At 48.0% G+C, this 56,023-nt stretch carries 48 protein-coding genes and 1 pseudogene; 28 read left to right on the forward strand and 21 right to left on the reverse strand.

The window, feature by feature from the left end:
* Positions 1-803 (forward strand): annotated as a pseudogene (locus ACTCCX_RS09225) (IS1380 family transposase); the annotation flags it as partial.
* A 184-nt stretch (positions 804-987) separates the two neighbouring features.
* On the opposite strand, the gene ACTCCX_RS09230 reads toward ACTCCX_RS09225, so the two are convergent.
* Positions 988-2,598, reverse strand: a complete 1,611-nt coding sequence (locus ACTCCX_RS09230) for an IS1634 family transposase (protein ID WP_463275718.1) — start codon at positions 2,596-2,598, stop codon at positions 988-990.
* A gap of 464 nt (positions 2,599-3,062) precedes the next feature.
* Here ACTCCX_RS09230 and ACTCCX_RS09235 point away from each other — a divergent pair, with 464 nt between their 5' ends.
* The 3 genes from ACTCCX_RS09235 (at position 3,063) to addA (ending at position 11,268) form a co-directional block, all read left to right on the forward strand.
* The gene (locus ACTCCX_RS09235; RefSeq protein WP_463275719.1) at positions 3,063-3,611 is read left to right on the forward strand and encodes a hypothetical protein; all 549 of its coding nucleotides are present in this window, start codon (positions 3,063-3,065) and stop codon (positions 3,609-3,611) included.
* A gap of 218 nt (positions 3,612-3,829) precedes the next feature.
* Positions 3,830-7,459, forward strand: coding sequence for a PD-(D/E)XK nuclease family protein (locus ACTCCX_RS09240; protein ID WP_463275720.1), 3,630 nt, complete (start codon positions 3,830-3,832; stop codon positions 7,457-7,459).
* On the forward strand, positions 7,456-11,268 hold the full coding sequence (addA, locus tag ACTCCX_RS09245) for a helicase-exonuclease AddAB subunit AddA (protein ID WP_463275721.1): 3,813 nt from the start codon (positions 7,456-7,458) through the stop codon (positions 11,266-11,268). Before ACTCCX_RS09240 ends, addA begins: the two co-directional genes overlap by 4 nt.
* A gap of 346 nt (positions 11,269-11,614) precedes the next feature.
* Here the strand turns inward: addA and ACTCCX_RS09250 are convergent, their stop codons facing one another.
* From ACTCCX_RS09250 to ACTCCX_RS09270, 5 genes are all read right to left on the reverse strand, one after another.
* Positions 11,615-12,076 carry a DUF2798 domain-containing protein gene (locus ACTCCX_RS09250; protein WP_463275722.1) on the reverse strand — a complete coding sequence of 154 codons (462 nt, stop codon included), beginning with the start codon at positions 12,074-12,076 and terminating at the stop codon, positions 11,615-11,617.
* A 165-nt stretch (positions 12,077-12,241) separates the two neighbouring features.
* Complete coding sequence (gene relB, locus ACTCCX_RS09255) at positions 12,242-12,478, reverse strand: type II toxin-antitoxin system RelB family antitoxin (protein WP_463275723.1); 237 nt, start codon at positions 12,476-12,478, stop codon at positions 12,242-12,244.
* An 89-nt stretch (positions 12,479-12,567) separates the two neighbouring features.
* On the reverse strand, positions 12,568-13,062 hold the full coding sequence (locus tag ACTCCX_RS09260) for a hypothetical protein (RefSeq protein WP_463275724.1): 495 nt from the start codon (positions 13,060-13,062) through the stop codon (positions 12,568-12,570).
* 202 nt (positions 13,063-13,264) lie between these two features.
* Positions 13,265-14,512 (reverse strand): putative glycoside hydrolase, encoded by a 1,248-nt coding sequence (locus tag ACTCCX_RS09265; RefSeq protein ID WP_463275725.1) that lies wholly within the window; start codon positions 14,510-14,512, stop codon positions 13,265-13,267.
* On the reverse strand, positions 14,512-15,891 hold the full coding sequence (locus ACTCCX_RS09270; protein WP_463275726.1) for a polysaccharide deacetylase family protein: 1,380 nt from the start codon (positions 15,889-15,891) through the stop codon (positions 14,512-14,514). Before ACTCCX_RS09270 ends, ACTCCX_RS09265 begins: the two co-directional genes overlap by 1 nt.
* Before the next feature lie 260 nt (positions 15,892-16,151).
* Here ACTCCX_RS09270 and lspA point away from each other — a divergent pair, with 260 nt between their 5' ends.
* The 7 genes from lspA to pyrE all read left to right on the forward strand — a co-directional run bounded on the left by lspA (position 16,152) and on the right by pyrE (position 21,426).
* A complete protein-coding gene (gene lspA / locus ACTCCX_RS09275) occupies positions 16,152-16,625 on the forward strand; it encodes a signal peptidase II (protein WP_463275727.1) in 474 nt (157 codons plus the stop codon).
* Positions 16,626-16,647: 22 nt separating this feature from the next.
* On the forward strand, positions 16,648-17,553 hold the full coding sequence (locus ACTCCX_RS09280; RefSeq protein WP_463275728.1) for an RluA family pseudouridine synthase: 906 nt from the start codon (positions 16,648-16,650) through the stop codon (positions 17,551-17,553).
* 172 nt (positions 17,554-17,725) lie between these two features.
* On the forward strand, positions 17,726-18,265 hold the full coding sequence (pyrR, locus tag ACTCCX_RS09285; RefSeq protein WP_463275729.1) for a bifunctional pyr operon transcriptional regulator/uracil phosphoribosyltransferase PyrR: 540 nt from the start codon (positions 17,726-17,728) through the stop codon (positions 18,263-18,265).
* Between the two features lie 121 nt (positions 18,266-18,386).
* A complete protein-coding gene (locus ACTCCX_RS09290; RefSeq protein WP_463275730.1) occupies positions 18,387-19,163 on the forward strand; it encodes a dihydroorotate dehydrogenase electron transfer subunit in 777 nt (258 codons plus the stop codon).
* Positions 19,160-20,089 carry a dihydroorotate dehydrogenase gene (locus ACTCCX_RS09295; protein WP_463275731.1) on the forward strand — a complete coding sequence of 310 codons (930 nt, stop codon included), beginning with the start codon at positions 19,160-19,162 and terminating at the stop codon, positions 20,087-20,089. The genes ACTCCX_RS09290 and ACTCCX_RS09295 overlap by 4 nt, the downstream gene beginning before the upstream one ends.
* On the forward strand, positions 20,079-20,792 hold the full coding sequence (pyrF, locus tag ACTCCX_RS09300) for an orotidine-5'-phosphate decarboxylase (RefSeq protein WP_463275732.1): 714 nt from the start codon (positions 20,079-20,081) through the stop codon (positions 20,790-20,792). Before ACTCCX_RS09295 ends, pyrF begins: the two co-directional genes overlap by 11 nt.
* 1 nt (position 20,793) lies before the next feature.
* Entirely contained in the window at positions 20,794-21,426 is a 633-nt protein-coding gene (gene pyrE, locus ACTCCX_RS09305) for an orotate phosphoribosyltransferase (protein WP_463275733.1), read from the forward strand.
* A 396-nt stretch (positions 21,427-21,822) separates the two neighbouring features.
* Here pyrE and ACTCCX_RS09310 read toward each other — a convergent pair whose 3' ends face one another.
* Complete coding sequence (locus tag ACTCCX_RS09310) at positions 21,823-23,526, reverse strand: NFACT RNA binding domain-containing protein (RefSeq protein ID WP_463275734.1); 1,704 nt, start codon at positions 23,524-23,526, stop codon at positions 21,823-21,825.
* Positions 23,527-24,910: 1,384 nt separating this feature from the next.
* On the opposite strand from ACTCCX_RS09310, the gene trpX reads away from it, so the two are divergent.
* The 11 genes from trpX to coaBC all read left to right on the forward strand — a co-directional run bounded on the left by trpX (position 24,911) and on the right by coaBC (position 35,641).
* Positions 24,911-25,954 (forward strand): tryptophan ABC transporter substrate-binding protein, encoded by a 1,044-nt coding sequence (trpX, locus tag ACTCCX_RS09315; RefSeq protein ID WP_463275735.1) that lies wholly within the window; start codon positions 24,911-24,913, stop codon positions 25,952-25,954.
* Positions 25,955-25,959: 5 nt separating this feature from the next.
* Positions 25,960-26,856, forward strand: a complete 897-nt coding sequence (locus tag ACTCCX_RS09320; RefSeq protein WP_463275736.1) for an ABC transporter permease — start codon at positions 25,960-25,962, stop codon at positions 26,854-26,856.
* Positions 26,849-27,643: an ABC transporter ATP-binding protein gene (locus tag ACTCCX_RS09325; protein WP_463275737.1), complete on the forward strand. Its 795-nt coding sequence runs from the start codon at positions 26,849-26,851 to the stop codon at positions 27,641-27,643. Before ACTCCX_RS09320 ends, ACTCCX_RS09325 begins: the two co-directional genes overlap by 8 nt.
* Before the next feature lie 19 nt (positions 27,644-27,662).
* Positions 27,663-28,517 (forward strand): LD-carboxypeptidase, encoded by an 855-nt coding sequence (locus ACTCCX_RS09330; RefSeq protein ID WP_463275738.1) that lies wholly within the window; start codon positions 27,663-27,665, stop codon positions 28,515-28,517.
* A gap of 393 nt (positions 28,518-28,910) precedes the next feature.
* Positions 28,911-29,855 carry an aspartate carbamoyltransferase catalytic subunit gene (locus ACTCCX_RS09335; protein WP_463275739.1) on the forward strand — a complete coding sequence of 315 codons (945 nt, stop codon included), beginning with the start codon at positions 28,911-28,913 and terminating at the stop codon, positions 29,853-29,855.
* Between the two features lie 29 nt (positions 29,856-29,884).
* Positions 29,885-31,162 (forward strand): dihydroorotase, encoded by a 1,278-nt coding sequence (locus ACTCCX_RS09340; RefSeq protein ID WP_463275740.1) that lies wholly within the window; start codon positions 29,885-29,887, stop codon positions 31,160-31,162.
* A 90-nt stretch (positions 31,163-31,252) separates the two neighbouring features.
* Positions 31,253-31,906, forward strand: a complete 654-nt coding sequence (locus ACTCCX_RS09345; protein WP_463275741.1) for a YczE/YyaS/YitT family protein — start codon at positions 31,253-31,255, stop codon at positions 31,904-31,906.
* A 118-nt stretch (positions 31,907-32,024) separates the two neighbouring features.
* A complete protein-coding gene (gene nrdH, locus ACTCCX_RS09350) occupies positions 32,025-32,264 on the forward strand; it encodes a glutaredoxin-like protein NrdH (RefSeq protein WP_463275742.1) in 240 nt (79 codons plus the stop codon).
* A gap of 136 nt (positions 32,265-32,400) precedes the next feature.
* On the forward strand, positions 32,401-32,817 hold the full coding sequence (locus ACTCCX_RS09355; protein ID WP_463275743.1) for an OsmC family protein: 417 nt from the start codon (positions 32,401-32,403) through the stop codon (positions 32,815-32,817).
* Positions 32,818-32,918: 101 nt separating this feature from the next.
* On the forward strand, positions 32,919-34,406 hold the full coding sequence (locus tag ACTCCX_RS09360) for a phosphate:AMP phosphotransferase (protein ID WP_463275744.1): 1,488 nt from the start codon (positions 32,919-32,921) through the stop codon (positions 34,404-34,406).
* 14 nt (positions 34,407-34,420) lie between these two features.
* Positions 34,421-35,641, forward strand: a complete 1,221-nt coding sequence (gene coaBC, locus ACTCCX_RS09365) for a bifunctional phosphopantothenoylcysteine decarboxylase/phosphopantothenate--cysteine ligase CoaBC (RefSeq protein WP_463275745.1) — start codon at positions 34,421-34,423, stop codon at positions 35,639-35,641.
* A 452-nt stretch (positions 35,642-36,093) separates the two neighbouring features.
* Here coaBC and ACTCCX_RS09370 read toward each other — a convergent pair whose 3' ends face one another.
* The 4 genes from ACTCCX_RS09370 to ACTCCX_RS09385 all read right to left on the reverse strand — a co-directional run bounded on the left by ACTCCX_RS09370 (position 36,094) and on the right by ACTCCX_RS09385 (position 37,932).
* Entirely contained in the window at positions 36,094-36,492 is a 399-nt protein-coding gene (locus ACTCCX_RS09370) for a type II toxin-antitoxin system death-on-curing family toxin (RefSeq protein ID WP_084253723.1), read from the reverse strand.
* Complete coding sequence (locus tag ACTCCX_RS09375; RefSeq protein WP_068559528.1) at positions 36,489-36,743, reverse strand: AbrB/MazE/SpoVT family DNA-binding domain-containing protein; 255 nt, start codon at positions 36,741-36,743, stop codon at positions 36,489-36,491. The genes ACTCCX_RS09370 and ACTCCX_RS09375 overlap by 4 nt, the downstream gene beginning before the upstream one ends.
* A 79-nt stretch (positions 36,744-36,822) precedes the next feature.
* Positions 36,823-37,206: a hypothetical protein gene (locus ACTCCX_RS09380; RefSeq protein WP_463275746.1), complete on the reverse strand. Its 384-nt coding sequence runs from the start codon at positions 37,204-37,206 to the stop codon at positions 36,823-36,825.
* A 171-nt stretch (positions 37,207-37,377) separates the two neighbouring features.
* The gene (locus tag ACTCCX_RS09385; protein WP_463275747.1) at positions 37,378-37,932 is read right to left on the reverse strand and encodes a redoxin domain-containing protein; all 555 of its coding nucleotides are present in this window, start codon (positions 37,930-37,932) and stop codon (positions 37,378-37,380) included.
* 271 nt (positions 37,933-38,203) lie between these two features.
* Here ACTCCX_RS09385 and ACTCCX_RS09390 point away from each other — a divergent pair, with 271 nt between their 5' ends.
* Both ACTCCX_RS09390 and ACTCCX_RS09395 read left to right on the forward strand, forming a co-directional pair.
* Entirely contained in the window at positions 38,204-39,346 is a 1,143-nt protein-coding gene (locus ACTCCX_RS09390; RefSeq protein ID WP_463275748.1) for a hypothetical protein, read from the forward strand.
* Positions 39,347-39,359: 13 nt separating this feature from the next.
* Positions 39,360-40,037 carry a PspA/IM30 family protein gene (locus tag ACTCCX_RS09395; protein WP_463275749.1) on the forward strand — a complete coding sequence of 226 codons (678 nt, stop codon included), beginning with the start codon at positions 39,360-39,362 and terminating at the stop codon, positions 40,035-40,037.
* Positions 40,038-40,190: 153 nt separating this feature from the next.
* Here the strand turns inward: ACTCCX_RS09395 and ACTCCX_RS09400 are convergent, their stop codons facing one another.
* Positions 40,191-40,742: a tyrosine-type recombinase/integrase gene (locus ACTCCX_RS09400; protein ID WP_463275750.1), complete on the reverse strand. Its 552-nt coding sequence runs from the start codon at positions 40,740-40,742 to the stop codon at positions 40,191-40,193.
* A gap of 365 nt (positions 40,743-41,107) precedes the next feature.
* Between ACTCCX_RS09400 and ACTCCX_RS09405 the strand changes: the two genes are divergently transcribed.
* Positions 41,108-42,076 carry a DUF1002 domain-containing protein gene (locus ACTCCX_RS09405; RefSeq protein ID WP_463275751.1) on the forward strand — a complete coding sequence of 323 codons (969 nt, stop codon included), beginning with the start codon at positions 41,108-41,110 and terminating at the stop codon, positions 42,074-42,076.
* 203 nt (positions 42,077-42,279) lie between these two features.
* Positions 42,280-42,987: a M50 family metallopeptidase gene (locus tag ACTCCX_RS09410; protein WP_463275752.1), complete on the forward strand. Its 708-nt coding sequence runs from the start codon at positions 42,280-42,282 to the stop codon at positions 42,985-42,987.
* A gap of 72 nt (positions 42,988-43,059) precedes the next feature.
* On the opposite strand, the gene ACTCCX_RS09415 is transcribed toward ACTCCX_RS09410, so the two are convergent.
* From ACTCCX_RS09415 to ACTCCX_RS09435, 5 genes are all read right to left on the reverse strand, one after another.
* Complete coding sequence (locus tag ACTCCX_RS09415) at positions 43,060-43,440, reverse strand: hypothetical protein (RefSeq protein ID WP_463275753.1); 381 nt, start codon at positions 43,438-43,440, stop codon at positions 43,060-43,062.
* 136 nt (positions 43,441-43,576) lie between these two features.
* A complete protein-coding gene (locus tag ACTCCX_RS09420) occupies positions 43,577-44,842 on the reverse strand; it encodes a diaminopimelate decarboxylase (protein ID WP_463275754.1) in 1,266 nt (421 codons plus the stop codon).
* Positions 44,839-45,543, reverse strand: coding sequence for a TrmB family transcriptional regulator (locus tag ACTCCX_RS09425; protein ID WP_463275755.1), 705 nt, complete (start codon positions 45,541-45,543; stop codon positions 44,839-44,841). The genes ACTCCX_RS09420 and ACTCCX_RS09425 overlap by 4 nt, the downstream gene beginning before the upstream one ends.
* Positions 45,544-45,699: 156 nt before the next feature.
* Positions 45,700-46,317: a uridine kinase gene (udk, locus tag ACTCCX_RS09430; protein WP_463275756.1), complete on the reverse strand. Its 618-nt coding sequence runs from the start codon at positions 46,315-46,317 to the stop codon at positions 45,700-45,702.
* Positions 46,318-46,458: 141 nt separating this feature from the next.
* Positions 46,459-47,397 carry an AEC family transporter gene (locus ACTCCX_RS09435; protein WP_463275757.1) on the reverse strand — a complete coding sequence of 313 codons (939 nt, stop codon included), beginning with the start codon at positions 47,395-47,397 and terminating at the stop codon, positions 46,459-46,461.
* 180 nt (positions 47,398-47,577) lie between these two features.
* On the opposite strand from ACTCCX_RS09435, the gene ACTCCX_RS09440 reads away from it, so the two are divergent.
* Positions 47,578-48,297, forward strand: a complete 720-nt coding sequence (locus ACTCCX_RS09440) for an IS1096 element passenger TnpR family protein (RefSeq protein WP_463275758.1) — start codon at positions 47,578-47,580, stop codon at positions 48,295-48,297.
* Positions 48,298-48,534: 237 nt separating this feature from the next.
* Entirely contained in the window at positions 48,535-49,503 is a 969-nt protein-coding gene (locus ACTCCX_RS09445; RefSeq protein WP_463275759.1) for a hypothetical protein, read from the forward strand.
* Positions 49,504-49,557: 54 nt separating this feature from the next.
* Here ACTCCX_RS09445 and ACTCCX_RS09450 read toward each other — a convergent pair whose 3' ends face one another.
* The 4 genes from ACTCCX_RS09450 to ACTCCX_RS09465 form a co-directional block, all read right to left on the reverse strand.
* The gene (locus ACTCCX_RS09450) at positions 49,558-49,788 is read right to left on the reverse strand and encodes an excisionase family DNA-binding protein (RefSeq protein ID WP_463275760.1); all 231 of its coding nucleotides are present in this window, start codon (positions 49,786-49,788) and stop codon (positions 49,558-49,560) included.
* Positions 49,789-49,866: 78 nt separating this feature from the next.
* Complete coding sequence (locus tag ACTCCX_RS09455; RefSeq protein WP_463275761.1) at positions 49,867-51,123, reverse strand: hypothetical protein; 1,257 nt, start codon at positions 51,121-51,123, stop codon at positions 49,867-49,869.
* A gap of 178 nt (positions 51,124-51,301) precedes the next feature.
* Positions 51,302-54,841: a pyruvate:ferredoxin (flavodoxin) oxidoreductase gene (gene nifJ, locus ACTCCX_RS09460; RefSeq protein ID WP_463275762.1), complete on the reverse strand. Its 3,540-nt coding sequence runs from the start codon at positions 54,839-54,841 to the stop codon at positions 51,302-51,304.
* Between the two features lie 233 nt (positions 54,842-55,074).
* Positions 55,075-55,869 carry a carbon-nitrogen hydrolase family protein gene (locus ACTCCX_RS09465; RefSeq protein ID WP_463275763.1) on the reverse strand — a complete coding sequence of 265 codons (795 nt, stop codon included), beginning with the start codon at positions 55,867-55,869 and terminating at the stop codon, positions 55,075-55,077.
* Between the last annotated feature and the right edge of the window lie 154 nt (positions 55,870-56,023).

Consider the following 56,023-nt stretch of genomic DNA (forward strand, 5'->3'; position numbering starts at 1 on the left):
ATATCATCCGCTCGTTGCCTTCGATGGTCTGACCAAGGACTTTCTGAAGGCGGAACTACGTTCCGGAAACACATACTGCTCAACCGGAGCAGCCGATTTCTTGAATCCGCTTCTTGAACACTATAATCAAACTGTTCCAGTCAGCAATATTCTTGTTCGCGCAGAATAGTGGCTTTGCAGCGCCTGAACTGTATGACCTCTGTGAAGAAAAAGAGCATCAGTACGTTATTCGACTCAAGCGAAATCGCCGCTTATTCAAGATGGCGGAAGAGTTTGTTCAAGTTGGGGATGAGACCGAATGGAGTCAGCGCGAAGAATATTTCTACTCGACTCGCTATCAAGCCGGCACTTGGAAGCATGAGCGTAGTGTTTGTATTCGTTCCGTCAGGGCAGCTAATGAACTAATTTTCCACCATGAATTCATTATCACCAATCTATCCGATGCGGTATCGGCTGAACAAGTCTATCAAATGTATTGGAAGAGAGGTACCATGGAGAATTTCATCAAGGAAGCGAAGAATGGTTTTTTCTTCGATAAGACGGACAGTTCTCATTTATTGGAGAATGCTGTTCGCATGATGGTCAGCTTGCTTTCCTACAACATCAACAATTTTATGCGTACACTCGCTTTCCCGGAAAAGGCCAAAGGCCTACAGATACAGAGTATTCGTCTTCGTTTTTTTAAGATTGCTAGGAAACTGATCCACAGTGGAAGACGCATGATGCTAAAACTCAGCAACCATCATGTCTACCAAGACGAATTTTTTCATATTTTACGGCAAATCCAATCCTTGTCTTGGTAAGACCCCGCTAATTTAAAAAAATCGTTCGAACAAAGTCTTTTCGTCTCTAAGAGACGTTTTAAAAGGAAAAAATAACAGCTCTGCCAAAAATCCAATATTGCAGATGAAATAGAGTTGTTCATATCAAAATTTGGGGTGGTATGAATAATTCAGGCTTAATACCTGGATTCCCGCCAACACCTAACTAGGTCGGCGGGCTAATATCTAATGATTCATAAATCTGCTTTTGCTTGGTGAGAACCTCGCCGACCCTTAGGTCGTAACCTGGATTTTCAAAACACTCGATGATATCAAGTTTATCCAATAGAGATTGAAGCGTATAGTTTTGGAAAATCCCGGCTTCCTGCATCTGTTTTTTGAGATAAGACAAATAAATGAGCGCCACAAATGAAACGAATAATTTTCCATCCAGACTCTTCTCGGAAGATACCAAAAGGCGGCGAAGGTTCAAGCGATCTTTAATATTGCCGAAGGCCTTTTCAATGAGATCTTTGTTTCTGTACAAATGTAGTGCAGTCATGGCATCCATCTTTTCGTTGGATAACAAGACGAAGTATCCGTAATAGCGCTTTGTCTGCTTCACGACATCCTCGTTTACGTTAACTTGTAAACCACGAATCGGCGTTTGCTTAATCTGGAAGTACTTCTTGTAAAAACGTTCATGTTCCGGAACGCGTTTCCCGTCTAGGATTTCCTTCCGCATAGCCATCAGCTTCCGATCAAATTTGGTTTCATCTTCGGCAAACTTATCAATGTTGAAGTATATGTGTAGATATATCCGTTTTTTATTGGTAAGGGCATCTTTCTTGTTGGGGCGTTCTTGTCGATAATCCCATTTTGCCAAGACGGTTGTAGCATACAATTCATGTTGTTCATCGAAGTTTTCGAATGACCGGATGGTCTCATAAACGGTATCTATTTCTTTTCGTATAAAAGAAATGCTTGTCTGAACAGCAACAATAAATTTCAAGCGTTCCTTTAGCAGACCATTTATATTGGTCTCGCTATAAAACCCACGGTCCATGACCAGTTTAACTTTTTGGAAGCCAAGAACCATGAAATCTGCAAGCAGATTTTGAACGGTCCTATCATCCGGGATGTTTCCTGCCAACTTCCGATAATAGAATGGTAGTCCTGATTTTTCACCGAAAATGAGGGCCAAATTAAGTTGAGGAAGTCTGTCATCCTCCTTATTCTTGCCATATTGAACCTGACGAAGGGTTTGGGAATAGCTGGATAGTGAGGTGGTATCGTACGCCCAATATTCACCTTCGGACCGGCGTCTTCCCTGAAGTGTGAAAAACTTATTCTTGTTTTCTTCGGAAATATCAGAAAAAATTTCACTGCTGCGCTGTGAAGAAATATTGTTGTCGTAAGGATGCTTATGAAGTGCGCTCCACTTTTCAAAACGAAAAAGCGGTGATTCAGATTCAAGAATCATATAGTAAGCAAGGGACTGGATTTGTTTGTAGGTAGCGGGAAAGCATTTTTTAAGATCTTCAGTCAAACCAAGTGTGTCACCGATCTCATCCAAAAGATATGTAGCTCCATAAAACCGACGGTTAGTTCTTTCGATAGGAATTGGACCCGGCTTGGTTGCTTTAGCATCTTCCGGATTGTCCCTGGTCTTTCTGCATCGACCATCGGTCGGGATGATTTCACCAGTATCAGGATCCAATTTGCCAATAAGTGTACGTTTCGATCGAGGTTGTTTCTTTTCCTTATCCCAATAGGACACAGACTCATAAACATACGTGATGCCGCTTCGTTTATCAAGCTGATTTATAATAGCCATTCCGCCACCTCCTAGTTAGGTGTATCATAACACATAACTAGGTTTACCTGGACCTGAAAATGCTTAAAAACCAATTAAATCAATGCTTTATGGCGATTTTTAGCTTTTTCATAGTTAGGTGTTCCGGGAATCCAGGTTAATACTGTTTATTACATAACATAAAGTAGAAGAGCCATCACCCGGGGTGGGCACTGTCAATGGAATAGTAGAATTGATTGGAATTACAGGGGAATGTTCGATACTCTGGGGAAACTACATATAATTTGACAATAAGAACTCGAAATTATTCTAATGTTAAATAGTATTATGCGAACCATAAAGTGGATATATTCATATCAGTATTTTTGAAAAATATCCAATGGTGGAACAGGAAATTCAATGAATATCATTTAATTCCGGCTAATTAAAGAGCTGGTCTTTTTAAAGATGAAAAAAAATTCACAAATCAAGCAGGAGGATTATGGATGAACAAAGAAAAGGTCATACCATTTGTATATGGGTTGATTGGGGGTAGCGTTGCAGGTACCTTAATAATATTATTAGGCGCGGAAAAAGCATCATTAGTAGCCGAATGGTTCAGTGCAATTGGTACTGTTGCCGCAGTTATTGTCGCTCTCTATTTGGCTAATAAAGAAGATAAAAGCTGCTTGAATTTTTACTTACACTCAGGCAATCTGTATGTTATGAATAGCGGTCGTGGATATTCTCAAATAAGGATAATAAGTGTTAGAGTTATTGATTCAAAGAATGAATCAGCTACATATACAGATTCCCAAAAATTTATTTCGTATTATGACGAGGTAAACAAAAAATATTTAACTATTAACCCAGGAAATAGCGTTGAACTAGTCAAAATTGATGTTCCAGCGCTTCGGAGTATATTAGGTAATCATTTAGAATTAGAGATAAATATTGAGGATATGCAAAATAAAAATAGGCTATTGATAATCAATGAACGTGCAGGGGACTTAAATGTAAATGCTCTAGACAGAAGACCTATACCCTATGGTTAAATGTATTAGGGAATAACAATTAACGTTGAGTAAAAAACGATCTTTTAAAATGGTACCCACATGCAAATCGTCTAAGTGGTCATATCCCATTACAATATTTAAAAACGGAAATTTTCTAAATTAAATTTCTGTTTTTTTTATTTACCCTAAACCCAATGTTCCACCACCCCCTTATGGTAAAATAACCATATTGACTTACACGAACAGGAGGCGATCCGATGGGGTTGCAGTTTATTTTAGGCAAGGAATCAGCGGACAAGAAACAAGCGATATATGAGCGGATTTCGGGGATCATGATGGATGAGCCGGATGCAGAGGTATTCGTGTTGGTTCCGGAGCATGCGAAGTTCGAGGCGGAGATGTCGATCCTGGAAAAGCTTTGGCAATTCGAGGCTTTCCGCGGTCAGGACATGATGGGCTCGATGAATCTGCAGACGTTCAGTTTCAGCCGGTTGGCGTGGTATTTTCTGAAGAAGTCGCCGATATTCCAGCAGCAGCAATTGTCGGAAGCTGGCCTCAGCATGCTGGTGCGGAAGATTCTGATGGAGAAGGAACAGGAACTGATCCTTTTCCGCCGGGAAGCCAACAAGGAGGGCTTCATCAAGCAGTTGACCGATCTGTTTCTGGAGCTGCGCAGCGGGCGCATCGATGAGGAGGATCTGCAGGGGATCCTGGCGAACCAAGCCGAATCAGGCAACGAGGCCGATTTCCAGCTGAAGCTGACGGAACTGAAGGAGCTTTACCGTGCCTTCAATGAAGCGCTGTTGGACAAGTACCTCGAAAAGGAGGTCATCCTTGAGGCGCTGGCCGGCGTCATCGAAACGCTGGACATGCAGAACACTTATGTCTTCATCGACGGCTTCTACCGTTTCACGGCCCGCGAGCTGCAGATCGTCACGACGCTGCTGCGGTCCGCCAAACAAGTCACGATCACCTTGGCGCTGGATAAAGCCTACGTCAGCGAACCGCCGGCGATGCATCAGCTGTTCTATACGGCCGGATCGACTTACCACACGCTTTATCATTTGGCTAGGGGGATGCGCGTTCAAGTAATGAAGGACCACTGGGTTGCCAAGGACACCGACGGCTACGGGGATGCGTTGTTGACCCTTGAGAATTATTGGATCGCGTCCACCGATGCGACCGCAAACAAAGTCCAAGGCTCATTCGAGCTGACGGCCGACCAGAAGGAAGCTATCCGGGTCTGGGGCTGCGAAACGAAACAGGCGGAAGTCTTCCATGTGGCCAACGAAATCAAAAAACTTGTCGCCAAGGACGGCTACCGCTACAAAGACATCCTGATTTTGGCGCGCACCGTTGAAGAATATGAGACGATCGTGAAACCGATCTTCGATAAGGATGGGATGGACGTCTTCTACGACAAGGCGGACGCTATGAAGCACCATCCGTTCATGGATTTCATCGACGCGCTGTTCCGCATCCGCCGCCATCATTGGCGCTATCCGGACATCATGCGCTTGCTGCGCACGGAGCTGCTGACGCCGGCCAACCACGACAATCCGCAAGGGCTTGAGGAAACGTCGGCAGCCGTGCTGCGATTCCGCGAACAGGTCGATGTGATCGAGAACGTCTTGCTGGCATACGGCTATGAAGGCAACAGCTGGCTTTCGAAGGACGACTGGTATTTCGCGACATTCAGGGACGAGAACGGCAATAGCAACCAGAGCCCCGAGGACAGACGGATGCAGGACACTTCCAACGAAGTCCGCAATTATCTGCGGGATCTGCTGCTGCCGTTTTTCCAGAAGATGGCGAAGGCCAAGACCGGCCGGGAAGCCGCGAAGAACCTTTACAGTTTCCTGATTGCCGCCAAAGTCGACAAACAGATGCTCTTCTGGCGCGACGAGGCATTGGCGCAGGGGGACCTGATCCAGGCGCGGCAGCAGGAACAGATCTGGAAAGTTTTCCTGAACCTGCTGGACGAATACGTCGAAATTCTGGGGGACAGCCCCTTCCAGGCGGCAGCTTTCCACGAGATCCTTTTGACCGGTTTCCAGAACGCGACCTTCAGTCTGGTGCCGCCGAGCATCGATCAGGTCGTCTTCTCGAGCATCGAGGGGGCGCGCTTCGAGCCGGCCAAGGTGGTCTTCCTGATGGGCATGACCCAGGACCATCTGCCTGCGCAGAAAGAGAATAAATCGCTTTTGACTGAAGAAGACCGCGAGCGGCTCAGTGGTTCGTTGAATAATAATGAAGAAAAATACCTGCGCCCAACGACCGCCGAATCGATGGCCGCCGAACCGTATGTGGCCTACCAAGCTTTCCTTTCGGGGACGGAGAAGGTCATCTTCAGCTATCCGATGAGTGCCGACGACAGCAAGAAATCGCCGAAGATTTCGCCATATGTGTCGCGCGTAGCCAATGCGCTGCAGATCCCTGTCGAAATCAAGCACCAGGACATCGCCGATGCGGAGGATACGACCGCCTTCCTCGGCAGCAAACAGCAGAACATCAGCCAACTGGTCCATCTGCTGCGCAACCAGCGCGCGACGAATGAGCCGGTGCCGACGCTGTGGAAATACATTTTGGCGTACATCTCCAAGGATCCGCAAGCCAAACGGACGATGCAGAAGGTCTTCGCCAGCCTCTGGCACAAAAATGTGCCGAGCAAGCTGACCGCTCCGGTCGCCGAGCAGCTCTACGGGAAAGACCTGTATCTGTCGGTCTCACAGCTCGAGCGCTATTTCGAAGATCCGTACAGCCATTTCCTCCAATACGGCCTGAAGCTCAAGGAACGGGCGAAATACGAGCTGTCCGCTGCCGGCACAGGCGAATTTTTCCATGAAGCCTTGGAGCAGATCGTCAACCAGCTCAAGAGCAGGCTCATCGATACCGCTGATTTGAGCGAAGAGACCGTCAAACAGATTGCCGATGCCGTTCTGCAGAATATCTATGGGAACGACAAATACAAGATCCTGTCGACTTCGAACCGGATGGCCTTCATCCGCGACCAGCTGGGCGAAACGATCCAGAAGATGGCTTGGGTGCTCAACCAGCACAGCCGACGGACGGCGCTGAAGAACATCCGCACCGAAGCGGTCTTCGGGCAATTGGGCGGCGAGCAGATGCTGGAAGGTCTGGATATGCCGCTGAACAACGGAGGCACCTTGCATATCCGCGGGAAAATCGACCGGATCGATCTGGTCAATGCCGGGGATGCGCATTACCTGACCATCCTCGACTACAAGTCGAGCGCGCACAGCTTCAATTTCGCCGACGCCTACTACGGTTTGGCGATGCAGATGATCACCTATCTGGATGTGGCTTTGCTGAACGCCGACAAGTTGCTGGCCGGGAAGACCTTGCCTGCGGGGGCCTTCTACCTGCACGTCAAGAACCCGTTCATCAAGCAGAACAGCTTCATGACGCTCGAGGAGTACCAGAAGACGATCATCAGCGATTACAAGCTGAAAGGGCTGTTGTTGAACGACACGGCCGTTTTGGACCTGATCGATCCGTCTGTCGAGAGCGGCCAAGCTTCGGAAATCTTCACCTTCAAAAAACTCAAGGCCGGCAATCTGGGCAAAAACGACGATTTGATCACGCTGGATGATTTCAACCACCTGATCGCCAAAAATCGGGCAAATATGGTGGAGGCCGGCGAGAAGATCCTTTCCGGCGACCTGAAGCTCGACCCGATCAAGGAACGGCCGTATACGCCGACCGTCAGCGGGCCGTACCGCGCCATCTCGCAGTTCGACAACACGCTGCCGGAGAACCGTTACCGCAAATACATCAAGTTGACGAAGGAAGATGTCCTTTCGAAGATCAAACAAGAACTCGACGTGAATAACCAAGAATCCAACGAGGAAGGAGATGAGCAATGATGACGGGCATACCGGCACGCACACCCAATGAAAAATTCACGGAAACGCAATGGCAATCGATCTACCAGACCGGGGACAACATCCTCGTCTCCGCCTCGGCAGGCTCCGGCAAGACGACGGTCCTGATTCAGCGGATCATCGAAAAAGTGAAGAGCGGAACGAACGTCGATGAGCTGCTGGTCGTGACCTTCACTGAATCGGCAGCCAAGGAAATGAAGGAACGGATGACGGGCGCCATCCAGATCGCCATCAATGAAGCCCAGTCGCAGGAGCAATACCTGCACCTGATCAAGCAGCTTTCGCTGATGCCGCAGGCGAACATCTCGACGATTCACGCCTTCTGCCTGAAGGTCATCCAGCGTTATTTCTACCTGATCGATCTGGATCCGGTCTTCCGCTTGTTGGCGGACACGATCGAAGTCGAGCTGCTGAAGGAGGACGTCTGGGAAGAGGTCAAGGAGGAACTCTACGGAGAACCGGATACGTATTTCAAGAATCTGGCCAAGGCCTATTCGAAGGACCGCAGCGATGACGATCTGATGAAGCTGATCTTCTCGCTTTACGACTTTTCGCGCGCGAATCCGAATCCCTACCGCTGGCTCGACTCCTTGCCGTCTTTATACAACACCGAGGACGGGTTGACGAACAGCGTTCTCTACCAGGAATTACTGAAGCCTCAGCTGTTGAGCCTAGTCGAAGGTATCCGCTACGACATCGAACAAGCCAAGCATCTGGCCGGGGCAGAAGTGGAAACGGCTGCCCAGCGGGAAATTTTCGAAACCGAGCAGGGCTATGCCGAACGCTTGCTGGAAGCTGTCCAGCAGGATGACTACGAATTGGCCTACACGATTGCGAATGAACAAGTGCAGTTTGCGCGTTGGCCCAGCGCCAAGAAAGCCGACACGGATGAAGTGAAGGACCAAAAGGCATTGCTGAAAAACCTGCGCGACAAATACAAGAAGGATTTCGCCGCATTGAACGCGCAGTACCTCAATCGTCCGCTTGCGGAACAGGAGGAAGTGCTGAAAGGCATCCATCCCTATGCAGAAGAGATGGCCCGGGTGACGAAACGCTTTTCCGAAGCCTATTGGGAACGGAAATTGGAAGACAATGTGCTCGATTTCAATGACTTGGAGCATCTGACGTTGCAGATACTGGCCCCGTTCGCCGAGGACGGGGAGCGCAAGATGAGCGACGCCAGCGCCTATTACCGCAACAAGTTCGAGGAAGTGCTGATCGACGAGTACCAGGACGTCAACCAACTGCAGGAGAGCATCCTCTATTGGGTGACACGGCACCAGCCGGAAACCGAGAACCTGTTCATGGTTGGGGATGTCAAACAGTCCATCTACGCCTTCCGCTTGGCCGACCCGAGCCTGTTCCTACGCAAATACGCGGCTTTTGCCGACAAAAACGGCGGGGAACGGATCATTCTGGCCGAAAACTTCCGATCGCGCGCAGAGGTCATCCATTTCACGAATTTCATCTTCGAGCAGCTGATGGACGAAAAAGTCGGCCAGATGGATTACGACGAAGCCGCGAAGCTCCAAGCCGGCAACAAATCCTTTCCGGAGAGCGAGCGCAACCAGACGGAGCTGCTGATCTATCTGTCGGAGGACGCCGACAACGGCGAGGAATCCCTCACGCCGGAGAACGATCTCGAAGCCGACCTGACGATCGACGACAAGACGGCCGGGGAAGTCACGATGGTAGCGCAGAAAATCAAGGCGCTGATCGACGAGAAGTTCCTGATCTACGACAAGAAGACCAAGGAAGAGCGGCCGCTTTCCTACCGGGACATCGTGCTGCTGACACCGACGAAAAAGAACAACCTCGTCATCCTGGAAATCTTCAAGGATTTCCAGATACCGGTCATCCTGAACGACACGGAAAGCTATTTCCAGCGCACAGAGGTCTCGATCATCCTGTCCTTGCTGAAGGTGATCGACAACCCGCGCCAGGACATCCCGCTTGCGGCTGTCCTGCGTTCGCCGATCGTCGGGTTGGACGAGAAGCAATTGGCGCTCATCCGCATCCAGCAAAAGAACGGCGATTTTTACGAAGCCGTGCAGCATTTCATCAAAATCTGCGAAGCTTCCAAAATCGATCAGATTGCCGAAGTCAAGGATGCCCACAGCAAATTGGCGCTGTTCATGGGACGCTTGCACGAATGGCGCAACACGGCCAGACGCAGCAGCCTCGTCACGCTGATCTGGACCATCTACAACGACACCCACTTCCTCGACTACGTGGGGGGAATGGTCGCCGGCAAACAGCGGACCGCAAACTTGCATGCTCTCTATGAACGGGCCAAGAAGTACGAGGAAACGAACTACAAAGGCCTGTTCCAGTTCATCCGCTTCATCGAGAAGATCCAGCAGCGCGACAAGGATTTGGCCGAGCCGACTTCCTTCAGCGACGATGAGGACGCCGTCAGGGTCATGACCATCCACGCCAGCAAAGGCCTGGAGTTTCCGGTCGTCTTCCTGATGGATCTGTCGAAGCGGTTCAACCTGAGCGACACGCAAAGCAAGTACATCTTCTCGGAGACGTTCGGACTCGGCACCGATTATTTCGACGTCCAGCAACGGATCCAGTATCCGTCCTTAGCGCGCCAAGCATTGGCGATCGAGAAGAAAAAGAAATTGCTGGCGGAAGAGATGCGCAAACTCTACGTGGCTCTGACCCGCGCCGAACAGAAACTGTTCCTGGTCGGCTCCTACAAATCCGAAGAGAAACTCTGGGCTGATTGGCAAGTGGCTGACGGAACAAGCGGAAAACTGCTGCCGGATTACCTGCGTTTGCAGGCCAGCTCGATGATGAAATGGCTCGGTATGTGCCTGTATCGCCATGAAGACGCCGAGAACGACCATTTCCATAAGGAGTACCGGGGCGAACTGGCGCACTATCCGGTGCACTTCAGCATCCAGACTTTCCGCGAGGAGGACCTGCTCTCCTACATTCCGGTCGCCATGGAGGAAATCAACGAATCGCAGTGGAAAGACGAAATCGAGCAAATGGCGACGGCGAAAGTCGAAGCGCATGAACATTCTCTTGCAGAAGAAATGAAGCTGGCCGTAGCTCTGATGGAGGCGAAATATCCCTACGAAGCGGCAACGACGACCACCAGCTATCAATCTGTTTCCGAAATCAAGCGCCTGTTCGAGGATCCGGACGAGAGCCATATGCTGAAGCTGGATTTGTCCGATACGAGCCGAGTCTCCCGTTACGTGGAGCCAGAGTTCCCGCGTCCGCGCTTCATGCAGGACACGGTGATGCCGAACAGCGCCGAAATCGGGACCGCGACGCATTTCGTGATGCAGTCCGTGGATCTGGAAAAGGAAATCACCGAAGCCTATGTGGCGCAACTGTTGGTTGAATTGGTAGGTGATGGACTGTTGGAGAAGGCGGTTGCGGAGAAGCTCGATGCGGAACAGATCGCGTTGTTCTTCCGGACCGAATTGGGGCAAGAAATCCAGGCGAATGCGGACAGGGTGAGACGGGAGATGCCGTTCTCGCTGCTGATCCCGGCCAGTCGGATATTCACTGAGATACCGGAAGACTCAACCGACAATCTGCTGATCCACGGTATCATCGACGGGTTCATCGAATACGACGATCACATCGTCCTCTACGACTTCAAAACCGACTTCGTGGGTGACCGCGCGCCGGTATTGCCAGAGAACATCGTCGACAAGTACCGCGGCCAGATGAACCTGTATAAAAAGGGCCTCGAAACGATCCGTCAGAAACCCGTCAGCGCGGCGTACATCGCGCTATTGTCGAACCATACGAATGTAGTGATCTGATTTTTCGGAATCGCGAAAAAAGGTGCAGCATCTTTGGCTAAAGCCGGGGGATGCTGCACCTTTTTTGATACCCCGTGGACGGGGGAGATACGCAAATAGTCGAATGTTCCGCTGGCATTAGACTATTTCGTCTCGCTCAAGCCTCAGTTTGTCGAATGTCTGATAACATTCGACAAATTCAGCATGCGTTGCAGTAAAATGATCGAATATCCTGACTGCATTCGGCAATTCTGGACTTATCGGAATCCAAAAAAAGATACCGGCAACAAAAAAATGTGGAGCATCCAAGGATTAAATTCCGGATGCTCTACATTTTTTCTGATTAATAACAACTGTGCGCTAAAGTTTAGTCTAAAACAAGCTGGCTATTGGTTTGGATTTTTCCAAGAATCGTCCGGGATACCGGCCCAACGATTAATAATTGCAGCGGTAAAGCGATGATGACATTCATTCTCCATGCCTCGCTGTAGGCAGCCCAGAAATCATCGGGGATGCCACCTTCAATCAGGACGCCGAATAAGGACATGAAAGTGACCATCCCTAAAACCATCAAACTGGAGATCGTCAAAATCAACTGAATCTTGCTCCCTTTGTTGATCGGAAGTTGAAACGCAATTTTCTTCGCAATGACGCCTACAACGAATACGTCCAAAGCAAAAGCGACGACAAAGCCGGGCACCAGCCCTGCCATAAGCGGCACAACCCCCAGATTGTCATGCAGGACCAGATTGTACGCACTCATTCCTAGCACCATCATGAAGCACATGATTGTAGTAAATATAATTCCTTCTTTTTTGTTTGTGGGCATAAAAACACTCCTTCTAATTTTTTGCAACGTCAACCATGGTATCACAATAATAGGGTGTGTGTAAAAAATATTTCCAAAAATAGTTTAAATATTTTGGGATTCATCTTTTTGTTATAATTTATGAAAGTAACGTGGAGGATGACTTATTATTCTTTGCATCAGCGATCAGAAGATATTATCCGATCTGAAAGTATCATTCACCATTTCTTCAAAGGCAAGTGATTGGGGATTCTCGATGTGCTGTTTCATGGCAGCTTGATAGAGTCCCAGATCGATTTCGTCTTCAATTTTTTCCAATACCGTATCCCTGAATAGGGCAGAGACCGTGATATTTTTGGCTTTCGCGTATTCTTTGATCAATCGTTCGTCGTCTTCTTTCAGGCGTAATGTTATAGTGCCCATATCAGTCACTCCTTCGCAGGCATATTTTTATGCTCCCGCTTCTCTAATTGCTGGTTGCAGCATATTATTGATTGGCGAAGCTTGTCTTGCTAATTTTCAATACTTTTTAAAATTTCCTTGGCTTTTTTACTACCTTGAAGGTGCTCGATTGAAATGACATCTGCATACACGATGAAAAATTCTCCAAATAAGTATGCCATTCGTGGCTCTTTTGAATGATTATGGTGATCACATTTGGAACAGAAAATCCCGCTGTTGTGAATCAAATCTAATATCACTTCATCGTCTATGTTTTTCAGTTTAACAAAATTTTGCTTCCCGCAGTTGTCGCATTCGATAGTTACTGTTCCTTTGCCATTAACGCTCAATTTCCGTTTGCTCATATCAAATCTATTCCTTGTCCGTTGGGTGTCCATGTGGTCGATGGGTAGGTTTAAGATGGTTGCTGAATCTGACGATTGTTTTTGATCTTCGATAGGGCAATCATAGCACTTTGATGTATGTTCATCAACGAAACCTACGTGCGAAGCCTGATTCCGTGGCGATCCTCCGGTGAACGGAGGCTTCGCCGGAGTTCGACTCATATTTTTGCTTGCTTGCTCCGATGAGCGAGGCTTCGTAGGAGGTGTGACAGGAAGTTGCCGGTAACCTCCGGGGAGGGGGGCTTTACCGGAGGTGGGCGCCGAATCACGGACGCTCCTCCGGCCAGACCACCCGGAATGGCACCCAGCGGCGGCACGCAACGCAAAAATGCTGCCTCGTCAGAGACAGCATTTTCAATCGTTCTTAGTACGTATAGTTGTTCAGCGCATTCCACAACAGGAACTCGTTGACGCCGGCATCATAAAGGGCCTGAACTTGGGCATCGACTTGTGATTTGCCGTAGGTTTGGTAGAAACCGGATCCCAGATAGGAAGCAGTGAAGTCCTGCAGCCACGGACGGCTGATCGGAGGAGTATCCAAAGTTGCAAGTAACTCATTTTCAACCTTCATGTATTCCGTTACGAGTTCATACGGGTACAGATCCGGTTTGTAGATGCCGAAGTAATCGGTTCCCCAGTGGCTCGGGTAGATCATCGAAGAGATGACATCGACATTTTCGGAAATCTGTGGGAAGTTCTGGCCGATGCCGGATGCTTCAACGACAGAGGCAGTATAGCCAAAGATATCGACGGACACGTCCACGCCGTATGGCATCAGTTTTTCTTTCGCATAAGCGGTAAAGTCGGTGATGGCTTGCACGCGTTTCTCGTCATCCGTCATATCCAGATCGGCGTAGTCGCCCATGTCGTAGTTCAGTGTGTCGCCCCAGACTTCAAAGCCTTCAGGGAAACGCACATAGTCAAACTGGACTTCCTTGAACCCGACTTTGGCGGCTTCGATGCCGACGTTGACTGCATAATCCCAAGTTTGCTTCAGGAACGGGTTGATGAATGATTCGCCGTTCGATGCGACCCAGACGGAGCCGTCACTTTCGGTGAAGGACATTTCTGGCTGTTCGTTAGCCAATAAAGTATCCTTGAAAGTCACGATGCGGGCAATCGGGTAAATCTGCTTCTCTTCCATCACGTCCATCAATTCCTCGATATCCGGAATGTACTCTTCTGTATTTTCCTGGATATGGCTATCTTCTGAATTGAAGTCGGCTGTCACGACTCCCATGTCGTCTTTGATGTCGATGACCATCGCATTCAAGTCATTCGAATCGACGTAATCCACCAGCTTGTTGAATTTTTCTTCATAGCCGACTGAGTAGGCTGTCACGTAGATCCCTTTGACACCGTCTGCCGGATAAGCGATTTCGACGCCGCTGTCGTAGAAGAACTTCTTCGGCAATTCTTTTGCAGTAGGAGTCTTCAGAAGGGAACCTTGGCGCAGTGTCAGCGTAGTTGAAGTTGTGGCTGCGGTTGTTTCTGCAGTGGCACTGTCGCTTGCAGCCGAGCTTTCGGTTTCACTGCCTAAGACAACTGTGGCGCCGGAAAGGATGAACAATAGGCTGGATGCTGCTAGTGAGCGTTTGATTACATTTTTCATTACATTTCCTCCCGTTCAGGCGATTCGATCACGTTAGGATCCACAATGGTGATATCCTTGGCGCGCAGGCCATCGATGATGGCGCCGATCGCATCGTTTGTCCACGGACGATCATGCATCAGCAAGTTCGCGCCGTCTCCCAAGTACTTCGAGTTCACCATGACATCGGCCAAAGCAGTGCCTTCCATGAATTCCTCCACCCAGTCATAGCCGTAGGTCCAGTTCATGATCGTCATGCCTTCCGCAGCAGCGATCGCGATCGTGTCCTCGTTGTACTGGCCGTAAGGGGCACGCAGGAAGCGCGGACGTTCGCCTGTGATTTCCTCGATCAGGTCGTTCGTTGATTTGATTTCTTCCAGTTGCTCATCATAGGTTAGGGATTGGAAGTCGGGATGCGAATAGGAATGGTTTCCGATTTCGAAGCCCATATCATAGACAGTCTTGATGTCTTCACGCGCCTGTTCGTTCGTAAGGAATTGCCCCATAACGAAGAAGATTGCGTTAGCATCCTTCGATTTGACGGTCTCGGCAATTTCCACGGTGTAGCTGTTCGGCTGTTGCGGCGCATCATCGAAAGTCAGTAAAGCAACTTGTGTGTTGCCGTCCTCAGCGATCGGTTGGACCGTAGAAATCTCCGGGTTGATGCGGTATTCGTAGCTGACGGGTTCAGCTTTCTTTTTAGTCTCCTCGGCAGCGGCACTTTCTGAAGTTGCGCTGACAGCTGAAGACGTATCGGCAGCGCCAGACACTTCTGTGCCGATTGCGGCGATGGCCGTTTCCAATTCAACCAATTGCGCATCCAGAATCGCCAGGTTCTCAGCGACAGGGGCGAGGTTTGCTTGGTTCGTTTCGGCATTCAGATTGATCGTTTCGATGCCGGCAAAGAAGGTTTCAAAAGTGGCATCGTCTGCTCCAAAGCCGGTAAGCAGCTCTTCTTCTTTGTCCAGATTTTCTCTGTAGGCAGCCAAGTAAGCCAGCGAATTTTCGGTGAACAAATCCAATGTTTCGCCGGTTGCCTGGATTTGATCCAGCGGCAAGGTTTCTTCGTCCAATCCAACGAAATCAGCTTTCGTATCGGCCAATCCATCCAAAGCGCTTTCAATCGAATCGGTTAAACTGCGGCGCTCTTCAAGGTTGCTGAATACGGCTGCCGAGCCATCTTTGAAAGTTTTTAATTCTTCATCGCTGGCCAACGATTCATCGAAAGTTTTCTGTAACGCAGTCTCCAATTGTTGCAGCTCGTTCATTTGGGAAACAATTTCGGTTTCCTCGGTTTTGATCTGGGTGATTGTCTCTGACGCTTCCTTCACTTGGTCCGCGCAAGCTGACAATACCAGAGAACCGGCAAAAACTAATGCAATTTTCTTACCTCTCAACATAAACAAGCTCCTTTATTACGTGATATATAACAATACAATCTTCATTATACCGAAAATGACGGTTCTTTATCAAGGAGGATTGCGATATCTTCAGAATATTGTTAAAAAATCATTAGAAGGCTGACCGCAGCAGACTCGGTATATGAAAGCCTAAAAGGAAATGGTGGAATCAATGACTATACAATTTGGAAAATTAGTTTACAATAGATAGAGGCAAAAGGTACTAATGACGTTAATTTCAGAATAAGTGGGGCTATCGGATGATTATCTATTATATATTGGCGGCTTTGCTGTTGGTCCTGGACCAGTGGAGCAAACTTGCCATCGTGAATAATTTTGCATTGCATGAAGTGAAGGAAGTGATACCGGGCATCCTGTCCCTGTTCTATATCCAGAACAAAGGGGCAGCCTGGGGTATTTTTGAAGGAAGAATGTTCTTTTTCTTCATCATTACCGTAGTTGTCGTCGGTGCGATGGTCTATAATGCACACAAGCAAGGATTCGACAAAAAAATCGTGGGCATCAGTTACGCGTTTCTTTTGAGCGGTGCGCTCGGTAATTTCATCGATCGGATGCGCTTGGGGTATGTGGTGGATATGTTCCGCCTGGACTTCATCGATTTTCCGATTTTTAATGTGGCGGATGTCTGTCTGACTGTAGGCGTGATCCTGATGACGATCTATATCCTTTTCATGGAAGAGGAAGAAGCAGGAAAAATAAGTTCAAAAAAATAAGCTAAAGTAAAGTGGGATTCAAATGACAGAAAAAATTGTTTTCAATGTTGATGGACAAACCGGCAGGATCGATAAGATTTTGGCGGATTTCATGACCGGAACGAGCCGTTCCCAGATTCAGGCATGGATCAAAGACGGCAACTTGATGGTGAACGACAAAGCCGTTAAGTCGAATTACAAGGTACAGGAAGGGGATCTGCTGGAATTGACGATTCCGGAACCGGAACAGATCAATGTCACGCCAGAGGACATCGCCTTGGATGTCATCTACGAAGATGATGCGCTGTTGGTCGTCAACAAACCGACCGGAATGGTGGTTCATCCGTCGAAAGGGCACTTGTCCGGCACCTTGGTCAATGGCTTGCTGTTCCACGTGAACGCGCTGTCCGATGGCACGGCGAACATCCGACCAGGAATCGTTCACCGCATCGATATGGATACGTCCGGACTGCTGGTCGTCGCGAAGACGAACGAAGCGCACCAGAAATTGGCCGAGCAGTTGGAGAACCATACGATGGAACGGGCTTATCTTGCTTTGGTCCACGGCGTGATTCCGCACGAAGACGGTACCATCGATGCACCGATTGCCCGGATGATGGTCGACCGCAAAAAACGCACAGTGGCTGACGGCGGCAAAAAGGCAGTGACGCATTTCGAGGTCGTCGAGCGCTTCCGTGATTTCACCCTGTTGAAATTGCAGCTTGAAACGGGACGTACGCACCAGATCCGTGTGCACATGAAGTACATCGGGCATCCAGTGGCTGGGGACCCGATGTATGGGCCAAAAGAGACGTTGGAAGGCCACGGCCAATATCTGCATGCGGCCACTTTGGGCTTCATCCACCCGACGACAGGCGAAAAAATGCATTTTGAAGCGCCTTTGCCTGATTTCTACAGCGATAAACTGGCGCAACTGCGCAAAAACTGATTGACAGCAACGACTCTATTCGTTATCATTACAGTAATATTGAAGGAACCTTTAAAATAGTCCAGAGAGGCTAAAAGGTGCATCACATTTTTTATAGCGTCACGTGACTGTACCCTTATGCCCAAAATGCATAAGGGTACTTTTTTATTTTGATGATGAAGGAGTAGTGGAGATGGCAGAAGAAATCGAAATCATGGATGCCCAGACGATGAAACGCGCGCTGACCCGCATCACGCATGAGATATTGGAAAAAAACGATGGCACTAAGAACCTCATTTTGGTGGGCATCAAAACGCGCGGCATATACCTGGCCAAGCGCATTGCCCAACGGATCAAAGATTTTGAGGGGGTCGATTTGCCGGTCGGGGAATTGGACATCACGCTGTACCGCGATGATGTGCACCGCGACACGAACGAAAACCCGGTGCTGCATGAAACGAACATTCCGTTTTCGGTTGCCGGTAAGCATGTCGTATTGGTTGATGACGTCCTGTTCACCGCCCGCACGATCCGGGCTGGCATGGATGCGGTAATGGATCTCGGGAGAGCGAAACGGATCACGGTCGCGGTCCTGATCGACAGAGGGCACCGCGAACTGCCGATCAAGGCGGATTATGTCGGCAAGAACATCCCGACATCCCAAGCGGAACAGATTTCCGTCCGTTTGGATGAAGTCGATGGCATCGAAAAAGTTACCTTGATCAGACCGTAAACAACCGATTGGTGATTCTTTAACTGTGTCCTGAGAGACACAGAAGGATTTGCTTTGAAGCTTGCTCCATCGCATTTTTTTAGGTCACCTTATTTTGTCAAAACTAAGGAGGAAAATAATTATGAGTCAAGCTATGATGACAGTCGTCAGTCAGACAGAAATCGCGAAAGATATTTTCGAATTGCGCTTGAGAGGCGCGTTAGTGAATGAGATGGGAGCACCGGATCAGTTTTTGCATATCCGTGTCCCAGGGGATGAACTGCTTTTGAGACGCCCAATCAGCATCGCTGCAATCGATGCCGAAAAGCAAGAATGCGTCATTATCTACCGTACTGAAGGGAAAGGCACCACCCTGATCAGCCAGCTTACAGCAGGCGACGAATTGGACATCCTGGGGCCATTGGGCAACGGCTACCCGATCGATATGCTTGAAGAAGGGCAGAATGCTTTGCTGATCGGCGGCGGCATCGGCGTTCCTCCGCTTTATGAATTGGCGAAACAATTGCATGCGAAAGGCGTCAACGTTGTGAGCTGCTTCGGTTTCAAAAACAAAGAGGAAGTTTTCTATGAAGACGAATTCGCGGCATTCGGCAAAGTCAATATCGCCACGGATGACGGCAGCTACGGCAAACAAGGCTTCGTGACGCAATACTTCGATGAACTGGACGGCTTCGTGCCGGACGCAGTCTTTGCTTGCGGCCCGAAAGGCTTGTTGGTTGCGGTAGCGAAGACATTCGATCCAAGCCTTACCTACCTTTCGTTGGAAGAGCGGATGGCCTGCGGTATCGGAGCCTGCTACGGCTGCGTCTGCGACAAGAAAAACAGCACATCAGCATACGATAATTACAGAGTCTGTGTCGAAGGACCGGTCTTCAGAGCAGAGGAGATAGTACTATGAATCGATTAGCAGTCAGTTTACCCGGTTTGGAACTTAAAAACCCGATCATCCCCGCAAGCGGGTGTTTCGGTTTCGGCGAAGATTACGGCAAGTTTTACGATTTGAGTCTGTTGGGCGCCATCATGACGAAAGCGACGACGCTTGAGCCCCGCAAAGGCAATCCTACGCCGCGTTTGGCGGAAACGCCAGCCGGCATGCTGAATGCCATCGGTTTGCAGAATCCCGGCGTCGAGGTTGTCGTTGCACAGAAGCATACCGCGCTTGAAAAATACGATGTGCCTTTGATTTCGAACGTTGCCGGTAACACCGTCGATGATTATTACCAGGTCTGCAAAGCCGTATCCCAATCGCCGAACGTCAAGGCGATCGAATTGAATATTTCTTGCCCGAATGTACACAAAGGCGGCCTGCAGTTCGGAACCGATCCGGAGATGGCAGCTGCCGTCACACGGGCGGCCAAAGAAGGCGCGACGGTTCCGGTTTATGTTAAATTGTCACCGAATGTGACGGATATCGTGGAGATCGCCAAAGCGGTCGAAGCAGCCGGAGCGGATGGCATTTCGATGATCAACACACTGGTCGGTATGCGCATCGATCTGCACACGCGCAAACCGATCATCGCCAACAAGACAGGCGGCCTTTCCGGTCCTGCCATCAAACCGGTGGCGATCCGCATGATTTACCAAGTGGCGCGCGCAGTCGATATTCCGATCATCGGGATGGGCGGCGTCTATACGGTGGATGATGTTTTGGAAATGTTTATGGCCGGAGCCAGCGCAGTCGGCGTCGGCATGGCCAACTTCACCGATCCGTTCGTTTGCCCGAAACTGATCGAACAGCTTCCGCAACGCATGGACGAGCTGGGCATAAACAGCCTGCAGGAATTAATCAATGAAGTGAGAGAAGGCATCCTGAATGAACGATAAACCGATAATAGCGTTGGACTTTTCAACGAGCAAAGAAATCCAGGACTTCCTTTTGTTATTCAAGGAGGAGTCGCTTTATGTAAAAGTGGGTATGGAATTGTATTACCAGCACGGAGCGGAAATTGTGAAACAGATCAAAGAAATGGGCCATGAAATCTTCCTGGACCTGAAATTGCATGACATCCCGAACACCGTTCACCGGGCCATGAAAGGCTTAGCTGCTTTGGATATCGATATGGTCAATGTCCATGCAGCAGGCGGATCAGAAATGATGAAGGCCGCCAAAGAAGGCTTGATTGCCGGCACTCCGGCAGGCAGCACCGTTCCGAAACTGATTGCAGTCACACAATTGACTTCCACCTCCGAAGAGGCGATGCAGACGGAACAATTAATCAAAGTCAGCCTGCAGGAGAGTGTCCTGCACTACGCAGACCTTACCTGCAAATCCGGACTGGACGGTGTTGTCTGCTCCGCATGGGAAGCGCGTATGATCAAAGACCACACGAATGAAGACTTCATCTGCTTGACACCGGGTATCCGTCCGGCCGGCAGTGCTGTTGGCGACCAGAAGCGTGTCGCGACACCAAGCCGCGCTCGAGAAATCGGATCCACCTACATCGTCGTCGGTCGCCCGATTACGCAAGCGACTGATCCGGTTGCAGCCTATCACGAAATCAAGAACCAATGGAATGGAGCGGAATAAAATGACGATAGCAAAAGAAGTAGCAAAATCATTATTGGATATCAAAGCGGTGAGCCTAAACCCACAGGATCCTTTCACATGGGCATCCGGCATCAGAAGCCCGATCTATTGCGACAACCGCGTCACAATGAGCTTTCCGGCGGTGCGCAAACAGATCGCGCAAGGTTTGGCTGATTTGATCAAAGAAAAATACCCGGATGCAGAAGTGATTGCCGGAACTGCGACTGCAGGCATTCCACACGCGGCATGGATCGCTGACATTTTGGACTTGCCGATGGTCTACATCCGTAGTAAGGCGAAAGACCACGGAACAGGCCGCAAAATCGAAGGCAAAATCACCGAAGGGCAAAAAATGGTCGTAGTCGAGGACTTGATCTCAACAGGCGGCAGCGTCATCGAAGCTTCCAAAGCAGCCGAACTGGAAGGCGCGAACGTATTGGGCTGCGTCGCCATCTTCACTTACGAATTAGCTAAAGGTACAAAAAACTTCGCCGATGCCGGTCTTGCAATCGACACATTATCCAACTATAGTACGCTTTTGGAAGTCGCGCACGAAACGTCGTACATCACCGAAGCGGAAATGGACTTACTGAAAGACTGGAGCAAAGATCCGGAGCATTGGTACAAAGGCTAGGCTAAGGTCGAGATAATAGGTTCAGATCGAAATAAATGGTTAACCAAGAGAAATGGGCTTCCTCGATGATGAGGAAGCCCATTTCTCTTGGTTTATCCGAAAAATCAAGATCGCAAGTGTGCGGGTTGTCGGATTCTTCGCGGTTATCCGACAACCTCAGGATCGAATGCATGCACGTTGTCGGATTCTGTGCAGTTATCCGACAAGCTTGCGAGTAAATGTGTTCTGGTTGTCGGATTCATCGCAGTTATCCGACAACCACAGGATCGAATGCATGCACGTTGTCGGATCGGATTCTTCGCGGTTATCCGACAACCCCGAATAATACCTGCAAAAAAAATGCTCTCGGAAAAAATTCCGGGAGCATTTTTTGCGTGCATTTTTACCTCGAGTAGATCAATCCGCTTTTAAGGATTTGATCAATTCCTTGTCAGGGGTCACATAGACCGTCTTCTGGCCTTCGTAGATGACGAAGCCGGGTTTCGCTCCGTTCGGCTTCCGGATCTGTTTGACGGCCACATAATCGACTGGAACATTCGCAGAGTTCTGGAATTTGGAATAATAAGCGGCGATGTTGGCGGCTTCCAACACCGTTTCCTCGCTCGGGTTGTTTCCCTCGATAATGACATGCGAACCGGGAATATTTTTGGCGTGGAGCCAGATATCGGTCTTTTTGGCGGTTTTCAAGGTCAACTGATCGTTTTGGAGATTGTTTTTGCCGACCAGGATGCTCGTCCCGTCGGTGGATCTGAAGCGATGGGGCTTGCTGGCTTTTTTCTTCTTGTTCTTCAGCGATTGCTTGCGCTTCAGGTAACCCGATTCGCTCAACTCATCCTTAATCTCCTCCAAGTCCTGCGGATCGGATAATTGGATCTGCGTTTCGATCGTTTCAAGGTATTCGTTTTCTGCATGTGTCTGCCGGATCTGTTCATTCACGTGATTGACGGCAGTCGTCAGCTTCTGGTACTTCGAAAAGTACTTCTGCGCATTCTGTGAAGGCGTGAGAGAAGGGTTCAGAGCGATGGCGACTGGTTTTTCATCGTCGTAAAAATTGTTCAGCACGACTTCCTGTTGGCCTTTTTCGAATTGGTGCAGATAAGCGGTCAAAATCTCGCCTTTTATCCGGTAGACATCCGCCTTTTCGGTTTCCAGCAACGTCTGATCGAGTTTCTGCAGCTTCAATTGGTTTTTCTTGCGCTCGGTGCTGACGATCTGCAGCAAGTCGGAAGCGACTTGGTGGATGCGGTCGCGGGTTGCCTTCTCCGCATAATAGGCGTCCAAAAGTTGGCTTAAGGTTGCGAATGAATGCTTCTCACCGGGCAGACTCTCGTATGGGAAGGGCGTAAAGTGTTGCTTCCTTTCGCCTTCGTTCGTCAAAGTCGGCGTCACAGATTCCAGCCGTTGTTTGAAAACTTGGATGGCATCAGTCACCGAATTATTTTCGGCAGCGGCATAAGACGCGATTTCCTGTGCCGAGTCACTACCGAGACCCTGGAATGTTTGTTGCAAAGCTTTCCGTAACGGGACTTCCGGATCGAATTGCGCAACGAGGGCTTCGATTTCCTCTAGTTCAAGCGCAAACAGATCCGATCGATCCTGATGAGGGGGCAGCTGGTAAGCTACACCCGGATGCAGCGGTCTGAAGCTGTTCTGGTAGAAAGGTACGTGCTTCAGGCAATCGATGATGATTCTGGACTCTTTGTCGATCAAAAAAATGTTGCTGTGACGGCCCATCAATTCGATGATGAGCTCCAATTGCTGCTGATCGCCTAGTTCATCGAAGTTCCGGAAAGAGAAGATCACTATCCGGTCATTGCCCAATTGGCGAATATCCTCAATGATCGCTCCTTCCAGTTTCTTCCGGAGCACCATGCAGAAGTTCGGAGCCGAGTCCGGATTGGATAATGAATCTTCAATGACTTGCAGCCGCGCATACGAAGGATGCGCAGAAAGCAGCACGCGCTTATTTTTTCTGTTGGCACGCACTGTTAAAATGATTTCGTGCTGAAAGGGTTGATGGACTTTTCCGATTCTTCCGTTCTCCAATTCTCGGTTCAGTTCACTTACCATCGCACGGGTAAAAACACCATCAAAAGACATGGATGCACCTCCTATAGGCATGTCTGAATATGCCTTAACATTATAACACAAATACCCAACCCGAAAAAACCTACCTAATGCTGTGCGGGTGGGAAGTCCGTATTTGAAAACAAAATACTGTTAGTTTTCCAAGCGGACAATAAATATAGTGACATTTTAAGCCGTTTGATTATTATCTAGAATTTTATTAAACACCTATGAACATTGTGTCCGATATCTCTCGGAAAACTCGCATCGATATTGTGAATGCAGTGTAATAATACTCCAATTAAATGCTTATACATAAGTATTGTAGGCGCATTTGTCTATGTTGGGTTGACAAAGAAATTTTAAAAAATACATTCCATTAAATGACCACAGGGAATTGGTCCAGGGTGGCGAGAAGTCTGACATATGGATCTGAAATAAAAAGTAAATAAATTAATATTAAATGTTGCAATTGGAACGAGGGTGACTTATACTAGGAAAGTAATCGAAATATGTAACCGATTTCAATAACACTTACTTTTAGGTCTTCCGAAAAACAGCGTTGCCTGACGGGCCCCCCCTAACACGAGTAGCGTACATTGTGTTTTCGGCCTTCAGGAAGGGACAATGAAATTCGGTGTCATGATGTTGTGCAGAAAAAAGATAGCGATAAAGAATCAGAATCCATCGCGACAGCAAATCTTGGGGGCTTGCTGTCGTCAAACTCCTCCCGTAAGTGAGGAGAACTAGCCTTGGGGGGATGGAGTATGTAATGGATGAATCAACATACAGCTATGCAGGGTGATTTGCTCAATTGATCCTAAACCGGATTTGCAACTTATACTGCCATTATCCAATGGATATCCGTCTTGCTTTCTGCACACCGATTACACTACCACAATAGAGGCAGCCAACTTGAAAGACCCGTACAAATAACCCCCTAATTTATTGTAATGGGAACCAACAGCATGACAAAAAAGCAAAAAGCAGGAACCTACTGTTGTTTTGCTTTTTTTGTCGATTCCGAAGTTGATGGGGAGGAATATGAGAATACCTCATCTTTTTCTAATCCTACTCTTGACTTTATTTTTACCATTGGTTACTATTGAATTATCAATCATCAAAGGAGCAATCAAGCATGAAAGCATTTACTCGCGTATCAAAAATGAATTTTTTCGATTGGCAAAGCCACGTGGAGTAGGTTGTTCTTTGTGACGTATTGATTGTCCGTAGATACAGCCTCAGATGAAACATCTGAACAGTATCTATGTGGATTACTAAAGATATTTAAGCCGCCACATAGACAATATCGGTCTGTGTGGCGTTTTCTGTATTCAGCCGCCATACTTGGTTCAGATGGCGGCTTTTTTATCACCTTTTTACAAAATCAAAAGCAGAAAAATTGGAGGAATCAGAAATGAAAAAATTATTTAAAGCACGCGCAAGCATCTTGACCCTAATGGCAGCGACAGTATTGATGGCATGCGGCAATACGGATGCCAATAATTCGGACACCTCTGCGGACGGTTCTACAGCTAGCTCCACCGACAGCATCAATCCGGATTTGCCTTACATCGGCATCATGCAATTGACTACCCACCCGGCACTCGATCAGATTGGGGAAGGCATCATCGACCAATTGGAAGAAGCCGGCTATGTGGACGGCGAAACGGCAACGATCGATTTCCAGAATGCGCAAGGCGACCAGTCAAATATGCAATCGATAGCGGAACGGTTCGTTTCGAATGACGCGGATATCATGATCGGCATCGCTACTCCTGCAGCACAAGCGTTGGCGAATGCTTCGAGCGATATTCCGATCATTTTGGGAGCCATCACAGATCCGGTAGCTGCCAGTCTTGTGGAGTCAATGGAAAAACCGGGCGGCAATATCACCGGCGTCAGCGACAAGACGCCTGCCCGCGACCAATTCGTGTTGATTCAACAATTGCTTCCTGAAGCTGAAACAATCGGTATCCTTTACTCGTCGGCGGAAGACAACTCAATCAGCTCCGCAAAAGAAGCTGAGGAAATCGCAGCTTCCTTAGGCCTCAAGACAGTCACTAAAACGGTCACTTCGACGAACGATATTGCGCAAGTCGCTGAGAGCCTTGCTTCCGAAGTAGATGCCATTTACGTACCGACGGACAACACTATCGCAAGCGGCTTGGCGACATTGATCCCGGTTGCGGATGCTTACAATATTCCGGTTTTCCCAGCAGTGGATACAATGGTCGAAGAAGGTGGTTTGGCGACAATCGGGCTGAATCAATATGCTTTGGGAACCCAAACTGGTGCTGTAGCAGCTGATGTTCTTGCTGGAGCCGATCCCGCAACTTATCCTGTACAGTACGCGACCGGGATTCAGCTGGTCATCAATCAAGCGAAAGCAGACCAATTAGGTATCACGATCCCTGATGATATTGCGCAGAACGCAATCTTTGTAGGAGAAGGAGAGTAGACTGAATGAATATGATTATTTCCGCCGTCTCCCAAGGGTTGCTTTGGAGTATTCTGGCACTGGGTTTATTTGTGAGTTTCCGTATTTTGGATTTGGCCGACATGACTACCGAGGGTGCATTTCCCCTCGGTGCAGCTGTGGCTGTACAAGCCATCACACTAGGAGCCAATCCGTATATTGCCATCATTTTTGCCATCATTGCCGGTAGCTCAGCCGGACTGATCACTGGTTTTTTGATCACAAAATTGCAGATCCCAAGTCTTTTGGCAGGTATTTTGACGATGACTGGCCTCTATTCCATAAATTTGCGTGTGATGGGTAGGGCAAACATCAGTCTTTTGGGCAAGGATACGATCTTCACAGTTTTCAAAGACATGAATCTTCCTAGACATTTTGACACAATTACGTTGGGTTTATTGGTAGTCATGCTGATCATCGGCCTGTATGTCATCTTTTTCAAGACGGAATTCGGGCAAGCAGTCATCGCGACAGGTGACAACGAAGCAATGGCCCGTTCGTTGGGGATTTCCACAAATACTATGAAAATCGTCGGCTTGATGATTTCGAATGGCATCGTCGCCTTGGCGGGATCCATCATCGCACAAGACAATGGCTACGCGGACATCAGCATGGGTATCGGTACGATCGTTATCGGTCTGGCGTCTATCATCATCGGTGAAGTATTGTTCACGAATGTCTCCTTCAAAATGCGTTTGGTTTGCTTGATGTTAGGGTCAGTCCTGTACCGCCTGATCATGGTGATGGTTTTGGAAGCCGGTATGAACCCGAATGACTTTAAATTGATCTCAGCTGTACTGTTGACCTTCTTCTTGGCGTTGCCGAAAATCAAGGAAACCTACTACATGTACTCATTGCGAAAGAAGGTGAAACGAAATGACTAATCAAGAAGCGATGTTGACGATGTCACATGTCTCCAAAACGTTCTACCCTGGATCACCCAACCAGGTCAATGCACTTCAGGATGTCAATCTGACGGTCAGAAAAGGCGATTTCATAACTTTGGTCGGAGGGAATGGAGCCGGTAAATCCACTTTATTGAATGCCATTTCCGGAAACTTCCTGCCTGATACTGGCGATATCATCGTAAACGGACAAAACGTAACATTCCTTAAGGAAGATAAACGTGCGCCTTACATCAGCCGGGTCTTCCAGGATCCCAAAATGGGGACTGCCCCAAGGATGACGGTGCAGGAAAACCTATCCTTGGCGTACCGCAGAGGCCAAAAACGGACGCTGCGTTTCGGGACTTCGCATGAAGAAAAAGCATTCTTCAAAGAGGAACTGAAAAAACTGGGCTTAGGCCTGGAGAACCGGATGGGCTCTGATATCGGGCTGTTATCGGGTGGCCAGAGACAAGCCATCGCTCTGTTGATGGCAACAATGAAAAGACCGGACATCCTGCTTTTGGACGAACATACAGCAGCGTTGGATCCGAAAACGGCTAAATTGGTCCTCGAATTGACGAATCAACAAGTCATCGAAAATAACCTGACCAGCATCATGATCACCCATAACCTGCAGGACGCAATCCAATACGGCAATCGCATGCTGGTGCTGCATCACGGTCAAATCATGAAGGATTACGATGCTGAAATGAAAAAGTCCCTGACGCCTGAAAAAATATTTGCTGAACTTCAGGAACTATCCATCAAAGACATCTTGGTCTGACAGAAAGGCAGTGATTTTTATGTGGCATCCGGGAGATGCGATCGGCTTCATCAGCTGTTCGAACGGATTGACGAATAATGGTCGCGCGTTGGAATTGGTTTCGTCCCTCAGCCGGAAACTCAAGAACGACTTTGGCCTTGAGACCGTGCTGGGTGACGTCCTTTTTCTGGATGAAGAGACACAGCAAACCAAGGCCCCTGCATCCCGTGCAGGGGCCTTGATGTCCCTTTATTCGGATGCGCGCGTGAAGGCAATCTTTGATTTATCAGGCGGAGACTTAGCCAACGAAATATTGCCCTATCTTGATTTTGAAATCATCAAAAAGAACCCCAAACCTTACTACGGCTACAGCGATAATACGGTAATTGTGAATGCCATCCAGGCTAAAACCGGTATGCAGAATATCCTTTATAACCCAAAAGTGCTTGTGAGTCAGGAGGAAGTCTTTCAGGCTCGAGCTTTCAGTGATGTGTTCAAGCAGATTGATGCCGACTGGACTGAAACGTTCAGAATCGGCGAAAATTTCTCGTCTGGGCAATTTTCGGCTGTTTTTGCCGGTGGGAATCTGCGTTGCTTCCTGAAGCTGGCTGGGACCCCTTTTTGGCCCGAATTGGAAAATAAAGTGCTGGTCCTCGAATCGGCAGGAGGCAAATACGAAGCAATGTGCAGCGGGTTGGCGCAACTGGAGCAATTAGGAGCCTTCGGAAAAATCAATGGCATGCTGATTGGGCAATTTACGCAAATCGCGTTGGACGGGAAGAGGGCTGCTTTTCTGGCAGTTTGCCGGGACTACGCTGCGAGGCACGGGTTCCCGGTTTGGGAAACGGACTTCATTGGCCATGATGACCGTTCCAAACCAATCCGCATCGGCTGAGGAGACTGTGTCCTGTCCCTGATCGAGAAAAAAACAGCATCCACCAGGCCAGCATTGACAAAAGCGTCTGTGCGCGTTATTATTTTAGCAACAGAATGAATTTCCTTTAACGAGAGTCCAGAGAGACTACTAAGGAGCATATCAGGCGTACTGCGCCTTCATCATGACTTTATGCCCATTGTCTCTTTGACCATGGGCTTTTTTTCTGGAGATTTATCCTAACGCACAATTTAATAGCGAATGTGAGACTTTAAGGGGGTCCTGTGAGGCCCGCAAGGTCACTAGATGGCCGCTCTGTATCCGGGAGCGGCTGGCCTAGAACCTGAAGAACTTACAAATTCTTCGGGTTCTTTTTGCCTCCATTCACAAAAAAACTAATTGGAGGGCTTTAAAATGATGCAGACAACAAATCAGATCGCATTAAAAAACTTTGTAAGTGTCGAGGAACTCACGAATCTGGAAATCATGTCGCTGATCCTGCGTGCATCCGAATTCAAAAACGGCATCCAACCGGAAAGAGATTTGACTGCGGGCACATACGCTGCGAACTTATTCTTCGAGAACAGCACGCGCACGCACAAAAGCTTCGAGATGGCGGAACACAAATTGGGGATGCAAGTCATCAGTTTTGACACTTCGACAAGCAGCATCAGCAAAGGCGAAACCTTATACGATACAGTCCTGACCTTATCGGCGATCGGCGTGGATGTGGTCGTTATCCGTCACAGCGCAGAAGCCTATTACAAAGAATTAATCGAAAGCCCGGGAATTACCGCGTCCATCGTGAATGGCGGAGATGGTGCCGGTCAGCATCCGAGCCAGTGCCTGCTTGACTTATTGACGATCTACGAAGAGTTCCATACGTTCAGCGGAGTGAAGGTGGCCATCTGCGGCGACTTGTCGCACTCGCGCGTCGCCAAAACAAATATGCAGATGCTGCAACGTTTAGGAGCGACCATCTATTTCACGGGCCCTAAAGAGTGGTATGATCCAACTTTCGATCAATACGGTACGCACATGGAAATTGATGACATCATCGGTGAGGTCGATGTTATGATGCTGCTCCGCGTCCAAACAGAACGCCATGGCGGCAAAGCGATGCGCTATACAAAAGCAGAGTATCTCGATCAATTCGGGCTGACGGTTGCAAGGGAAGCTCGCATGAAGGAATCAGCCATCATCATGCATCCTGCACCTGTCAACCGCGATGTGGAATTGGCGGACAGCCTAGTGGAATGTGGCCGCTCGCGGATCGTGACGCAAATGAAAAATGGCGTCTTTGCCAGAATGGCCATATTGGAAGCCATCGTAAACGGAAGAAAAGAAGCAAACGTTTAATCATCACATTCAACCAGTGGAGGGATAACATGTCAGTTTGGATAATAAATGCGAAAATGTTGGGTCAAAAAGAGGAACTTATTCCTGTAGAGATATACATAAAAGACGAGAAGATCGTCGCAATCGGTCGGGATCTGCAGGGAACGGCTGAAGATGCGACTATCATCGATGCCAATGGCGGTCTGGTCACTCCCGGATTGGTAGATGTGCACGTGCATTTGCGTGAACCAGGCTTCACCTATAAGGAAACAATCGAAACCGGAACACAGGCAGCCGCTCGCGGAGGCTTCACGACGGTCTGCGCGATGCCTAACCTGAATCCTGTACCGGATACGGCAGATAAATTCGCAGCTATCCAAAAGCTGATCAAAGACACTGCAGTCATCAAAGTAAAACAGTATGCGCCAATCACGGAGAACTTGCGCAGTGATGTGCTGACCGATCAGAAGCAATTGTTGGCAGCCGGCGCTTTCGCCTTCACCAACGACGGTGTCGGTGTCCAGACTGCCGGAACGATGTATTTGGCGATGCAGGAAGCTGCCAAGAACAACGCTGCGCTTGTTGCGCATACTGAGGATGACTCCCTGTTGTTCGGAGGCGTCATGCACAAAGGCACCCGTTCCGATGAATTGGATTTGCCGGGAATCCTGAGCGTGACTGAATCGACGCAAATCGCCCGCGACGTACTTTTGGCGGAAGCGACAGGTTGCCATTACCATGTCTGCCACGTTTCCACGAAAGAAAGCGTACGCGTCATCCGCGATGCCAAACGTGCAGGTATCCATGTCACCGCTGAAGTTGCACCGCACCACCTGATTTTGGTGGATGGTTCGATCCCCTCGGATACAGCCATCTACAAAATGAACCCGCCATTGCGCGGAGCGGAAGATCGCGCTGCTCTTATCGAAGGTCTGCTGGATGGCACAATCGACTGCATCGCAACCGATCACGCACCGCATGGCGAAGAGGAAAAGCAAGGCGGCATGGTCGGCGCTCCATTCGGCATCGTCGGCATCGAGACTGCTTTCCAATTGCTGTATTCCAACTTCGTGTTGGGTGGAGTCTTCACCTTGAAACAACTGGTCGATTGGATGACCGTTAAGCCTGCAGCACTGTTCGGAATGGAATCCGGTACGCTGGATATCGGCGCGCAAGCGGATATCGCCATATTCGATCTGGAGAACGAATATGAAATCCGCAGCGAGGACTTCCTTTCGAAAGCGACAAATACACCGTTCACCGGTTGGAAAGTCAAAGGCGAAACGCTTTATACATTAGTGGATGGCAAAGTCGTCTACTCAAAATAAATACACACCCCGGAGTGAGCAGCGAATTGCAATTCGCTGCTTATTTCTATATAATGACTAGGCAGAATAATGAATGGATAGGTGAATAAATTGACGAAACACTTAAAGAACATGTTATTGGTCATCGTTGCGGTCACCATAACCGCTGTCGGTGCGAGCTTCACAGTGAAAGCCAACGTCGGCGTGGGTGCTTACGAAGCCCTTAACATGAGCATCAATCAACTTTCCGGCATCAAAATCGGAACTCTGGCAATCTTACTGAATATCACATGCGTAGTGATTCAATGGCTTTTGATGAAAAAAGATTTTTCGGTCAGACAATTGTTTCAGATTCCTGTCACATTGATTCTTGGGCAAGTGATGAATATGATGCTGTATACGGTCTTTTCCGGCTTGACGATTGATCAGTATTGGGTGAAGATCGCCATGGTCATTTTAGGGGGCATCATTGCCGCGATTGGCGTCGGATCGATGATGGCTTTGAATTACATCAGTATGCCGTTGGAGGGCGCTTGTATGGCCTTCAGTAACCGTTTTGGCTTAAACTTTGGAAAAGTTCGCCAAATGGTTGATGTATTGTTGATAGCAGCCGCTTTGCTGATCACATTCTCCACAGACACAGCCATAACCGTTCGGGAAGGCACCATCATCAGCATGTTTTTCTTCCCGCCGAGCATGAATTTCGTTTATGAGAAAATCAAAGCTTCGGCCGTCGCACAGGAACTTTCCATTGATCTGGACTGATTCATTTTGTCGAAAAACACTAGATATGGTTTGTATTCCGATAGATAATACTGTATGATGTACCCATAAGCTTTTTCCGAAAAGAATATTTATCGGATAACCATTGGAGGGAACCATCATGTCTGACAAGAATGTTACAGTATACACGAAACCGAATTGCATGCAGTGCAATTTCACAAAGAAATTTTTGGATGATAACAGCATCCGTTATGAAATCAAAGACATCCAGGAATCCGAAGCAGCCTTGGCTGAAGTCAAAGAATTGGGTTTCCAATCTTTACCGGTAGTCGTTTTTGACGGCGTCGAGCCATTTTTTGGTTTCCGACCGGATTTGCTTGAACAGTTGATCACGGCCTAGAAGTCGCCATCCGAACAGCACCAGATTTCCCTTCAGGGGATATCTGGTGCTGTTTTTTTCAGCTAAAATCGCTAAGTCATGGTAAGATAGAGACAAGAAAAAACAACAACTGCGTCAAGAAAGGGGACCAATTTCAATGACAAATTCGTTATACCACACAGAGATCATCAATGCTGAGGGCTTGAACGGAATAGCTACAGTTTCGAATGGAACTTCCTTACGTACATCCGATCCACTGAAAGATTTGCCCGGCTTCAACCCGGAACAATTATTCGGTCTCTCCTGGTCGACCTGTTTAAATGCGACAATCGAAGCACTTCTGAAGGCAAGAGGAGCAAAAGCGCGCAGCAAGGTAGAGGCACATGTCGATTTCTGCCGTGAAGAAGACGGTAAAGGCTATTATTTTGATCTCAAGGCCTTTATTTCAGTTGAGGGCATGACATTGGCGGACGCTGAGAAGCTTGCGCAATCGGCCCACAAGCGCTGTCCAGTTTCCAAGATCATCGGTGATTACAATCACATTACGCTGGAAGTAGTTCCTTACACCGAATAACGGTCTTTAAATTGGTTTATTCAAAGGACAGCTAATCCGTATCACTTTGCTTCACTATTTTTTATGCTAAAATAATGAAAAACGGAAAAGGGGCGTTGCATATGTTAAAAGATTTCGATTTTGACAAAAAAGAGACGACATTATCCGGCACTAAAAGGTCCGAACTCGGAAGTGGATTGGCTGCTTTGCAGAGAAAATTAGTTCAGAGTGATGCTTCCATGCTGATCATCGTCGATGGTTGGGAATCTTCCGGAAAAGGGCACATACTGAAGGATTTGACCAGAGAATTGGACCCGCGTTATTTTGAAGTAAGCGCGTTCGATGACGCCCTGGACGATTATGCAGAGCGTCCTTTTTTGTGGCGCTTCGCAAGGGATTTGCCCGGGAAAGGCCGGATTGCATTTTTCGATCGCAGTTTTTATTCTGAACTGATGAACGATCTGAAGATGAAGGATGAACTGCTGGAACATCATTTGGGTTATATCAGTTTTCTCGAGCGCATGCTGGTTGCCGACAATACAATCGTCCTGAAATTATTTCTGCACCATTCCGAAAAAACGATGGAAAAACGGATTGAGAAGCTGAAAGGCGATCCCTACAGAGAGTTCCTGATCACGAAAGATGATGAGAAACAACTCAAAAAATACGCTAAATATTTGCAGCACTTTGACAAAATATTGGAGATGACAAATTTCGAGGCATCTCCATGGCATGTGGTTTCTTCAGAAAACCTGAAAGACGCTTCCCGAGAAGCACTAAGCATCGCCAGCAGTACTTTGAAGAGTCATCTTGAGCAATCTGCCCAACAACCACCGGCTCCAATCCGTTCCGGCCTGAAGGAAAAACCTCTGGCTAAGATCGATCTGAAAGCTGCTATAACGGAAGAAGAGTATGAAGCGCAGCTGGAGAAACTGCAGCAAGAAGCGGGTGAATTGGTCTACGAAATGTGGCGGAAAAAGATCCCGTGTGTCCTTGTGTTTGAAGGGACGGATGCGGCAGGAAAGGGCGGAGCAATCAGTCGTCTGACCAGATTGATCGATCCGCGCAGCTATGACGTTGCCACGACTGCGGCACCCACCGAAACCGAGAGCCGCTATAACTATCTTTGGCGCTTCTATCAGACTTTTCCGGTAAAAGGGAAAATGACCATCTATGACAGAAGCTGGTACGGCCGCGTGCTGGTGGAACGGGTTGAAAACTTTACACCGGAATACCGCTGGGCCGCTGCCTACGAAGAAATCAACGAAATGGAACACAACTTGGTACATGATGGCTTGTTGATCATCAAATTCCTGATTGTGATAGACAAAGAAGAGCAAAAAAAACGCTTCAAAGACCGTGAAAATGATCCGGAGAAGAACTACAAGCTGACCGATGAAGATTGGCGGAATCATGAAAAGTTCGAGCAATACGAGGAAGCCATGAATGAGATGGTCGCCAGGACGGATACCAAAGATGCTCCGTGGATCATTGTCGAAGGCAACCAGAAAGAATATGCCCGGATCAAAGTATTGAAGGAATTCATTACCCGGGCAAGAGCCTTCATCGACAGCCATGAGGGCAAGAAGCAAAAAAATAGTCGAATGTAAGCGGGGCGTATAATTTGTTAACAAACAAGAAAGTAACCATCTATGTTACGGGCGGCATTGCAGTCTATAAAGCAGCCGATCTCGTCAGAAAATTCATCAAAGCGGGTGCAGATGTCAGAGTCGCGATGACTGCTTCCGCACAGGAATTTGTCACTCCGTTGACATTCCAGGTTTTGAGCAAGCACGACGTCTACACAGACACCTTCGATGAAAAAGATGCGCAGTTCGTCAGCCATATCCATTTGGCGGACTGGACCGAGCTAGCTGTCGTGGCGCCGGCAACAGCCAACATCATCGCCAAGATGGCGAACGGCATCGCCGATGATTTTGTGTCGACTGCGCTATTGGCGACGACAGCTCCGAGGCTGATTGTGCCTGCCATGAACCAGCATATGCTGGAGAATCCGGCTACAGTCCGGAATATGGAAGCTCTAAAAAGCTACGGCTATGAAATCATGGAACCCGACACCGGCTTCTTGGCTGAAGGATACGAAGGTAAAGGGCGCATGCCTGAACCGGAAAAGATTGTTGAGGCGGCGCAGTTGGTCGTTTTGAACAACGCCAAAGAACTGCCTTTGAAAGGCAAGAAGGTGCTCATAACGGCAGGCGGAACGAAAGAGCGCATCGATCCGGTCCGTTTCATCACCAATGATTCTTCCGGTAAAATGGGCTACAGTTTGGCGAAAGCCGCCCGTGATTTGGGGGCTGAAGTCACGTTGGTCACCGCAACGGATCTGTTGCCGATTCCTTTCGGGGTCGAAGCAATATCCGTGCATTCCTCGAAAGAAATGGCAACTGCAGTTTTAGATAAATTTCACAATCTCGATATGGTCATTATGGCAGCGGCTGTTTCAGATTACAGACCAAAAGCGCAAGCGACAGTCAAAATCAAGAAAACAAACCAGGATTTGACCTTGGTATTAGAGAAAACCACAGATATCTTGGCTGAACTCGGAAAAAGAAAGACGGATCAATTTTTGATCGGTTTTGCAGCCGAAACGCACGAAGTCGAACATTATGCATTAGACAAATTGAAACGTAAAAACGCGGACATGATTGTAGCAAATGACGTTTCGAAAGAATATGCAGGCTTCAACAAGGATACAAACGAAGTAAGTATTTATCAATTGGACAAGGAACCAATCCAGATTTCGGTACGGTCAAAAGATTTGATTGCCGAAGAAATATTGTATGCAGCCATCGAATCGATGCATGACAAAGCTGGCACAGAATAAGTTAAAAAAACAAAAAAATAACATAATGTAGCAAAATTGCGATACGGATTAAACTTTCGCAATTTTGCTATTTTTATATGGTGCGATCAAGATGAATTTGATTATCACGGTTCCTGTTAACTATCATACATAACTTCGTATAATATATATTATGTAAACTAGAATATCCAAATTTGAATAGAAGGTCTTCACCCTATGCTTTTGGAGAGATTTATCAGTATTTTTCTATTATTCTGGATCACAACAGATTGTAATCTTATTTTTTGGTTATATTTGAGAAATTATTCCTCGTTGAATCTTTTTCAACTTCACAAATATGCAAAAACATTCTGGAGTATCCACACATATCCCTGAATTTTTTTATGTCAAGATGATCACTCAGGTAATCTGTCGGCAATATAGATTCGCAATCTAAAAAGCGCCCTAGGTTTCCCAGGACGCATGTGAGGGCGCTATGTCAACTTTTCAGAAATTTCTTTGATAACCATATCCTTTAGGGCGTCAAAATTATCATCCCAAGTTGCAACATTGACGCATAGCGAAATTGCTTCATCTGTCGTGAGTGACAATTCTTTGCTGTTCAATGCCAGAAAGGCTTCTAAAGCGACGAAGGCTGTACGTTTATTTGCGTTGTGAAAACAATGCTTTTTGACTAGGTTGATAAACAAGATTGCTGCTTTTTCAATGATTGAAGGATAAACCTCTTCTCCAAATGCAGTAGCATTAACAGAATTTACACACATATGCAACGAGCCCGAATCTTTTACACCAATCAATTCATCTGGAGAGTATCGCTGAATGAGATATACATTGATCGCAATGAGTTGGCTTTCAGACAAAGAAACAATCATTTGTCGACCAATTCTTTCAATGCTTCATCATTTTTGTCACAAATGCCCTTCACCAATTCCATAAACGACTCTGTGATTACTTCTTGTTTCTTTTTCATTGTTACTTTTTCACCTTGTGTATCAAATTCTAATGTGTCCCCTTCTTTAAGGCCAATTTGCTGCAACACTTCCATTGGAATAGTTACCGCAAGACTGTTTCCGACTTTTCTTAATTTTCTTTCAATAACTTTATTTTCTTTTGTCAGAGTCATTTTCTATCCCTCCTATCCCTTGTATACACATTATACATTATATAAGATACATAGTGAAGAACAAATGCTCTGATACCCATCAGTCGAAATACTGAAACAGTTTTCCTTTGACTTCTTCGAGAAATTCCAAATCGGAAGCGGTTGGATTTTCGATTTCCAGCAATGTGAGATAATCATCCGAATCCATGCTATTGACAACAAGTTCGGCTAAAGAACCATGGGGAAATTTGTTCATGCGTATGTCGAGCTCAGATTCGAGATAAGCGCGGTTAAATCCTGAATAGGACTGAATCTTTCTGATCAGATCCTCATAATTCACGTTTTTTCTTTGCTCTGTCACAATTTCATTCATGAACATCAGGATTTCTTGTTCCGTTTGAATCCTGTAATCCGGAGTCACCCTTTCTTTCAGACTTTGCAAAAACTGCTCCAATTTTATTCTGTTGACCGTCACTTTTTTCATAATATCACTCACTCCTCGCTCCAGAATACTCCCGGCATTGTTTACACCTATATATTACCACCTTGGAGGCTGATTGGACGAATGAGAGCATTTGCGATATAGGCAAAAAAAAAGCGAAAGCGCCCTTTCCTATTGCCGGAATATGGGCGTTTTCGCTATGTTTTTCTATTTTCAGCTTCCTACAGGCACAGCCTGGAGCATTTGGTACAATTCAGATGGAGACGGCACATCGCTGATGTTTTCGGAGTAATGGCTCAGGACAACTTGCCCTTTTCTATCGACGACGATTGTCGCCTGCAGTTGCAGTTCATTCCCCTCAAAACGTTGACATTCGATTCCATAATAGTCAAATTCCAGCAATTTATCTTCAGAAACGCCGTATACAAGTTGTCGCATTGACTCTGAAGAAGGAATATTGAAGTGCCCATACAATTCCTGCTCTGGGTCCGCTATGACGGTGAATGGGATGCTCAATTTGGCAGTTCTTTCGGCAACAGCAGCTTCTGTACCCTGTATCACCATCAGGATTTCGATATCCTGTTCTTTGAGGAATTTGTAGGCATCGCGGTATTTCAGCATGTCCAGTTGGCTCATGCCGCACCCCAGATGTCTCAGGAAAATCACTGCAGTGAAATTGCGTTTCAGCTGAGATCGGAAACTTTCACAATTTCCATTATTCGTCAAAAATAAAAAGTCGTCTATTTCTGTTCCTTCGGTCAACTTCATGTAGCCAACTCCTTCCGCTTTTCCCTTAAGATTATTCCTTCGAGTGCCATTTTTAATGCCGGTACGTTGATTCCAAGTAAGAACATCTTACCGTTTCTTTCAGATTTTGTCGATGTTATTGTTACATTTTCTTGTCAGAATATATTCCATGAGATTTTCCTAAGACTGTAGTTGAAGTCATATTTGTCCAATAGCTACAAATTGACAGCGTTTACAGATTGTGATAGATTGACTTTGATGAGGCAATCAAGCATATAAGGAGGTGTAGAATATGGCAAGAGGAGGCGGTGGCGGTTCACGTGGAGGAGGCGGTTCATTCGGTGGTAGCCGTGGTGGCGGCGGCCGAAGCAGCGGCGGTCGCGGCAGTTCCTTTGGTGGCGGTTCATTCGGCGGCAGCAAAAGCGGTCGTGGTGGAAGTCGCGGTGGAAGTGGTGGATCATTTGGTGGCGGGTTTAATATCCCCCGTTCCGGTTCGAGTGGCCCTATTTTCCGGAGCGGCCCGATCATCAGAGGCCCCTCATCCGGCGGGCCTATCTTCTCTGGTGGAGGTCCCAGAGGCGCCCCGGGGTGCGGCTTAGGTTGCGGTACGATCGCATTGATCTTGGTCATCCTGGCTATTGTTTTTGGTTTGATTTTCTCCTTCAATACAGGATCTTCGCTTTCAGGTTCGGGAGGAGGCAATGAAATCACCCTTTCTACAGTGGAACGGGAACCCCTTCCGGATGGATCGGTCACGGAAACGGATTATTACACAGACACGATCGGTTGGATCGGAAACCGTTCTGAATTGACCTCGGGGATGAAGCATTTCTACGAAAAAACCGGCGTGCAACCCTATCTGTATTTGACGGATGACATCAACGGCTCGACGAATCCTTCGATGGAGGATTTGGAAAGCTTCGCGAACGAAAAGTATGACGAACTATTTGCTGACGAAGCCCATCTGCTGTTGGTCTTCTTCGAATATCAACCCAGCTTGTACATGGATTATTATGTGGTCGGCACGCAGGCTGCCACCGTCATCGATACGGAGGCCGGCGATGTCTTGCTTGATTATATCGATTCCTATTACTATGACGACAACAAAACGGACGAAGAATTTTTCAGCCATGCTTTCCGGGATTCTGCGGATCGCATTATGGAAGTGACGCGCTCCCCGTGGATCACGGTCCTGATCGTATTCGGCGTTGTTATCCTGCTCGCCCTTCTGTTCTTGTGGTGGCGGCATGCCAAAAAACAAAAGAATCTGGAAGCGCAGCAAACCGAAGACATCCTGAAGACGCCGTTGGATACGTTCGGCAACACCGAGGCGGAGGAACTGACGAAAAAATATGATACCAACGTCCCGCAACAAACCGATACAACCCCTACCCCGCAGCCAGAAGACGAAACCAAGGAAGACACGAAACCCTAAGGAGGAAACGGAAATGGCAATACTGGAGAGATTCTCGGATATCATCAGTGCGAACATCAATGCTTTGATCGACAAAATGGAAAATCCCGAAAAAATGATCGACCAATACCTGCGCGACATGATGGAAGATTTGGCTGAAGTCAAAAGGAGCACGGCTGGCGTCATGGCTGAGGAAACAAGGACCAAACGCTTGGTTGATGAAAACCAGGCCGAAGTCATCAAATACACGGACTACGCCAAAAAAGCTTTGGCTGCGGCCAATGAGAACGATGCGCGCATTTTCCTGACTAAAAAGCAGGAATTGGAGAATGTAGGTGCCGGATTGGCGACTTCATACGCTTCGGCCCATGAGAATGCCGTCAAGATGCGCCAGATGCACGATAAGTTGGCGACCGACATCGAAACGCTCAAAACCCGCCGTGAAATGATCAAATCCAAGATGGCGGTCGCCAAAACCCAGGAGACCCTGAACAAGGCTACGGATTCCATCGCCAGCACGAAAGGTGCCATGAGTTCCTTCGAACGGATGGAAGAAAAAGCCGATAAAATGTTGGATGAAGCCAACGCGATGTCCGAGCTGAACATGACGCCGATCGATGAAGCCAAAGCGCTGGAAGAAAAATATGCCAGCCAAGGATCGGCATCCGTCGAAGATGAGCTTGAGAAAATGAAAAAAGATATGGGATTGTAAAACCCCGCTAAATTCAAAAAAGTGCACCCTGCCCAGATGGCAAGGTGCATTTTTTTGCTGATTTCGTGCAAACGCATTTTGAGGATGCTTCGTGATGGTGGGTACGCCATCACATTTGAAATCGCCTCAAAATGCGTTATTTTGTTGCAGGTGCTAAAAGCCAAAATCGACGCGTTTGTAAACGTTGTTGATGTTCTCCTGCGTGATGTCGATATAGCGGAGCGTGACCGCCTGCGATGAATGCTGAAAGATGGTCTGGAGCAAAGAAATGTCGACGCCCTGCTTGTAGGAATGATAACCGAAGCTCTTTCGCAGCGAATGGGCGCTCAAAGTGATGCCGATCATATCCCCGGCATGCGCGATGATGCGGTGGGCCTGCGTGCGTTTGATGTGACTTTTCTTGTCAGCGTTGGAATAGAATAAATAATCGGCAGCACCCAGCCCTTCCTTTTCGACATAATCCGAAATGGATTGCTTCAAGCGGTCATGGATGGCCAGTTCTTTCTTTTTGCCGGTTTTCATTTCAACGATCTGGTAAGACTCTTTCCCCAATACTTGCCCTACCTTGACGTTCAGAATGTCGCTGATGCGCAGACCGGTGCGGATGGCATACTCAAGCAGGAGGCGATTTTTCGAATAAGGCGGATAAACGTCCATCAATGTTTGGATTTGGCTGATGTCTTTGATTGCATGGGTCGTATTCACTGAAATGTCCTCTTGTTTCCTCGATTTTTACCCGCTGAAATCGCGGTATTTTCTGCAGATTCCGATAAAAAAAGCATACCATTTTGGCATTGATAAATCAACGTTTTGGAGGGAACACAATTATACATGTGTTCCCTTATTTTGTGTCCATCCCCATGGTTCAGCAGGCTGCAGAAACGACTTTTCAGGCGATTTCGAACACGATGGCAGCCCACCGTGTTCGAAATGTCGCGAATGAGACTTTTTTGGGCAGGCTTTGACTTTACGTCGTGAAAGCTTCATAATTATTTAAAGAAATCATAATACATTTCGTAAAGTATCTTTGATACAATGCTAACAAGCTACGAAAGAAAGAAGGTTTAAACATGAAACTGAAAAAAATGATGACAGTAGGTCTGGCTTCGTTGACCTTATTGGGAATTACCGCTCCAGCAGCGTTCGCCGATAAAGTCGCAATCGAACCGATCTTCACTTACGGCGAAAGTCTTACGGCCGCTCAGCTTGAGGAAACACGGGAAACGCTGGGAGTTGCTGAAGGAACGAATGAATTAGTCGTGGCCGTCAATGAATTGAATGGCTTGCTGCAGGATTCTTACCCTTATAACCAAGTCTATTCCAGCACATACATCACTCCGGCAGACATCGATGGTGCTGTTTCGGTAGAAATCTTGACGCCTGAAACAATCACGGCGATCACCGAAGCGCAATACAAGAATGCCGCAATCACTGCCGGCGCAGTCGATGTGGACATCAAAGTAGCATCTTCAGTCAAAGTAGACGGGTCCGGCGCGTTGGCTGGCGTATACAAAGCTTTCGCCGATGCAGGCAACACGCTGGACGCAGCAGCAGTGGAAGTCGCCCAGGAAGAACTGGCTGTTACCTCTGCCGTTACCGAAGAGAACCAAGACAACAGCGGCTATTCGGATGAATTGATGAATGCCGCAATCGTGGAAATGAAACAGGACATCCAGGAGGCGAAAGATGCCAACAATGGAAGCCTCAGCGCTGACGATATCCGCCAGATAGTCGAGGACGTGCTGAAGAACTACAATCTGGACACCATCCTGTCAGCTGACAACATAACGAACATCCAAAACCTGATGATCAATTTCGGCGACATCAACCTGACGACTGAGCAAAAAGAACAGATCGCAGCCTTCGGGGAAGAACTGCAGGCAACGGGCGGACAATTGTTCGAACAGGCAAAAACAGCCTGGAGCAATGTCGATCAGGAGCAACTGAAGGAAGACAGCATGGGCATCTGGGAATCCATCGTCCAGTTCTTCACCAATCTTTTCGGCGGGAACGACAGCACTTCGACTGAAGCCGAATAACTGAAGCATTGCTGTTCAAATAAAGTTGCTTGCACAAAACAGAAGACCCCCTTTCTGCATTCATCGAAAGGAGGGCTTCTGTTTTTTTTCAGATACTTTCGTGAATGACCATGATAATTGCCTGTTATCTTCACAAAAAATTTAAATTTGCATGTTATTCTCTTGGGAACTACTGGTGCATGCATCGAAAGGAGAATTACTGTATGCTGGAGCTTCCCGTATTGTTTGCCATCTTTTTTACGATGGCCTATTTCACCTTTTCAAGCCGCGGCATGCTGGCGTATACGATCGGAATCTATCTGGATCTTCCCAATGTCATCATCCACGAATGCGGCCATGCTTTGACGGCGCGCTTATGGGGCGGAAGCATTCAGTCGGTAAAATTCCACATCCTTCCCTCCATCGTCAAAAACGGAGGCATCCTCGGTGTTGCAGAAATCGGGAACCGTAGCGGGACGGGAATGTTTTTCAGTCTGCTGGGCGGTTATGTATCGCAGGCATTGTTTTTTGTGGTCATGGCTTATTTGTATCTGCAGGGACTACTGCTGTGGATCATTCCGCTTTTCCTGGGTGTCTATTTGCTTACAAATTTGCTGGCGCGGGAAAAAAGCTTTTGGCAGAACCTGATTATGCTGGTTGTGATCGGTAGCTCGATTCTGATGTACCGCAACAACTACAGCTTTATGCTGCAGATTTACCAATCTATGGACGTCATCACAATCGCTTTTGTCATCTGGTATATGTTTGGCTTGGCGCATCAATTCTTTATCGTACTGCTTCTGAAAAACGACAGCCATTGGGACGGGTCGGACTTGGCGAAAAGAACGTTCGTGCCTACCCTCTTCTGGAAAGCCTGCTTTCTCCTTACCATGGGCGGAGCCTATTTCGCTCCCTTTTGGCTGCAACACTAGTTGATTTGAAACAGACCAAGAAAGCTGAAGAACCGCCTAAATAAGGTCGGATCTTCAGCTTTTTTGTTGGCTTTATTTTTGGGCCAGAAGTGCTTCGACTTTGGCAATGTCGATCAGGTCTTTTTCCCTGCCTAGCTGTTTCTTCATCACGATGATTGACTCTAGGCTCGCAACCGGAATCCCTTCGATCATGGTGATTTCTCCGGAGTGCCAGTCTTCAAATATTTCCACGTCATCGCTGTAGACCACTTTTCGGGCAAAATCGCCCTGTTTGATAGGGTATCCCTGCGCCGCTAAAGTCCGGAATGCTTCTTTGTTGCAGCTGATGTCGATATCCTTTGTTTCCTCTTTTATGCCATGCATAACCAGGGCCGTTCCGGTGATGACGCAGTAGTCTCCAATCTTCAACGGAAGCGCCGATACGCTTTCCTTGATCGTTTCTTTTCGGAACATGTCCTTCACCCCTCATCTTTTTCATCCAGAAGATATTATATCATGTAGCCTGATCAAATTACTGGAAAGGAGCCAAAAAAAGACGAAGCAACGAACATTCAGGATGCTCGTTGGTTCGTCTGAAATTCATATCCGTTTATTTTATGTCTTTGAATAGGCCTGTGAAGTCGAAGGTTGCGAAGTAATCCGCAGGCGTCTCCGCACGACGGATCATTTCTGTGCCGCCGTCTTCCTTCAAAAGGATTTCGGCCGAACGCAATTTTCCGTTATAGTTGTAGCCCATCGAGAAACCATGCGCCCCGGTATCATGGATGACAACCAGATCGCCGATATCGATTTTAGGCAGCATGCGGTCGACAGCGAATTTATCGTTGTTTTCGCATAAGCCCCCGGTCACATCGTACTTGTGGTCAGCTGGTTGGTCCTCTTTCCCCATCACGGAGATGTGATGATACGCTCCGTACATCGCCGGACGCAACAAATTGACTGCGCTGGCATCCAGACCGATGTAATCTTTGTAGATATGCTTCTCATGGATGGCCTTTGCCACCAAGCAACCGTATGGCCCAAGCATGAAACGGCCCAACTCCGTATAGATCGCAACATCGCCCATGCCGGCAGGCACCAAGATTTCTTCGAACGCCTTGCGGACGCCTTCACCGATTTTTGCCACATCTGCAGCTTTTTGCTCCGGAAGGTAGGGGATGCCGATTCCTCCTGAAAGGTTGATGAAAGTGATATCCGCACCGGTTTCTTCCTTCAATTCAACGGCCGTCTGGAACAGGATGCCCGCCAGGATCGGATAATACTCATCGGCTACATTATTGCTGGCCAAAAACGAATGCAAGCCAAAATGTTTCACCCCTTTTGCCATCAGCTTTTTGAAACCTTCCGTCAATTGCGGGCGTGTGAAGCCATATTTTGCGTCTTCGGGTTTGTCCATGATTTCATTATTGATCGTGAACTCACCACCAGGATTGAATCGGCAGCTGACGGTTTCCGGTAGTCCGGCTGCTTGTTCCAGGAAATCGATGTGGGTGATATCGTCCAAGTTGATGGTCGCATTCAGTTTGCGGGCCAATTGGAAGTCTTCCTTTGGTGTCACGTTTGATGAAAACATGATTTCATCACCTTTGAATCCGAGCGCATCGGACATCATCAGCTCCGTGTATGTCGAACAGTCAACGCCGCAGCCTTCTTCCTTCAGAATCTGCAGAATGGCAGGTGTCGGTGTTGCCTTCACGGCGAAGTATTCCTTGAAGCCTTTGTTCCAGGAGAATGCCTCATTCAGTTTGCGCGCATTCTCACGGATGCCTTTTTCATCATATAAATGGAAGGGTGTCGGATACTTTTGTACGATTTCTTCCAACTGCTCTTTTTCAACAAATACTTTTTTTGTCATTTCGCTTCAAATCCTCTCATCATTTCGACTACTTTGATTTCGTTCTGCAAAGATTCTTTCAACAAATCAACTACATTTTTCTTTCCGGAGTACAGGCAAGTGGAAAACTCCCCTTCATCGATATCTCCAGTCAGAACGGTCGTGGAATCCACGATGATCCTCACTTGCTTTTTCGGTTTCTCCAAAAGATGGACCGTCATTCCGTCATGCGGGAATTGGGTATCGGTTATGACGACCATTTTAATGCCACGCTGATGCGCCGCCTGCATTTCCGGCAAAAGGGCCGGCAGGATATTCCCGGAAACGGACAAGTAGACGCGGGACTTCGATTCCGAAATCATGTTACGCATTTTGTCCATTATGCGGTGTTCACCTGTGATGGTGATGTAACCTTCCGCATCTTCTCTCCTTTGGGGGATGTTCTTTATCAATTCCTGCTTTGTTTCCTGAAGCGAGCGGATTTTGTTTCCGCAGAACTCTTCAACGGGCACAGGTGTGTATCGGGTTGTCTCGCCTTCAATGATGAAAGACGCTCCTTTTTCGACCAACGAGGCCAATGATGCATAGGCGTTCGAACGCGAAATGCCGGTTATTTTCGATACTTCGTAGCCGTTCAGGTCCCCATCCGCAAGCAAAGTCAGGTAGATGGTCGCTTCATGTCTGGTCAGATTAAATCGGGTCAACAATTCTGTGTTATCCACTGAATAGATCCTCTCATTTCAATGCGTGTTCTGCTTTTTTGACAGTAGTATTACTGCATAGGAACACTATATACCATTTCTGTTTTCTTGTCTATTTCTAACGCTTTTTTCATGAATTAATTTTTTGGGATTTATCAATCGGAAACATACCGCTCATCAAGCATGATGATGGCTGTAGTGTTCCACCAAGTCTCCGAGCATATCGGTGGCGATGTCGTTCTGGCCCCCGCGCGGCACGATGATGTCTGCCTTTATTTTGGAGGGTTCAATGAATGCATCATGCATCGGTTTGACGGTCGTCAGATAACGGGCGATCGTACTTTCATACGTGCTGTTCCGCTCGCGGATATCCCGTTCGATTCTTCTGATCAGGCGGATGTCCGGTTCAGCATCAACAAATATTTTGATGTCGATCATGGAAACCAGCTTGGGTATGGCCAAAATCAGGATCCCTTCCAGGATGACGACAGGCTTCGACTCGATGGGGGTGGTCTTTTCCGAACGCGATTGGACACCAAAATCATAGATCGGCGCTTCGATATCCTGGCCTGATCGGAGCTTGGACAAATCCGCTACCAGCAATTCATTATCGAAGGCGTTCGGATGATCGAGATTCAGGTTTACGCGTTCTTCTATGCTCAGATGTGTCTGATCCTTGTAGTACCAATCCTGCGACACATAGACGACATTCTCTTTTCCCAGCCTTTTTGCGATCGTTTTTGCTACAGTCGTTTTGCCGGCTCCCGATCCTCCGGTTATCCCGATGATGATCATCTTTATCGTCCCCTGTCATTAGATGGTGGTGTTTCCTCTACATCCATTATAAACTTTCGCCGGATCTAAGGCGAACGCGAGCAGAAAAAAAGAAAACAGAATCTGCATCAGAGCAGACAACCGTTTCCTTTGCCAAAAGATTCAAATCAAATACAATGATTTCAGTACCGTTATGAACACGACCAAACTGAACATCGAAAGGATGGTCGTGAAAACGACGATTTGGCTCGCCAAATCCGGATCTCCGCCCATCTGCTGCGCCATCGTGTAGCTGGATACGGCAGTCGGGCCGCCCAGCATCGTCATCATCGGCACCAGATTTTCGCCGGTCAATCCGTAGAGGACGGCCAATGTCAGGCCGATTATCGGGATCAAGACCAGTTTGAAGAATACCGTCACCGCCAGTTGGATGCGCGCATTATTCAAGGCGTCAAAGCGGAAAGTGCCGCCCATAACAATCAATGCCAAGGGTGTGACCAAGCCTTTGATCCCGCCGAGCGTATCGTCGAGGAACAGCGGGAATTCCAATCCGGAAAGACTGATCAGAATCCCGATGATCGTGCCGATGAACATCGGATTCTTGAGGATATCCAAGAAAATCCGCCCGGGTTGGGTTTTATGATCCGAATAGATGGAAAGCGCAACGACGGAGAGCACATTATTCAAGGGAACGATGACCGCAATCAGTATCGATGTCATCCCCAATTGGCTTTCCGACAACAACGAAGTTGCGATTGGCAAGCCGAACAGGACAAAGTTGGAACGGAACGTCCCTTGCAGCATCACCCCGCGTTTGGCATTGTCCTTTTCGATCCGCGGAATGAGCAAGGCAAAAAGAAAGAAAACGCTCAAGGTGAGTCCGACGGCGAACAGGAGCACATCCACCCTGAAGGTGCTTCTTATGTCCGCTTCGTAGACGTTCATCAGGAGATTGATCGGCAAAAAGAACCGAAAAATGGCATTGTTCAATTTTTGATAAGTCATGCCGTCCAGCAGCTTGGACCGCAACAATCCCTGCCCGATCAACATGTACAATAACAAAGGCATGACCGCATTCAGCGCAATGGAAAAATTCTCCAATAAAACATCTCCTTTTTCTGGAAGCATAATAAATAATACGCAGCCTTTTTAAGTAATGAAAGGCTTATTCAAGCAACATTATCAGTGTACCACAGATTTTCGGAGATGGACTATTGCTTGCTCGACCTTTGCGTGGTGAAGCGCTATACTTGAATAAAGCAGAGAACAGGGGTGATCGGAATGATTTATGAATTCAGGGTGGCTGTCCGCGACATCGGCGTGCCTATATGGCGGGATATCCAGGTGAACAGCGAAGAGACTTTTTACGATTTCAACAGCATCATCCAAGCGGCATTCAGTTGGAGCGGATTTTTCGAGCATCGTTTTGAAATTACGCGCTCCGGCGGCATAGACCTTCTTCCCATCATCATCGAGGAGACACCTTTGGACACTTTGGAAGATTATACGGACGAGAGCGATTTCCGGGAATATTCCGATGAAGAGCGTGAAGATGTGGATGAAATCGAAGAAGATGACTATGACTATTACGATGAAAACGACAGCGCGGAAAATGAGGACCAGACTCTCCAGAAATATTTCACCGATATCGATGATGCAGCGACCTATATCTATTTCACGGATGCCGTCATAGAAGTGGATATCCAGCTCACTGTGATGGTTGCTCCCCAAGAGGATTGCCGCTATCCGATTTGCGTAGCCGCCGAAAATGCCAGTCCGGACGAAATGGAAGACCGCAGCACCATTCTGCAAAATCGGGATCATTTGAAACTGACGGATACACATGATTTGATCCGTTTGATCAATTTCGCGTTATCCCAGTTGGGCGACTCGGATATTTTCGACGCGGGGTACGAGGATTTTGGGTCGGAATATGCGGTTGATACATATTGGGACGATGTGGAGTCAGAGGATACGGAGGATTCGCCTCCCGATTTCTGATTGACCCCTCAAATTAGGAAGCCTACCGCTCATTTACCAGCGGCAGGCTTTTTTTGATCATTTTTTCTGTTTAGCGGTGGACCCGGTCATACTTTCTTAACAAAAGAATCGTCATTCCGCAACAAACGCAGCATAAATCTGTGTTATGATGTCCTTTGAATGCTCCATGACCACGGAATATCGGTTTCGATGCTTCCGTTGTTGCGGAACAAATTGACATACAAGGGGGTATTAGGTATGACCTACCCGATCATCATCGTTTTTCTGATTATCCTGACATCTATCCATCTTATGAAAAAACGCAATGGCAAGGAATCCAGATTTCCATTCACGTCAGTCATTCTCGGCGCGCTTTTCGGATACCTGCAGCAAACCACTGCTATCGGCAGCCTTATCGGCATACCGGACCTCGGACTCTATCTCGCACTTGCCTTTTTAGGATTAGCCACTTTGAAGGTCCTGTTCGGGCGAAGCAAGCAGAAACGCGAAGCGAATGCGCGATTCCGAAGCGGCATTTCCGGTTTGATCCTTGGGACAGGCTTCCTCTATCTGCACACCCAAACCGGCAGCGACCAATTCATTGCCGCCAGAACGGGCATTTCCGGCCTGACGCTCTATTTGGCCATGGGCTGCTACGCACTGGCGTTCCTGTCCTTTTCTGCCAACCTGAATAAGCTGCTGAAGAAGCAAGGCACGCATTTCAGGAATGGCGTACTCGGAGTCCTTTTCGGCACAATTTTCCTGTTCCTGGATACGCAAACGATGGCCGGCGATTTTCTGACGTCTGTCACGGGACAGGACAGTCTGCTTCTGTACGCTGCACTCATCTGCTATGCGATTGCCGTCTTCAGCCTGCTTATGGAGGGCAACAAGCGCTTAAAACTGGCTGGCGGCAACAGCAAACGGGCGATCCTGTGCGCAGGGTTGGGCGGAATATTCAGATACATCCATCTGCATACAAGGTTGGACGATCTGTTGGGTGTTTCCAATTGGATGGGCACCCTTTCGTTTGGTCTGTTTATCGCAGCCGCAGTCTTCCTCGCGCTGGATCTCTTCAAATCGGGCAAATTGAAAAACAAGAAAAAGTCCGGCAAGCGGACTGGCGAACAAACGATACCTGTCTTCACAGCAGAACAGCCGGCTGTCGAAAATGCGAACGCAACCGGCCTCTCGCGGACTGAGTACAGACGCAAACAAAGCAAGTAAACATCCCAAATGAAAAAGCAGCGGACTCTCTTAGGTTGAGAGCCTGCTGCTTTTTCAATCCTCGTCCTTGATGTCGGGATCCTCCGGCAGAGGCGTATTCAGGTACAACTCCAGTTCTTGTTTGTACTTTTCCCTTTGCTCGATGAAAAGGTTGAATTGATTGCGGTTCAGGAGTATTTCATCATCCACGCGGATCGTGCGGATCTGACGCTCGCGGATCAAGCGCTGGATTTCGCTGACCGGCACTTCCAGATACTCGGCCGTTTCTTGAATATTCAGATACATAGTAACACCTTCCAAAAGCTCATTTCATTCATTCTACACCAAGTCCGGGAATTTTGGAAAAATTTTTCTGTGTTCCTTTCAGCGCAACCGATTGCTGTCGGGATTGAAGTAGTTTTTACGCTTGACCCAGACCGGACCGTCCCCTTTTGTTATCAAGAGCACATCGATCGGCCCACCGACTGTTTCCATCGAAAAAGAGATTTTGCCTTTAAAGGAGGTTATGTTGACCAACGTTTCGGCTATCAGAGCGAGTTCCTCCTTCGGCATTGAATCGATTGTCATCAATACAGGGGTCAAGTGCCGTTCCTGTTTCATGTTGTCGAACGCATCCAGACCCGATTCGACCAGCATAGCCTCCAATTTGTTGATTTCCTGGGCATCGCTTTCCTTCAACAACTTTTTCTCGGTCAGTTCCGAAACAAATTTCCTAAGCGTGGCGCGGAGCAATTCACCGAGATCGGCCTCCAGATCCGGCGCTATCCCGTTTATTACCGTATGGACCATGTCCTGTTGTGCGAACGGGACAATGGCCGAGGAACACCTGTCTTCGGCGAAATCATTCATCACGATTTGGCGCACAGTCAACCGTTTTTTGATCACTCTGTCGACGACACCGGCTATGTCGTACTGATAAATGCTGGGGAACAGTTCATCGTAGCCGAATCCGGCAATCACCAGGCCGGAGTATGTGTCGGGATAGTAGCTGTCGCTGTATAAGTAATTCCGCACGATCTTGTAAAGATCCGGTTTGAATTTATCGTAGATGTTTAAGCCCAGGAATACCGTATCAAAAAGTTCCTTGAAGATCTCATCCAGCTTCTCCCCGTAACGATCGGAGAAAACTTTGATTGGAGCCTTCTTGGTGATGCTCTTCATTTTTTCGCTTTCCTTCAGCAAAGCGGGAATCTTTTCCTCGACAGCTTTTTGGTAATCCGCCAGAGTAAAAGCACCGGGTGAAGGTACATAGGTCGTATTCTCCAAAATATTGCTGACATTCTCCGCATATCCGATGATGAGCACTTCGGTATAAATAGAGGAATAGATTTCATCCACACTTTCAAGATAGTTGAAAAATTCCGTGCAGTAATCCGAGACCGAATCCAGCGGCCGGGCACCTATTTTCTGGTGGAAGCCTTTAACGATGATTTCCCAAGGTATCCCCATAAACTGAACATTCCCGAACATCATGATGCCGATTGAATGGGTCGGTCCGAGAGAAAAAATCTTATTGCCTGAGTTAAAAATTTTCATCTGTTCGCTGTTGCCCATCGTCAAAGCCGAATCAGCCGCCAGGACCAATCCGTTCGCATTCAATATTCCTACCTCTGCCGTCATAAGGGTTCCTCGCTTTCTTCAGAAATCCACTTTATAAAAGCGCTTCCTCATTTCCATTATAGCCTTCCTTGAAGCTTTTCTCAAAACATTAGCGATGCCAAAGAAACAATGGAAGCCACCTGAACGCAACAAAAAAACCAGTCACCACAATCAGGCGGCGACTGGTTCGGATTTAAAGCTAGTCAGTATACGATTCCAAGCGGGCATAGGACTGATAGCGGTCTTTCGCTGCAAGGAGGCTTTCGTCGAAGATAGCCTGTACATGTTCAACATCATACTGGTTATACAACGAAGAATAGCGGACCTCTTCCATCAGGAAATCCTGGAAACGTTCAAACTGTGGTTCTTTGGAATCCAACTTGAATGGGTTTTTCCCTTTCAGTCGGTTTTCCGGATGGAAGCGGTAAAGATGCCAATAACCGACATCTACAGCATCTTTTTCGTGTTCCTGCGATACGGTCAAACCGCACGTGATGCCATGACTGATGCATGGGGAGTAAGCGATGACGATGGAAGGACCATCGTAGGCTTCCGCCTCGGAGATGACCTTCAGGGTATGCCGCGGATTCGCACCCATCGCGATCTGGGCGACATAGACGTAGCCGTAGTTCATCATCATCATGCCCAAGTCTTTTTTGCGGACCGGTTTGCCGCCGGAAGCGAACTCGGCGATGGCACCCAAATTGGATGATTTCGAAACCTGACCGCCTGTGTTGGAATAAACTTCGGTATCCAGCACGAGGATATTCACATCTTCCCCGCTTGCGAGGACGTGGTCGATCCCGCCGAAGCCGATATCGTAAGCCCAGCCATCGCCGCCGATCATCCAGGTGGAGCGTTTCATCAAATAGTCCTTATAGCCGACTAAGTCGTTGATCAATTGTTTGGTTTGCTGATCCGTTGTGTCCGCAGTCTCCAATGCCAGGATATAAGCTTCAGCTAATTTGCGGGCACCGTTTTTGTCGTTGAATCCTTCAGCCCAAGCTGTAGCTGCCGTTCTCAGCGTTTCGTCGATCTGCAGGTTCAGGAGTTCTCCTGTCAATGCCAGTGTCCGCTGACGCAGTTGTTTCGTGGCATGGTGCATTCCCAGTCCAAATTCCGCATTATCTTCCAGCAAGGAGTTTGCCCATGAAGGACCACACCCTGATTCGTTGGTCGTATAAGGAGTGGAAGGAGCCGATCCACCATAGATGGAAGAGCAGCCTGTCGCATTTGCAATCTGCATCCGATCGCCCACCACTTGGGTTACCAGTTTGATGTAGGGCGTTTCACCACAGCCGGCGCAGGCTCCGGAAAACTCGAACAACGGTTGTTCGAATTGGCTGCCTTTCACCGTATTGATGCCGACAGGATTTTCCTTGTGCGGCAAACGGATCATGTAATCCCAATTATTGTTTTCCTCGAGATGATCCTCACGGTTTTTCATCTCGATCGCTTTTTTGCGGGCAGGACAGGTCAGGACGCAGATGCCGCAGCCCGTGCAGTCGGCAGCGGATACTTGGATCCGGTATTTGTAGTCCTTGTATGGGCGCATCCCGTCCAGGAATTCCACTCCGTCAGGGGCATAGGCTGCCTCATCCTCGGTGGCCAGGAATGGTCGGATGGCGGCATGCGGACAGACGAACGAGCATTGATTGCACTGTATGCATTCCTCGGGGTTCCAGATCGGAATCTGGACAGCGATTTCGCGTTTTTCGTATTGCGTCGTCCCCTGCGGGAAAGTCCCGTCAGCCCGGTCCAAAAAGGCGCTGACAGGCAATTGATTGCCTTCCATCCGCTCCATCATGCTGGCGATGTTGCGGACAAAATCCGGCTGGTCCTTAAATGCTTCAGGCTCATCCTGTGCATCCTTCCAGCTGTCGGGAATACTGATTTTTTGGACAGCTTCCATGCCGGCATCGATCGCTTTCTCGTTCATGGAAATGATGGCTTCGCCTTTGTGCCCGTAAGATTTGCGGGCCGCTTCTTTCATGTGCTGCATCGCCTCTTCAGCAGGTATGACCGGCAGGATTTTGAAGAAAGCTGCTTGACAGATTGTGTTGATCCGCCCTCCCAGACCGATTTCCTTGGCAAGGTTGATGGCGTCGATCGTATAGAAGGCAATCTCATTTTCTGCGATATACCGCTTCATCTTGGCTGGCAACCGCATTTCAAGATCCTCAGTCCGCCAATTGGTGTTCAGCAGGAAAGCGCCGCCCGGCTTCAGGTTCTTCAGCATGTCGTATTTTTTGACGTAGGCGTGGTTGTGGCAAGCCACGAAATCAGCGCTTTCGATCAGATAAGGTTCATGGATCGGCTCTTTGCCGAAGCGCAGATCGGAAATGGTTACACCACCCGATTTTTTCGAATCGTAGGAAAAATAAGCCTGTACATGCATATCGGTATGATCGCCGATGATTTTGATCGAATTTTTATTAGCCCCGACAGTCCCGTCTGAACCGAATCCCCAGAACTGCGCCTCGAAAGTGCCTTCCTTGCGCACGTCGATCTGTTCATCGATCGCAAGCGAAAGGTGAGTGACGTCATCGTTGATGCCGATTGTGAAGGGATGTTGTGGTTGCTCTTTCTTCAAATTTTTGAAGACTGCGAAAATTTGCTCCGGTGTTGTGTCCTTCGAACCCAAACCATAACGTCCGCCGATGATCATCGGACGGTCAAGGCGATTGTTGAAGGCAGCGACGACATCCAAAAAGAGCGGTTCACCGATGGAGCCGGATTCTTTCGTGCGGTCGAGTACCGCAATCCGTTTTACGGAGTCAGGCAAGGCTTTCAAGAAGTGTCCGACACTGAATGGACGGTAAAGATGCACATTCAGGACACCGACTTTTTCCCCTAATTGATTCAGGTAATCTGCCGTCTCGCAGGCGGTCTCATATACGGAACCCATGCAGATAATGACCCGCTCTGCATCCATGGCACCATGATAATTGAACAGGCGGTAGTCGCGGCCTGTCAACTGGTTCATTTTTTCCATATACCCTTCGACAATTTGTGGAACGTCGTCATAATATGTGTTTGCCGCTTCCTTGGTCTGGAAAAAGACATCCGGATTCTGAGCCGTTCCTCGCAATGTCGGGTGGTTCGGGCTGAGGCTGCGGTCACGGAATGCTTTCAAGGCATCCTGATCGAGCATTTCCGCGAGGTCATCATACGATTGGACTTCGATTTTTTGGATTTCATGTGAAGTCCTGAAACCGTCAAAGAAATGCAGGAACGGCACGCGCCCTTTGATTGCCGCCAAATGGGCGACAGCTGCCAAGTCGGTAGCTTCCTGTACGCTGGAGGAAGCCAACATGGCATAACCAGTCTGTCTGCAGGCCATTACATCCGAATGGTCACCGAAGATGGAAAGTGCATGCCCACCCACCGAACGAGCAGCAACATGGATAACGGAAGGTAACAGTTGACCGGCCATTTTATATAGATCAGGAATCATCAGCAACAATCCTTGCGACGAGGTATAGGAACATGCCAATGCGCCTGCCTGCAGCGCTCCGTGCACAGTACCCGCGGCACCGGCCTCGGATTGCATCTGGGTTACTTTCACGGTTTGTCCGAAGATGTTTTTGCGGCCCTCTTGCGCCCAGTGATCGACAGCATCGGCCATCGGCGAAGACGGTGTAATGGGATAGATTCCTGAAATTTCAGTAAAAGCGTAAGATGTATAGGCTGCGGCAGTATTGCCATCGACAGTCATATACATTTTTTCGTTGGACATAAAGGATTCCTTCTCTCAAATCGTATAGTTCACATATTGGGGGATTGAACCCCTTTTTTCTCGGCCTTATCCCGCAATATGTCATCAAATGATGCATTTGCATGTTTCCATTATAGCAAAATAGTAAGTGCTCCGGTACACAAAGAAAGGCATTTATTCCCGAATTCCCGAAAGTTTGTGAATTCTGGATGCATTTATTCCTTTTGTCGATCTGCCTAATCCATGAAAATATTTTACTCCGCAACCGGCGGAGGAAGGATAGGAAGTTGCCTTCTGACGGACGCAACACGCTCGAGATCCACCGATACAATCGCCATGCCTTCCTCAAATCCTAGCTGAGCCAGCACGTTTCCCCATGGATCCGCCACAATCGAATGGCCATATGCGTGGTAACTGAAATCGAGGTCACGGGCGGGACTGACTCCTACCATAAAGAGCTGATTGTCGACGGCGCGCGCCCGGAACAGCAATTCCCAATGTGCCGGACCGGTCGTCATATTGAACGCGGCAGGCACAATACAGACGAGAGCCCCTTGTTTTTGGAGTCTCTCCCATTCGCTTTGGAATCGGATGTCGAAACAGATGCCCAAACCGAACAGCCCGAATTCGGTTTGGAAAACGCGCAAACCGTCCCCCGGAGTCAGTGTATCGGATTCCTTGAATGCTTGCCCGCCGTCCACCTGGATATCGAATAAGTGGGTTTTGCTGTATTCATGGAGCTCGTTGCCTTGGCGATCGAACGTATAACTCGTGTTGTAGATATTGTTGCCCCTAATTTGCGGAATCGACCCGCCGACCACATAGATTGCATTTTCTTTGGCCATGTTTGCGAGCCTTCTGTATGTTTCACCGCCTTTCGGTTCTGAATATTCTCGGAAATAGGCGTTATCATAAGGACAATTGAACATTTCAGGGAGAACAGCTACATCAGCTCCGCCCTGTGCTGCTTTTTTGACCAATTCTTCTGCCCGCTCTAGGTTCGTTTCCTTATCCTCTTTGACCATCATCTGAAGCAAGGCTATTTCCATTCCAATCACCTTCCTGTTCTTTTGTTCCAGTATAACGGTTTACTGACCAAGTGTCATAAGAAAAGCTGAACGGGTTCGTTCAGCCCTGAAAGAAATTTAGGAAATCTGTCCGACTGAGCATCGAAGAGCGCAATTGCTGAGAGACTTCCTGCGT

Source organism: Trichococcus sp. (genome assembly GCF_055118575.1).

Excerpts from the sequence above, each read along its gene's own strand:
- ACTCCX_RS09230 (WP_463275718.1), bottom strand. The coding sequence starts at position 2,598 with ATGGCTATTATAAATCAGCTTGATAAACGAAGCGGCATCACGTATGTT.
- ACTCCX_RS09235 (WP_463275719.1), top strand. The coding sequence starts at position 3,063 with ATGAACAAAGAAAAGGTCATACCATTTGTATATGGGTTGATTGGGGGT.
- ACTCCX_RS09240 (WP_463275720.1), top strand. The coding sequence starts at position 3,830 with ATGGGGTTGCAGTTTATTTTAGGCAAGGAATCAGCGGACAAGAAACAA.
- addA (WP_463275721.1), top strand. The coding sequence starts at position 7,456 with ATGATGACGGGCATACCGGCACGCACACCCAATGAAAAATTCACGGAA.
- ACTCCX_RS09250 (WP_463275722.1), bottom strand. The coding sequence starts at position 12,076 with ATGCCCACAAACAAAAAAGAAGGAATTATATTTACTACAATCATGTGC.
- relB (WP_463275723.1), bottom strand. The coding sequence starts at position 12,478 with ATGGGCACTATAACATTACGCCTGAAAGAAGACGACGAACGATTGATC.
- ACTCCX_RS09260 (WP_463275724.1), bottom strand. The coding sequence starts at position 13,062 with ATGAGTCGAACTCCGGCGAAGCCTCCGTTCACCGGAGGATCGCCACGG.
- ACTCCX_RS09265 (WP_463275725.1), bottom strand. The coding sequence starts at position 14,512 with ATGAAAAATGTAATCAAACGCTCACTAGCAGCATCCAGCCTATTGTTC.
- ACTCCX_RS09270 (WP_463275726.1), bottom strand. The coding sequence starts at position 15,891 with ATGTTGAGAGGTAAGAAAATTGCATTAGTTTTTGCCGGTTCTCTGGTA.
- lspA (WP_463275727.1), top strand. The coding sequence starts at position 16,152 with ATGATTATCTATTATATATTGGCGGCTTTGCTGTTGGTCCTGGACCAG.
- ACTCCX_RS09280 (WP_463275728.1), top strand. The coding sequence starts at position 16,648 with ATGACAGAAAAAATTGTTTTCAATGTTGATGGACAAACCGGCAGGATC.
- pyrR (WP_463275729.1), top strand. The coding sequence starts at position 17,726 with ATGGCAGAAGAAATCGAAATCATGGATGCCCAGACGATGAAACGCGCG.
- ACTCCX_RS09290 (WP_463275730.1), top strand. The coding sequence starts at position 18,387 with ATGAGTCAAGCTATGATGACAGTCGTCAGTCAGACAGAAATCGCGAAA.
- ACTCCX_RS09295 (WP_463275731.1), top strand. The coding sequence starts at position 19,160 with ATGAATCGATTAGCAGTCAGTTTACCCGGTTTGGAACTTAAAAACCCG.
- pyrF (WP_463275732.1), top strand. The coding sequence starts at position 20,079 with ATGAACGATAAACCGATAATAGCGTTGGACTTTTCAACGAGCAAAGAA.
- pyrE (WP_463275733.1), top strand. The coding sequence starts at position 20,794 with ATGACGATAGCAAAAGAAGTAGCAAAATCATTATTGGATATCAAAGCG.
- ACTCCX_RS09310 (WP_463275734.1), bottom strand. The coding sequence starts at position 23,526 with ATGTCTTTTGATGGTGTTTTTACCCGTGCGATGGTAAGTGAACTGAAC.
- trpX (WP_463275735.1), top strand. The coding sequence starts at position 24,911 with ATGAAAAAATTATTTAAAGCACGCGCAAGCATCTTGACCCTAATGGCA.
- ACTCCX_RS09320 (WP_463275736.1), top strand. The coding sequence starts at position 25,960 with ATGAATATGATTATTTCCGCCGTCTCCCAAGGGTTGCTTTGGAGTATT.
- ACTCCX_RS09325 (WP_463275737.1), top strand. The coding sequence starts at position 26,849 with ATGACTAATCAAGAAGCGATGTTGACGATGTCACATGTCTCCAAAACG.
- ACTCCX_RS09330 (WP_463275738.1), top strand. The coding sequence starts at position 27,663 with ATGTGGCATCCGGGAGATGCGATCGGCTTCATCAGCTGTTCGAACGGA.
- ACTCCX_RS09335 (WP_463275739.1), top strand. The coding sequence starts at position 28,911 with ATGATGCAGACAACAAATCAGATCGCATTAAAAAACTTTGTAAGTGTC.
- ACTCCX_RS09340 (WP_463275740.1), top strand. The coding sequence starts at position 29,885 with ATGTCAGTTTGGATAATAAATGCGAAAATGTTGGGTCAAAAAGAGGAA.
- nrdH (WP_463275742.1), top strand. The coding sequence starts at position 32,025 with ATGTCTGACAAGAATGTTACAGTATACACGAAACCGAATTGCATGCAG.
- ACTCCX_RS09355 (WP_463275743.1), top strand. The coding sequence starts at position 32,401 with ATGACAAATTCGTTATACCACACAGAGATCATCAATGCTGAGGGCTTG.
- ACTCCX_RS09360 (WP_463275744.1), top strand. The coding sequence starts at position 32,919 with ATGTTAAAAGATTTCGATTTTGACAAAAAAGAGACGACATTATCCGGC.
- ACTCCX_RS09370 (WP_084253723.1), bottom strand. The coding sequence starts at position 36,492 with ATGATTGTTTCTTTGTCTGAAAGCCAACTCATTGCGATCAATGTATAT.
- ACTCCX_RS09375 (WP_068559528.1), bottom strand. The coding sequence starts at position 36,743 with ATGACTCTGACAAAAGAAAATAAAGTTATTGAAAGAAAATTAAGAAAA.
- ACTCCX_RS09380 (WP_463275746.1), bottom strand. The coding sequence starts at position 37,206 with ATGAAAAAAGTGACGGTCAACAGAATAAAATTGGAGCAGTTTTTGCAA.
- ACTCCX_RS09385 (WP_463275747.1), bottom strand. The coding sequence starts at position 37,932 with ATGAAGTTGACCGAAGGAACAGAAATAGACGACTTTTTATTTTTGACG.
- ACTCCX_RS09390 (WP_463275748.1), top strand. The coding sequence starts at position 38,204 with ATGGCAAGAGGAGGCGGTGGCGGTTCACGTGGAGGAGGCGGTTCATTC.
- ACTCCX_RS09395 (WP_463275749.1), top strand. The coding sequence starts at position 39,360 with ATGGCAATACTGGAGAGATTCTCGGATATCATCAGTGCGAACATCAAT.
- ACTCCX_RS09405 (WP_463275751.1), top strand. The coding sequence starts at position 41,108 with ATGAAACTGAAAAAAATGATGACAGTAGGTCTGGCTTCGTTGACCTTA.
- ACTCCX_RS09410 (WP_463275752.1), top strand. The coding sequence starts at position 42,280 with ATGCTGGAGCTTCCCGTATTGTTTGCCATCTTTTTTACGATGGCCTAT.
- ACTCCX_RS09415 (WP_463275753.1), bottom strand. The coding sequence starts at position 43,440 with ATGTTCCGAAAAGAAACGATCAAGGAAAGCGTATCGGCGCTTCCGTTG.
- ACTCCX_RS09420 (WP_463275754.1), bottom strand. The coding sequence starts at position 44,842 with ATGACAAAAAAAGTATTTGTTGAAAAAGAGCAGTTGGAAGAAATCGTA.
- udk (WP_463275756.1), bottom strand. The coding sequence starts at position 46,317 with ATGATCATCATCGGGATAACCGGAGGATCGGGAGCCGGCAAAACGACT.
- ACTCCX_RS09440 (WP_463275758.1), top strand. The coding sequence starts at position 47,578 with ATGATTTATGAATTCAGGGTGGCTGTCCGCGACATCGGCGTGCCTATA.
- ACTCCX_RS09445 (WP_463275759.1), top strand. The coding sequence starts at position 48,535 with ATGACCTACCCGATCATCATCGTTTTTCTGATTATCCTGACATCTATC.
- ACTCCX_RS09450 (WP_463275760.1), bottom strand. The coding sequence starts at position 49,788 with ATGTATCTGAATATTCAAGAAACGGCCGAGTATCTGGAAGTGCCGGTC.
- ACTCCX_RS09455 (WP_463275761.1), bottom strand. The coding sequence starts at position 51,123 with ATGACGGCAGAGGTAGGAATATTGAATGCGAACGGATTGGTCCTGGCG.
- nifJ (WP_463275762.1), bottom strand. The coding sequence starts at position 54,841 with ATGTCCAACGAAAAAATGTATATGACTGTCGATGGCAATACTGCCGCA.
- ACTCCX_RS09465 (WP_463275763.1), bottom strand. The coding sequence starts at position 55,869 with ATGGAAATAGCCTTGCTTCAGATGATGGTCAAAGAGGATAAGGAAACG.